At 62.6% G+C, this 57,164-nt stretch carries 50 protein-coding genes (1 of these 50 cut by a window edge); 20 read left to right on the top strand and 30 right to left on the bottom strand.

What is annotated here, in order from left to right; all coding sequences use genetic code 11:
• Together LQK84_RS13050 and LQK84_RS13045 are read right to left on the bottom strand one after the other, a co-directional pair.
• Positions 1 to 1,744 carry the 5' portion of a methyl-accepting chemotaxis protein gene (locus LQK84_RS13050; protein WP_230829164.1) on the bottom strand. It extends 98 nt beyond the left edge of the window, so only the first 1,744 of its 1,842 coding nucleotides appear in the window; the start codon lies at positions 1,742 to 1,744; its stop codon lies beyond the left edge, outside the window.
• A 265-nt stretch (positions 1,745 to 2,009) separates the two neighbouring features.
• Positions 2,010 to 2,909, bottom strand: a complete 900-nt coding sequence (locus LQK84_RS13045; RefSeq protein ID WP_230829163.1) for an extensin-like domain-containing protein — start codon at positions 2,907 to 2,909, stop codon at positions 2,010 to 2,012.
• 294 nt (positions 2,910 to 3,203) lie between these two features.
• On the opposite strand from LQK84_RS13045, the gene LQK84_RS13040 reads away from it, so the two are divergent.
• Entirely contained in the window at positions 3,204 to 5,393 is a 2,190-nt protein-coding gene (locus LQK84_RS13040) for an anthranilate synthase (protein WP_230829162.1), read from the top strand.
• Positions 5,394 to 5,453: 60 nt separating this feature from the next.
• Here the strand turns inward: LQK84_RS13040 and LQK84_RS13035 are convergent, their stop codons facing one another.
• Positions 5,454 to 5,735, bottom strand: a complete 282-nt coding sequence (locus tag LQK84_RS13035; protein WP_230829161.1) for a DUF2798 domain-containing protein — start codon at positions 5,733 to 5,735, stop codon at positions 5,454 to 5,456.
• 100 nt (positions 5,736 to 5,835) lie between these two features.
• Between LQK84_RS13035 and LQK84_RS13030 the strand changes: the two genes are divergently transcribed.
• From LQK84_RS13030 to LQK84_RS13020, 3 genes are all read left to right on the top strand, one after another.
• On the top strand, positions 5,836 to 6,693 hold the full coding sequence (locus LQK84_RS13030; RefSeq protein ID WP_230829160.1) for a LysR family transcriptional regulator: 858 nt from the start codon (positions 5,836 to 5,838) through the stop codon (positions 6,691 to 6,693).
• A 549-nt stretch (positions 6,694 to 7,242) separates the two neighbouring features.
• A complete protein-coding gene (locus LQK84_RS13025) occupies positions 7,243 to 8,979 on the top strand; it encodes an ABC transporter permease (protein WP_230829159.1) in 1,737 nt (578 codons plus the stop codon).
• 110 nt (positions 8,980 to 9,089) lie between these two features.
• Positions 9,090 to 10,433: an ABC transporter ATP-binding protein gene (locus LQK84_RS13020; RefSeq protein WP_230829158.1), complete on the top strand. Its 1,344-nt coding sequence runs from the start codon at positions 9,090 to 9,092 to the stop codon at positions 10,431 to 10,433.
• Positions 10,434 to 10,456: 23 nt separating this feature from the next.
• On the opposite strand, the gene LQK84_RS13015 is transcribed toward LQK84_RS13020, so the two are convergent.
• Together LQK84_RS13015 and LQK84_RS13010 are read right to left on the bottom strand one after the other, a co-directional pair.
• A complete protein-coding gene (locus tag LQK84_RS13015) occupies positions 10,457 to 10,936 on the bottom strand; it encodes a hypothetical protein (protein ID WP_230829157.1) in 480 nt (159 codons plus the stop codon).
• An 11-nt stretch (positions 10,937 to 10,947) separates the two neighbouring features.
• Complete coding sequence (locus LQK84_RS13010) at positions 10,948 to 11,235, bottom strand: hypothetical protein (protein WP_230829156.1); 288 nt, start codon at positions 11,233 to 11,235, stop codon at positions 10,948 to 10,950.
• 247 nt (positions 11,236 to 11,482) lie between these two features.
• Between LQK84_RS13010 and LQK84_RS13005 the strand changes: the two genes are divergently transcribed.
• Complete coding sequence (locus tag LQK84_RS13005) at positions 11,483 to 12,415, top strand: cation diffusion facilitator family transporter (RefSeq protein ID WP_230829155.1); 933 nt, start codon at positions 11,483 to 11,485, stop codon at positions 12,413 to 12,415.
• Between the two features lie 18 nt (positions 12,416 to 12,433).
• Positions 12,434 to 12,898: a preQ(1) synthase gene (gene queF, locus LQK84_RS13000; protein ID WP_230829154.1), complete on the top strand. Its 465-nt coding sequence runs from the start codon at positions 12,434 to 12,436 to the stop codon at positions 12,896 to 12,898.
• Between the two features lie 135 nt (positions 12,899 to 13,033).
• Here the strand turns inward: queF and LQK84_RS12995 are convergent, their stop codons facing one another.
• The gene (locus LQK84_RS12995; protein ID WP_230829153.1) at positions 13,034 to 13,855 is read right to left on the bottom strand and encodes a DUF2076 domain-containing protein; all 822 of its coding nucleotides are present in this window, start codon (positions 13,853 to 13,855) and stop codon (positions 13,034 to 13,036) included.
• A 305-nt stretch (positions 13,856 to 14,160) separates the two neighbouring features.
• Here LQK84_RS12995 and LQK84_RS12990 point away from each other — a divergent pair, with 305 nt between their 5' ends.
• Positions 14,161 to 14,748 carry an ATP-dependent Clp protease proteolytic subunit gene (locus tag LQK84_RS12990; protein WP_230829152.1) on the top strand — a complete coding sequence of 196 codons (588 nt, stop codon included), beginning with the start codon at positions 14,161 to 14,163 and terminating at the stop codon, positions 14,746 to 14,748.
• Positions 14,749 to 14,782: 34 nt separating this feature from the next.
• Here the strand turns inward: LQK84_RS12990 and LQK84_RS12985 are convergent, their stop codons facing one another.
• A complete protein-coding gene (locus LQK84_RS12985) occupies positions 14,783 to 15,598 on the bottom strand; it encodes a pseudouridine synthase (RefSeq protein ID WP_230829151.1) in 816 nt (271 codons plus the stop codon).
• 112 nt (positions 15,599 to 15,710) lie between these two features.
• On the opposite strand from LQK84_RS12985, the gene prmB reads away from it, so the two are divergent.
• The 3 genes from prmB to leuA all read left to right on the top strand — a co-directional run bounded on the left by prmB (position 15,711) and on the right by leuA (position 20,193).
• Positions 15,711 to 16,631, top strand: coding sequence for a 50S ribosomal protein L3 N(5)-glutamine methyltransferase (prmB, locus tag LQK84_RS12980; protein WP_230829150.1), 921 nt, complete (start codon positions 15,711 to 15,713; stop codon positions 16,629 to 16,631).
• A 357-nt stretch (positions 16,632 to 16,988) separates the two neighbouring features.
• On the top strand, positions 16,989 to 18,161 hold the full coding sequence (locus LQK84_RS12975) for a benzoate/H(+) symporter BenE family transporter (RefSeq protein ID WP_230829149.1): 1,173 nt from the start codon (positions 16,989 to 16,991) through the stop codon (positions 18,159 to 18,161).
• Between the two features lie 331 nt (positions 18,162 to 18,492).
• Entirely contained in the window at positions 18,493 to 20,193 is a 1,701-nt protein-coding gene (gene leuA / locus LQK84_RS12970) for a 2-isopropylmalate synthase (RefSeq protein ID WP_230829148.1), read from the top strand.
• A 14-nt stretch (positions 20,194 to 20,207) separates the two neighbouring features.
• Here the strand turns inward: leuA and LQK84_RS12965 are convergent, their stop codons facing one another.
• Positions 20,208 to 20,396 carry a hypothetical protein gene (locus tag LQK84_RS12965; RefSeq protein WP_230829147.1) on the bottom strand — a complete coding sequence of 63 codons (189 nt, stop codon included), beginning with the start codon at positions 20,394 to 20,396 and terminating at the stop codon, positions 20,208 to 20,210.
• Between the two features lie 98 nt (positions 20,397 to 20,494).
• Between LQK84_RS12965 and LQK84_RS12960 the strand changes: the two genes are divergently transcribed.
• The gene (locus LQK84_RS12960; protein ID WP_230829146.1) at positions 20,495 to 20,659 is read left to right on the top strand and encodes a DUF2256 domain-containing protein; all 165 of its coding nucleotides are present in this window, start codon (positions 20,495 to 20,497) and stop codon (positions 20,657 to 20,659) included.
• Positions 20,660 to 20,665: 6 nt separating this feature from the next.
• On the opposite strand, the gene LQK84_RS12955 is transcribed toward LQK84_RS12960, so the two are convergent.
• A complete protein-coding gene (locus tag LQK84_RS12955) occupies positions 20,666 to 22,648 on the bottom strand; it encodes a putative bifunctional diguanylate cyclase/phosphodiesterase (protein ID WP_230829145.1) in 1,983 nt (660 codons plus the stop codon).
• Between the two features lie 259 nt (positions 22,649 to 22,907).
• On the opposite strand from LQK84_RS12955, the gene LQK84_RS12950 reads away from it, so the two are divergent.
• The gene (locus LQK84_RS12950) at positions 22,908 to 23,951 is read left to right on the top strand and encodes a class I SAM-dependent methyltransferase (protein WP_230829144.1); all 1,044 of its coding nucleotides are present in this window, start codon (positions 22,908 to 22,910) and stop codon (positions 23,949 to 23,951) included.
• A gap of 110 nt (positions 23,952 to 24,061) precedes the next feature.
• On the opposite strand, the gene atzF is transcribed toward LQK84_RS12950, so the two are convergent.
• The 8 genes from atzF to LQK84_RS12910 all read right to left on the bottom strand — a co-directional run bounded on the left by atzF (position 24,062) and on the right by LQK84_RS12910 (position 32,581).
• Entirely contained in the window at positions 24,062 to 25,855 is a 1,794-nt protein-coding gene (gene atzF, locus LQK84_RS12945) for an allophanate hydrolase (RefSeq protein WP_442966955.1), read from the bottom strand.
• Between the two features lie 13 nt (positions 25,856 to 25,868).
• Positions 25,869 to 26,204 (bottom strand): cupin domain-containing protein, encoded by a 336-nt coding sequence (locus tag LQK84_RS12940; RefSeq protein WP_230829142.1) that lies wholly within the window; start codon positions 26,202 to 26,204, stop codon positions 25,869 to 25,871.
• Positions 26,201 to 26,863 carry a cysteine hydrolase family protein gene (locus LQK84_RS12935; RefSeq protein ID WP_230829141.1) on the bottom strand — a complete coding sequence of 221 codons (663 nt, stop codon included), beginning with the start codon at positions 26,861 to 26,863 and terminating at the stop codon, positions 26,201 to 26,203. The genes LQK84_RS12940 and LQK84_RS12935 overlap by 4 nt, the downstream gene beginning before the upstream one ends.
• On the bottom strand, positions 26,863 to 28,404 hold the full coding sequence (locus LQK84_RS12930) for an ABC transporter ATP-binding protein (protein WP_230829140.1): 1,542 nt from the start codon (positions 28,402 to 28,404) through the stop codon (positions 26,863 to 26,865). The genes LQK84_RS12935 and LQK84_RS12930 overlap by 1 nt, the downstream gene beginning before the upstream one ends.
• Positions 28,401 to 29,078, bottom strand: a complete 678-nt coding sequence (biuH, locus tag LQK84_RS12925) for a biuret amidohydrolase (RefSeq protein WP_230829139.1) — start codon at positions 29,076 to 29,078, stop codon at positions 28,401 to 28,403. The genes LQK84_RS12930 and biuH overlap by 4 nt, the downstream gene beginning before the upstream one ends.
• 18 nt (positions 29,079 to 29,096) lie before the next feature.
• Entirely contained in the window at positions 29,097 to 30,020 is a 924-nt protein-coding gene (locus LQK84_RS12920) for an ABC transporter permease (RefSeq protein WP_230829138.1), read from the bottom strand.
• Positions 30,017 to 31,129, bottom strand: coding sequence for an ABC transporter permease (locus LQK84_RS12915; RefSeq protein ID WP_230829137.1), 1,113 nt, complete (start codon positions 31,127 to 31,129; stop codon positions 30,017 to 30,019). Before LQK84_RS12915 ends, LQK84_RS12920 begins: the two co-directional genes overlap by 4 nt.
• A gap of 327 nt (positions 31,130 to 31,456) precedes the next feature.
• Entirely contained in the window at positions 31,457 to 32,581 is a 1,125-nt protein-coding gene (locus LQK84_RS12910; protein ID WP_230829136.1) for a BMP family ABC transporter substrate-binding protein, read from the bottom strand.
• A gap of 181 nt (positions 32,582 to 32,762) precedes the next feature.
• Between LQK84_RS12910 and LQK84_RS12905 the strand changes: the two genes are divergently transcribed.
• On the top strand, positions 32,763 to 33,671 hold the full coding sequence (locus LQK84_RS12905) for a LysR family transcriptional regulator (RefSeq protein ID WP_230829135.1): 909 nt from the start codon (positions 32,763 to 32,765) through the stop codon (positions 33,669 to 33,671).
• A 55-nt stretch (positions 33,672 to 33,726) separates the two neighbouring features.
• Here LQK84_RS12905 and LQK84_RS12900 read toward each other — a convergent pair whose 3' ends face one another.
• Complete coding sequence (locus tag LQK84_RS12900; protein ID WP_230829134.1) at positions 33,727 to 35,079, bottom strand: MFS transporter; 1,353 nt, start codon at positions 35,077 to 35,079, stop codon at positions 33,727 to 33,729.
• Positions 35,080 to 35,415: 336 nt separating this feature from the next.
• Between LQK84_RS12900 and cyoA the strand changes: the two genes are divergently transcribed.
• The 7 genes from cyoA to LQK84_RS12865 all read left to right on the top strand — a co-directional run bounded on the left by cyoA (position 35,416) and on the right by LQK84_RS12865 (position 42,348).
• Positions 35,416 to 36,378 (top strand): ubiquinol oxidase subunit II, encoded by a 963-nt coding sequence (gene cyoA / locus LQK84_RS12895; protein ID WP_230829235.1) that lies wholly within the window; start codon positions 35,416 to 35,418, stop codon positions 36,376 to 36,378.
• 108 nt (positions 36,379 to 36,486) lie between these two features.
• Positions 36,487 to 38,481 carry a cytochrome o ubiquinol oxidase subunit I gene (gene cyoB, locus LQK84_RS12890; RefSeq protein ID WP_230829133.1) on the top strand — a complete coding sequence of 665 codons (1,995 nt, stop codon included), beginning with the start codon at positions 36,487 to 36,489 and terminating at the stop codon, positions 38,479 to 38,481.
• A 4-nt stretch (positions 38,482 to 38,485) separates the two neighbouring features.
• Entirely contained in the window at positions 38,486 to 39,112 is a 627-nt protein-coding gene (cyoC, locus tag LQK84_RS12885; protein ID WP_230829132.1) for a cytochrome o ubiquinol oxidase subunit III, read from the top strand.
• 1 nt (position 39,113) lies between these two features.
• Positions 39,114 to 39,524 carry a cytochrome o ubiquinol oxidase subunit IV gene (gene cyoD / locus LQK84_RS12880; RefSeq protein WP_230829131.1) on the top strand — a complete coding sequence of 137 codons (411 nt, stop codon included), beginning with the start codon at positions 39,114 to 39,116 and terminating at the stop codon, positions 39,522 to 39,524.
• An 81-nt stretch (positions 39,525 to 39,605) separates the two neighbouring features.
• A complete protein-coding gene (locus LQK84_RS12875; protein ID WP_442966959.1) occupies positions 39,606 to 40,349 on the top strand; it encodes an SURF1 family protein in 744 nt (247 codons plus the stop codon).
• Between the two features lie 133 nt (positions 40,350 to 40,482).
• On the top strand, positions 40,483 to 41,268 hold the full coding sequence (locus LQK84_RS12870) for a ThuA domain-containing protein (RefSeq protein WP_230829129.1): 786 nt from the start codon (positions 40,483 to 40,485) through the stop codon (positions 41,266 to 41,268).
• 18 nt (positions 41,269 to 41,286) lie between these two features.
• On the top strand, positions 41,287 to 42,348 hold the full coding sequence (locus LQK84_RS12865; RefSeq protein ID WP_230829234.1) for a Gfo/Idh/MocA family protein: 1,062 nt from the start codon (positions 41,287 to 41,289) through the stop codon (positions 42,346 to 42,348).
• 314 nt (positions 42,349 to 42,662) lie between these two features.
• On the opposite strand, the gene LQK84_RS12860 is transcribed toward LQK84_RS12865, so the two are convergent.
• From LQK84_RS12860 to LQK84_RS12805, 12 genes are all read right to left on the bottom strand, one after another.
• On the bottom strand, positions 42,663 to 43,694 hold the full coding sequence (locus tag LQK84_RS12860) for an NAD(P)-dependent alcohol dehydrogenase (protein WP_230829128.1): 1,032 nt from the start codon (positions 43,692 to 43,694) through the stop codon (positions 42,663 to 42,665).
• Positions 43,695 to 44,834, bottom strand: a complete 1,140-nt coding sequence (locus LQK84_RS12855; protein WP_230829127.1) for an acyl-CoA dehydrogenase family protein — start codon at positions 44,832 to 44,834, stop codon at positions 43,695 to 43,697. It lies immediately after the preceding gene.
• 13 nt (positions 44,835 to 44,847) lie between these two features.
• On the bottom strand, positions 44,848 to 46,044 hold the full coding sequence (locus tag LQK84_RS12850) for an acyl-CoA dehydrogenase family protein (RefSeq protein ID WP_230829126.1): 1,197 nt from the start codon (positions 46,042 to 46,044) through the stop codon (positions 44,848 to 44,850).
• Between the two features lie 12 nt (positions 46,045 to 46,056).
• The gene (locus LQK84_RS12845; RefSeq protein WP_230829125.1) at positions 46,057 to 47,238 is read right to left on the bottom strand and encodes an acetyl-CoA C-acyltransferase; all 1,182 of its coding nucleotides are present in this window, start codon (positions 47,236 to 47,238) and stop codon (positions 46,057 to 46,059) included.
• Positions 47,239 to 47,477: 239 nt separating this feature from the next.
• Positions 47,478 to 49,592 carry a 3-hydroxyacyl-CoA dehydrogenase NAD-binding domain-containing protein gene (locus LQK84_RS12840; RefSeq protein ID WP_230829124.1) on the bottom strand — a complete coding sequence of 705 codons (2,115 nt, stop codon included), beginning with the start codon at positions 49,590 to 49,592 and terminating at the stop codon, positions 47,478 to 47,480.
• A gap of 70 nt (positions 49,593 to 49,662) precedes the next feature.
• Entirely contained in the window at positions 49,663 to 50,832 is a 1,170-nt protein-coding gene (locus tag LQK84_RS12835) for an ABC transporter substrate-binding protein (protein ID WP_230829123.1), read from the bottom strand.
• Between the two features lie 20 nt (positions 50,833 to 50,852).
• The gene (locus LQK84_RS12830; protein WP_230829122.1) at positions 50,853 to 52,757 is read right to left on the bottom strand and encodes an AMP-dependent synthetase/ligase; all 1,905 of its coding nucleotides are present in this window, start codon (positions 52,755 to 52,757) and stop codon (positions 50,853 to 50,855) included.
• A gap of 14 nt (positions 52,758 to 52,771) precedes the next feature.
• Positions 52,772 to 53,545, bottom strand: a complete 774-nt coding sequence (locus LQK84_RS12825) for an ABC transporter ATP-binding protein (protein WP_230829121.1) — start codon at positions 53,543 to 53,545, stop codon at positions 52,772 to 52,774.
• On the bottom strand, positions 53,545 to 54,321 hold the full coding sequence (locus tag LQK84_RS12820; RefSeq protein WP_230829120.1) for an ABC transporter ATP-binding protein: 777 nt from the start codon (positions 54,319 to 54,321) through the stop codon (positions 53,545 to 53,547). The genes LQK84_RS12825 and LQK84_RS12820 overlap by 1 nt, the downstream gene beginning before the upstream one ends.
• Positions 54,318 to 55,415 carry a branched-chain amino acid ABC transporter permease gene (locus LQK84_RS12815; protein WP_230829119.1) on the bottom strand — a complete coding sequence of 366 codons (1,098 nt, stop codon included), beginning with the start codon at positions 55,413 to 55,415 and terminating at the stop codon, positions 54,318 to 54,320. Before LQK84_RS12815 ends, LQK84_RS12820 begins: the two co-directional genes overlap by 4 nt.
• 4 nt (positions 55,416 to 55,419) lie before the next feature.
• A complete protein-coding gene (locus LQK84_RS12810; protein WP_230829118.1) occupies positions 55,420 to 56,280 on the bottom strand; it encodes a branched-chain amino acid ABC transporter permease in 861 nt (286 codons plus the stop codon).
• 103 nt (positions 56,281 to 56,383) lie between these two features.
• Positions 56,384 to 57,055, bottom strand: coding sequence for a TetR/AcrR family transcriptional regulator (locus LQK84_RS12805; protein ID WP_230829117.1), 672 nt, complete (start codon positions 57,053 to 57,055; stop codon positions 56,384 to 56,386).
• Between the last annotated feature and the right edge of the window lie 109 nt (positions 57,056 to 57,164).

Raw genomic sequence — 57,164 nt, 5'->3', positions numbered from 1 at the left:
CCAGCCCATCCACTTCGCCGGCGAGACCGTGCGTGGCCGCGGTCGTTTCTTCCACCATGGCGGCGTTCTGCTGCGTGATCTGGTCCATCTGGCTGATGGCCGTGTTGATCTCGACGAGGCCGACCGACTGCTCCTGCGATGCGCGGGCGATCACGTCGATGTCCTCGGCGATGTCGGTGATATGGCTCTCGATGGTCAGCAGCGCATCGCCCGTCTGCCGCACAAGGCCGACGCCGCCGGCCACCTCCCGATTGGAGCGGTCGATCAGTTCGGCGATCTCGCGGGCGGCGCGGGCCGAGCGCTGGGCCAGTTCACGGACCTCCTGGGCGACCACGGCGAAGCCCTTGCCGGCTTCCCCGGCGCGGGCGGCTTCGACGCCGGCGTTGAGTGCCAGCAGGTTGGTCTGGAAGGCGATTTCGTCGATCACGCTGGTGATCTGCGAGATCTGTCCGGAGGCCTCCTCGATCCTCGCCATGGCGACAATCGCGTTCTGCACGATGGCGGCCGACGAGGTGACGTTGCTTCTCGCCTCGCTGGTGCGGGAACGCGTCGCGGCGGTGCGCTCCGAGGCATTGCGAACATTGGTGGTGATTTCCTCCAGCGCGGCGGCCGTTTCTTCGAGCGCTGCGGCCTGCTGTTCGGTCCGCCGCGCCAGCTGGTCTGCGGACGTCCCGAGCGTCTGGGCGCTGCCTTCGATCTCGCGCGACTTGTCGAGAATGTTTTCAAGCACGCGCTGGAAGGCGGCCAGAGACGCGTTGAAATCGTGGCGCAGCGTTTCGAATTCCGCCTTGAAGGGCGTGTCGAGCGTCGCTTCGATGTTGAACCTGGCGAGCCTCTTCAGCCCGCTGCCAAGCTGGGAAATCACGTTGGTCAGGTCTGCGGCATGCTGCGCCTGTTCGGCCTCAAGCGCGGCGCGCTCGCGATCGGTCAACTGACGCTGGCGGGCGCCATCTTCCTCAAGAGCCAGCTTCTCAAGTGCGGCGTGCCTGAGGACGCTGACGGCGCCGGCCATGGTGCCGATCTCGTCCTGTCTGTCGACAAAGGGAACCGCCTGCTCGTTGTCGCCCGCGGCGAGCCGCCCGAGATAGGTTGACATCGCCAGCACCGGCGAAATGCTGCGCCGCTGGAAGACGAACAAACCCGCCCAGAGTGCGACCAGGGCAAGAGTTGCGACCGAGGCGGCAAGCAACGTATAGATTATGGCGTCGCGATGGGCCGACGTCTCCTGACCTTCAAGATAGGACCGCGATGCCGCGACAAGCCGACCAACAGCTTGCTTCTGCGCTTCGAAAGCGTCCCGCAGATGGTCGAACGCGGGCGCCATGGCCGCGTCGTTCCGGCCTTTCAGGGCCGGGATCGCCTGTTCGTTCATAGCTGTCCAGAAACTCTCACTGGTGGTGCGGATATCTTCGGTGACCAGTTTACGGATGTCCGGCGGTATGTCGGCGCCGGCCCAGTAGGCATAGCGCGTGTCGAAATCCTTCTTGAGCCTTGCGATCAGTTCGAGATTTCGCTCCGTCATGTCCGGGTGCACCATGGATTCCGTCGCATGCAGATAGGCCTCCACAACGAACATCGGCGGCGGCAGGATGTCGGCGACCAGATCCTTTGCGGCCACGATCTCGCGATAGGCCGGGCCTTCGATCCGGAGCTTCTCCAGCGTGTAGCCCATGGTCGCAATGACGGCGACGAAGGCGGCGGTCAAGACGGCCGCAAAGACGACGAGACTCCTTGATATACTCATGTTCATCTCGTCGATCCCCCAGATTTGCGGCCGTCTCGCGCGCCCCGCACAGCGGCCTCCCCAAAGACGGCCGCGTGTTTGCACACCCCCGTGTGCAATTTCGTGTTGCGCAAGATGTGACCGAAATTCTAAGCAATCTGTTAACCACTCGGGCCGCGAGGGCGGCTTTATTGGCGAAATCCCTAAAGTTAGGGATGTCTAAAGTGGTCGGGGTCGGGGAGGGCCGCTTCGGCGTCCCGACGGATGTCGCGACGCCCGCAGGCCATCACCAGCAGTAGCGATATTCGTTCTTGCGCTTTATCAAATCGAGATGAAGGTGGGTTTCATGCGCCGCGTCGCTGCCCGGGCCGAGAACCGTGGTGAAGAACAGGCAGGCGGAAGCGGTAATGGCGCGTTCGAACGCGCCGACCAGTGTGGCATCCTTTTCCCGCGGCTCGATCACGACTGTCTTGCCATCGGAAAAGCGGAAGCCTGCGATGTCGATGGCGTTGCCATGGGCATGTTCCGAGATCTTGCCGCTTTCGGCATTGTTGCGGTTGCGGCAGGCGTAGCTGGTCGCCTGGTTGAAGGCGGTGATCTGCGCCGCGTTCGGGCCGTAGGCGATGTCGGCTGCGGGCAGAACCGACGCCTTTGCCCAGCGCGACAGCGCCAGCGCCGTCTGGCACCGCATCGTCGCCTCGGGCTCCAGCTTGATCCCGGGCAGCACGGTGCGCACGGTCAGCGGCTTGTCGATGCCGCAGCCGTTGCCGTCATCGATCGGCCTGGCTTCGGAGAAGTCCACACCGGCCTGCTTCAGGTCGGCGAGGCAGGCCGCATAGGCCTCCGGGTCTTCCTTCTCAGGCGGCTCGGCCTTCGTCTCGGTGGGGGCAGGGGCGTCCTTGCCGTCCGGTCCGGGCTTCGTCTCCTCCTTCGGCGTCTGCTCCTTCGCAGGCTCGGTGGGTTTCGTGTCTGCCGGTGACGCAGGTTTTGTCTCATCGGGCGGAGGAGCCGCCTTCCCGGCCGGCTTTTCCTGCGGGATCGGGGGCGTTGCAGGCGCCGTGTCGGGCCTGGCTTCGGGGATCGGGACCGTGTCTTCAGGCACGAGATCCTTTGCGGCGGGTTCTGCCGCGACGGCGAGAGAGGCTGACAGCAAAAGGGCCAGCAGAATGAAACGTCCTTGCACCATCGAGCCTCCGTGCGGATGGAGATGAAGCCTGGAAGCCTAAACGCGGCAGCCGCAGATCTGGTTCCGGGAGGCGGATGACGGTCGAAAAACGGGCCTTGCCAGCCGGCGCGTGCCGCTGTAACAATCGCGCCATGATCAACGCTCTGACGATTGCTAACTGGTGGTGGGCTCGCTGAAAGGCGGCCGTAGCCAGTTGTTGTGTCAAGCAAACGCTGAAGCCGCCCCGGAAAACTCCAGGCGGCTTTTTTCGTATGTGCCGTTTGGATTTGGGGCCGAACGGGAGAAGAGGACGACATGAATACGCGTGTTCTGGATGATGGTTCCGAGCAGTATGTGACGAAGGGCGGGGTCACGATCGCCCGCAAGCGTCGCGAAGTGCCCTATGACAATGCCATCTCCAGCTATATCGACAGGCTCGATGAGCGGCGGGGCGCGGTTCTGTCCTCCAACTACGAATATCCGGGCCGCTATACGCGCTGGGACACGGCGATTGCCGACCCGCCGATCGGCATTTCCTGCAACGGCCGCACGATGTGGATCGAGGCCTATAACGGTCGCGGCGAAGTGATCCTTGAGATGATTGCCGAGCGTTTGGCGACGGTTGCGGACATCAGGATCGATGCGAAGGCCGAGCGTCGTCTCGACTTCACCATCCAGCCGCCGAGCCGCGTCTTCACCGAGGAGGAGCGCTCCAAGATCCCGACGGTGTTTACGGCGCTGCGCGCCATCACCGATCTCTTCCATTCAGCGGAGGATTCCAGCCTCGGCCTCTATGGTGCCTTCGGCTACGATCTCGCCTTCCAGTTCGATGCCATCAACCTGAAGCTCGAGCGTCCCGCCGACCAGCGCGACATGGTGCTCTACCTGCCCGACGAGATCCTCGTCGTCGACAATTATTCCGCCAAGGCCTGGGTTGATCGCTACGACTTCGAGAAGGACGGCGCGACGACCAAGGGCAAGCCGTGGGACATTCCGGCCGAGCCTTTCCAGCCGACCGATACGATCCCGGCGCGCGGCGATCATCATCCGGGCGAATATGCCAAGCTGGTGACGAAGGCCAAGGAAAGCTTCCGCCGTGGCGACCTGTTCGAGGTCGTGCCGGGGCAGAAGTTCATGGAGCGCTGCGACTCGAAGCCCTCGCAGATTTCGCGGCGGCTGAAGGAAATCAATCCGTCGCCCTATTCCTTCTTCATCAATCTCGGAAACCAGGAATATCTGGTCGGCGCATCGCCGGAAATGTTCGTGCGCGTCACGGGCCGGCGCATCGAGACCTGCCCGATTTCCGGCACGATCCGGCGCGGCGAGGATGCGATTGCAGACTCAGAGCAGATCCTGAAGCTGCTGAATTCCAAGAAGGACGAGTCTGAGCTTACCATGTGCTCGGACGTTGACCGCAACGACAAGAGCCGTGTGTGCGAGCCGGGCTCGGTCAAGGTCATCGGCCGTCGCCAGATCGAGATGTATTCGCGCCTCATCCACACGGTGGACCATATCGAGGGGCGTCTGCGCGAGGATATGGACGCGTTTGACGGCTTCCTGTCGCATGCCTGGGCCGTGACTGTGACCGGCGCGCCGAAGCTCTGGGCGATGCGTTTCATCGAGGCCCATGAGAAGAGCCCGCGCGCCTGGTATGGCGGCGCGATCGGCATGGTCGGCTTCAATGGCGACATGAATACCGGCCTGACGCTGCGCACCGTGCGCATCAAGGACGGCATTGCGGAAGTCAGGGCAGGGGCAACACTGCTCAACGACTCCATCCCGGAAGAGGAAGAAGCCGAAACCGAACTGAAGGCATCCGCCATGATTGCAGCCATTCGCGATGCAAAGGCCGGCAATACCGGCAAGGCTGGCCGCGACGTCGCCAAGGTGGGCGTCGGCGTGAAGATCCTGCTGGTCGACCATGAGGACTCATTCGTTCACACGCTGGCGAACTATTTCCGCCAGACGGGGGCGACCGTGACCACCGTTCGTTCGCCGGTGGCGGATGAAGTGTTCGATACGGTCAATCCGGACCTCTTGGTGCTTTCGCCCGGTCCCGGCAGCCCGAAGGATTTCGACTGCGAGACGACGATCAAGAAGGCGCGGACGCGCAAGCTGCCGATCTTCGGCGTCTGCCTCGGCCTTCAGGCGCTGGCCGAAGCCTATGGCGGCGAGCTGCGGCAGCTGGCGATCCCGATGCATGGCAAGCCGTCGCGCGTGCGCGTGCTGGAAGCCGGCACGGTGTTCTCAGGTCTTGCCAAGGAAGTCACCGTTGGCCGCTACCATTCGATCTTCGCCGATCCCGCCACGCTCGACCGTGATTTCATCATCACGGCCGAAAGCGAGGATGGCACGATCATGGGGATCGAACACGCCAAGGAACCCGTCGCCGCCGTGCAGTTCCACCCGGAAAGCATCATGACGCTCGGCCAGGATGCCGGCATGCGGATGATCGAGAATGTGGTGGCGCATCTGGCGAAGCGCGCCAAGGTGAAGGCGGCGTAAGCCCTCGCCATCAAGGCTTTGCATGCAATGGCGGCGCCCGATGGTGCCGCCATTTTGCGTTCAGGCTTCCCTTTTCGCCGGCGGGGCCTCGACGATCAGCGAGACGATGCGGCGCACGATCGGTACTGCGACGATGGCTGCCGGAAAGGCGATTGGATAGGTGAGCATCCACGCGCCGAGCGCGCGGGCGCCGAGATCCGGGGCAAAGCCGACGGCACTGAATGTCGCGGCGGCGGACACGAGCCCCGACATCATGAGGGAGAGGATCATCGGGGAAACGATGTGGGCGGCGTGATGTGGCAGCTTTCTGACGCGGCCACGCTTGGAAACTGCGGTTTGCATGTTTGTCTCCGGGGTAGGTTTGAATGACAGCCCCTCTATACCTCCGCGCGATCATGTGCGAAATTCGGATAATTCTCTCATTTTATGTGAATAAATGAACATGTTGAACTGGGATGACCTGAAGTTCCTTGTCCTTCTGGAAGAGAAGGGGTCGCTGGCGGCGGCGGCCAAGCGGCTGGGCGTCGATCACGTTACCGTGGCGCGGCGCATCGCCTCGCTGGAGGAGGCGCTCGGCGTCAAGCTTGTCGACCGGCGGCAGAAGCGCACTGTGATGACGCAGGCGGGGCTTCGCATCGCTGCACATGCCCGGCGGATGCAGGAGGAGGTCTATGCGCTGGAGCGCACGGCATCGAGCGTCAGGCCGGACATTGCCGGCCCTGTCTCCATCAGCGCGCCGGGTCTGATTGCCGCCGAGATGATCGCGCCGCGCCTCGGACCGTTTCTAAAAGTCCATCCGGATCTCGAACTCACGCTCCGCGGCGATGTGCAGGCCGTGTCGATCACACGACGCGAGGCGGATGTTTCGGTGCGGCTTTCCATGCCCAACGATCCGACGCTGATCCGTCGGCAGGTCGGCACCTTGCGCTACAGGTTTCTGGCGAGCCCGGACTATCTGGCGCAAACACCGTTTGAGGCCTACCGCTATGTTTTCTTCGACAAAAGCGAGGGTCTTCTGCCGCATGAGACCTGGTTGAAGTCGCTTGTCGGGCCTGCCTTTGCCATTGCCCTGCGCAGCAATGACCTGAACATACAGGCCGCCTCGGTGGCGGCTGGTGCTGGGGTGCTGGCCATGCCGGAAATTCTCGCCCGCAGGTTTGGCCTTGTCGATGCGCATCCCGACAAGGTTTTCTACGAGCGCCAGATCTGGCTTTGCTGGCATGAGGACCAGCGGGGGCAGCCGGCGATCGAGGCCGTTGCGGCGTTTCTGGCGGATTGCTTCGGGCAAGAGCCGGCATAGGGATTTGTCCGGATTGTTCCGCATGCCTCCGTCGGGAGACCTGCGTTTGCGGATCATAGCGCCCATTGCTTCGGATTTTTGTTAAAATATAAGCAATTTCAGTTGCTTGCGAAGGTTACGAAAAATTAATTCGCCAGCCCGTTCCGTGGGTTGACTATGACGGTGTGCAGCGCAATATAGCCGTGCTTCCGGCCTGCCAAGGCGGGCATCGCCGGAGCGCCTCATCGTTTTGAATAGCAAGACATATCCATGACCAGGCAGCCTGCACGGAAGCAGGAGCCCTCAGGCAAGGGTGAGCGCCATGACGCTTGTTTTTCGCATCCTTCAGCCCGCCAGATATCACGACGAGTCCATCGACCGAATAAGTCGCTGACCCGCGTTGAGCGGGTTCTTTCGCCGGGGCCGTTTTGAGCGCGTTTCGATCTGAGGCTTCAGATCGGCGCTCCCAACCCTTCTGCTTGATGTATGATCCAACCGATCCTCGGATTTCGGTCGGATCATGCTCTCGGGCCCCGTGACGTCGCATCATCATTATTCGGATCATTGACCATGACCTTGCATCATCCGGCTCTCGAGGCCGGTCGCAAGGCGTCGCGAATTCCCAATGTCTGGGATGCCGCCGCCTTCGGCCTGCTGTTTGCAACCTTCGTTCTCTTCATTCGCGGCGGGCATGAAACGCTGGCGCCCATCGAGGCGCTGTCGTCGGCGCCGATTTCGCTCGACCCTGCGAACCTGCCCGAATATGCGCTGCGCACCGTGCTGCGCATGCTGGCGGCCATTGTCGCCTCGCTGGTCTTCACCTTCGCCTATGGCACGCTGGCTGCAAAAAGCCGGCGGGCAGGGCTCGTGCTGATCCCCGTTCTCGACATCCTGCAATCCGTGCCGGTGCTGGGGTTTCTCTCCTTCACCGTCACCGGCTTCATGGCGCTGTTTCCGGGCAAGGTAATAGGCGTCGAACTGGCCTCGATCTTCGCGATCTTCACCAGCCAGGCCTGGAACATGACCTTCAGCTTCTATCAGTCGCTGAAGACGGTTCCGGCTGACCTTGAGGAGGCCTCGCGGTCGTTCCGGCTCACCGGCTGGCAGCGCTTCTGGCGGCTGGAGGTTCCCTTCTCCATGCCGGGTCTCGTCTGGAACACGATGATGTCCATGTCGGGTGGCTGGTTCTTCGTGGTGGCCTCCGAGGCGATTTCGGTCGGCAACACGACGATCACGCTGCCGGGCATCGGCTCCTATACGGCGCTGGCCATTCAGGACAAGAATTTCGCCGCGATCGGCTGGGCCGTCGGCGTCATGCTGGCGATCATCCTGATCTACGACCAGCTGCTGTTCCGCCCGCTGGTGGCCTGGAGCGACAAGTTCCGTGTCGAGCTTTCGGCCGGCGGCGAGGCTCCGCGCTCCTGGCTGCTCGACATGGTGCGCCGTGCCCGCATGTTCGGCAGGATCTTCCTGCCGCTGACCCGTTTCGTCTCGGCACTTCCCCGGCAGCGCATGGCCCTGCCGGTGGCGGCACCGCGCGCGGCCCTGACGGTTTGGCGCAGCGTCTGGGTGGACCGGCTCTGGGTGGTCGCGGTTGCGGCAGCAGCCGTCTATGCGCTGTGGCTCATCTGGTCCTTCGTGGCCACCGAACTGACGGGGCCTGAAATCCTCAACGTCGTCTGGCTCGGGTTCCTCACCATGCTGCGCGTCGTCGTGCTGATGGCGATTGCGACCGTGATCTGGGTGCCGATCGGGGTCTGGATCGGGTTGCGCCCGAAGGTAGCGGAACGGGTTCAGCCGCTGGCGCAGTTCCTCGCTGCGTTTCCGGCGAACATCATCTTCCCCTTCGCAGTCGTCTTGATCGTCCATTTCAAGGCCGATCCGAATATCTGGCTGTCGCCGCTCATGGTCTTCGGAACGCAGTGGTACATCCTGTTCAACGTGATTGCTGGCGCCAGCGCGTTTCCCAACGACATGCGCGAGGCGAGCTCCATCTTCCACATCCGTGGCTGGAGCTGGTGGAAGAAGGTGATCCTGCCGGGCATCTTCCCCTATTACGTGACAGGGTCGATCACGGCGAGCGGCGGCTCCTGGAACGCCTCCATCGTGGCGGAGGTCGCCAACTGGGGCGACACGAAGCTGACGGCGGTCGGGCTCGGTTCCTATATCGCCAATGCGACGACGGCCGCAGACTATCCGCGCATCGTGCTCGGCATCGCCGTGATGTCGGCCTATGTCATCCTCTTCAACCGCCTGCTCTGGCGTCCGCTCTATGCGTTTGCCGGCAGCCGGCTGCGTATGAACTAGAAACGCCCCGGCGCAGACGCCGGGTCTCCTCGATCTTTTGTTTTGTCAGCAGTCCCGAATTGAAAACCGCAAGGCCGGTCTCACGGGAACTGCTCCGAAAGGAGGGCGCTATGTCCAACGTTGAATTCAACCGCGCAACCAATCTCGCAGAACACCCGGTCCTCGTCGATGTGCAGGGCATGCGGCAGGTCTATCACAAGGGCGACAATCCCGATCTCGTCGTGCTCGACGATGTCTCGGTCACGATCCGCGAGGGCGAGATCGTCGGGCTGCTCGGCCGCTCCGGCTCGGGCAAGTCGACCTTGCTGCGCATCATTTCCGGCCTCATCCCGGCGTCTGCCGGCAAGGTGCAATGGTGCGGCAAGCCGGTTGTCGGTCCATGCGAAGGCCTGTCCATGGTGTTCCAGAGCTTTGCGCTCTTCCCCTGGCTGACGGTTCTCGAAAACGTGGAGATCGGGCTGGAGGCGCAGGGCGTTGCGTCTGCCGAGCGCCGCCAGCGCGCCCTGCAGGCCATCGACCTTATCGGTCTCGACGGGTTCGAGAATGCCTATCCGAAGGAGCTTTCCGGCGGGATGCGCCAGCGCGTCGGCTTTGCCCGGGCGCTGGTCGTTCATCCGCGCCTGATGCTGATGGATGAGCCTTTCTCGGCGCTCGACGTGCTGACGGCCGAAACGCTGCGCACCGACATTATCGACCTCTGGATCGAAGGCCGCCTGCCGGCCAAGTCCATCCTCATGGTCACGCACAACATCGAAGAGGCGGTGCTGATGTGCGACCGCATCATGATCTTCTCGTCCAATCCGGGTCGGGTGGCCGCCGAGATCAAGGTCGAACTGATGCATCCGCGCAATCGACTGGACCCGCAATTCAGGGCGCTGGTCGATGACATCTATGCGCGCATGACGCAGCGCGGGCCGGTGGAAAAGGTCGAGAAGCGGGCGCATGAGGGCTTTGCCGGCACGGGCGTCGGCATGGCGCTGCCGCGCATTTCGACCAACCTTCTCTCCGGCCTCATGGAAGCGCTGGCGGCCGAGCCCTATCATGGCGTGGCCGACCTGCCGGACATTGCCGGCGAATTGCAGATGGAGGTGGACGAACTCTTCCCGATCGCCGAGACGCTGCAACTGCTGCGTTTTGCCGAGCTGGAGGAGGGTGATGTGCGCCTGACCGAGGTGGGCCAGCATTTCGTTCACAGCGATGTCGATACGCGCAAGCGTCTCTTCGCCGAACATCTCGTCAGCTATGTCCCGCTGGCCGCGCTGATCAAGCGCGTGCTGGACGAGCGGCCGACGCATGCAGCGCCCTATGCCCGCTTCTGCGAGGAGCTGGAGGATTATCTGTCGGAGGACATGGCGGAAGAAACCATGTCGGCCGTCATTTCCTGGGGCCGTTATGCCGAGCTGTTCAGCTATGACGGTCATGCCCGGACCTTCAGCCTTGAAAATCCGAGCTGATCACGGCTCTTGCGCGGCGGGGATCACTTCTCCGCCGTGCTGGCTGACTTGCGCTTCAGGGCGCGCAGCAGCAGCGTGGCCAATGGGCCGATCAGTCCGAGCAGCGATGTGTCGAAACGGCCGCGCAGCAGGTTGCCGGCGAGCGTGATGTCGCCCGTCGCCGACTTCGCTTCGGTGATCAGGGCGTCGAGTGCGGTGGCGTGGAGTTCCTGGGCCAGCTGCAATTCCTTGCCCGGCTTGCGGCTGCCGGCGATCAGCACCAGCAGGATCGTCAGCACGAAGCTTGCGCCGGCAATGGTCAGTGCCGCCAGAACCGGTCCCCACAGCACTTTCAGGAATTCATAGCCGGCAACGCCGAGCATGATCAGGCCGAAGGCACCGACGACGAGGGCGACGGTCAGGAACGCGATCTGCGACATGCGCGCCCGGAAGGTCAGGTCGGCAATGACGGAATCGACGCGGATCAGAACTTTCAGCGACTGGATGAGACTATCGATACGCATGATGGGAAATCCTATCTGAAGGCAATCGCGCCCGCCACGAGGCCGAGAACGAAGGCGGCAGCGAGTGCGACAAGGGGGTGATCTTCGAGCACTTCCTCCGCCTCGCCGGCTTTGGAGGTGAGATATTTCTGCAATTCGGCGATGGCATCCGAGGCGTCTTCGGCGGGCGTGTCTGCTGGCGCAGGCCCGGCTGCAGCATCTACTTCGGGGCTTGCGGGTTTCGCCGCCTCCGCCTGCAGGCTTTTCACCTCTTTCAGCAGCGTTTCCAGTTCCTTGCGGATCGTGTCCAGCTCGGCCATCGGCGCATCCTCAGCTTCGTTCCTTTTTGCTCTCATAGCAGTTTACCCGGCTCAATTGCAGGCTCGTTGACATGTATCAAATGTGCGTCACGGCGTTGGAATATAGCTTGTGCTGTGGAAGTATAGCATAGGCTAAGTCGCGGAGAATAAAAGGAAATTTCTGTGTCCAGGCGGATTTTTCCTTGCGCTTTGGGGCGTGGCCGGATATGCCGCAGCCAATTCAACACATCATTGAAAGGGCGAAGCCATGGATGCCGAGACATCTAAGCTGATCCGTCGCATTGCTTTCTGGGGCATACCGCTTTCCCTTTTCGTCATGGGGCTGAAGGCGCTTGCCTGGTATGTGACGGGGTCTGTCGCGCTTCTCTCTGACGCGCTGGAATCGACCGTCAACGTGATTGCCGCAGCGATCGCCTATGGCGTCATCAGCTATGCGCAGAAGCCGGCGGATGACGATCACCAGTTCGGCCATCACAAGGCGGAATATCTCTCGGCGGTGGTCGAGGGTATGCTGATCGTTGTCGCGGCGATCCTGATCGTCTGGGAGGCGGCCGGCCACCTTTCCAAGCCCGAGCCGATGGATGCGCCTCTGCTCGGCATGGCGATCAACGGCGTGGCTGCCGTCATCAACGCCGCCTGGGCCTGGCTGCTGATCAAGGTCGGCACGCAGCATCATTCGCCGGCGCTGAAGGCCGATGGACGCCATGTGCTGTCGGATGTGGTCACATCAGGTGGTGTCATTATCGGTCTGGTCGCAGCGACGCTGACCGGCTACGCCATTCTCGATCCGCTGATGGCCATCGGCGTGGCGATCAACATTCTCTTCGAAGGCTGGAAGGTCATCTCGCAGTCGGTCAACGGCTTGCTCGACCGTGCCGTCACCGAGGAAGAGGATGCGGCGATCAAGAAGGCGATTGCCGAAAATGCGGCCGGGTCGCTCGGCGTGCATGATTTGCGCAACCGCCGTGCCGGCCCCGCCGTCTTCATCGATTTCCATCTGGTGGTGCCGGAAAGCATGGCGGTCGGGCAGGCGCATGATATCTGTGACCGGATCGAAAACGCGCTGCACAAGGTGATTTCCGGCGCAAGCATTGCTATTCATGTCGAGCCCGAGGGCGAGACGCCGCATGGCGTGCGCGTGAATATCGCCGCGCACAAGTCGCTGAAGAAGCGGGCCTGAGAGAAAAGGACGAGAGAGATGAGCAAGACCGATGTTTCGGGCCTGACACAGCTGGGCGCACATGTCGAAGCGCCGACTACGCCGGAAACGGCCGTGCTGGAGCGCGTGCCGAACGGGAATGAGGGGACGAAATATGTCGTGCGCTTCACCGCGCCCGAATTCACCTCGCTCTGCCCGATGACCGGCCAGCCGGATTTCGCCCATATCGTGATTGATTACGTGCCGGGCAAATGGCTGGTGGAATCGAAATCGCTGAAGCTCTTCCTCTTCGCCTTCCGCAATCACGGTGCGTTCCACGAGGACTGCTCGGTCTATATCGCACGGCGCATCATCGACTTGCTTGAGCCGGAATGGCTGCGGATCGGGGCCTACTGGTATCCGCGCGGCGGCATCCCGATCGATGTCTTCTGGCAGACCGGCGAGCCACCGAAGGGCGTCTGGCTGCCGGACCAGGGCGTGCCGACCTATCGTGGCCGGGGTTGAGGGCGAGGGCGGTCTGACCGCCCCCGCACGCGCATTTCCGCGTTTCATGGAAGCGCGAAAATGCTCCATGTCTTTGTTTTTATGCAATTCCGGACGTGAAACCGGTTTCCGCTTTCGCTGGAATTGCTCGCGCTATCAGGCATAATTGCTGTCGTCGTAACCGCCGTCGTCGAAGCTTGCGTCGTCATAGTCGGCGTTGTCGAAGCCATCGGTGTTCTGCGTGGCGTTGCTCATGTCGGCAAGGGCCGACTGTTCGGCACCGTTATTGCCGTTCTGCCAATCATTTGACTGGCCCGGCTGGTTGCCATTGTCGAAGAAGTTGTTGACCACCGTTTCCTCGACCACCGGCGCACCGGCGACGCCGCCAGCGCCAAACAGGCCGCCCGCGCCGAAATGCGGGGCAAACAGCGAGCGCACGGCGTCCGCCATCAGCATGCCACCGGCCACGCCGGCCGCCGTCGTCATGGCGCCGGCAAGAAACCCGCCGCCGCGCGAGGGCTGCTGGGGGGCGGCATAGGAGGGCTGGGCGGGTTGCGACCATGGGCCCGGCTGCGGCGCGGCGCCACGGGTATAGCCGCCGTCATAGGCAGGGGCCTGCGGGCCGGAGCGGCCCCAGGGGCCGGCAGGCGGCTGCTGGGACTGCGTGCCCTGACCTTGCGCGTTGCCACCAAAGAGGGAGGAAAGGCCGGAGAGGAAGCCGCCCTGTTGGCCCTGCTGGGCGGTCGCGCCCTGCTGCAGGTCCTTCACCTGCGCTTCGAGCTGGCCGATGCGGGCAGCCGAGGCTTCCAGACCCTTTTCCTGAAGGATGACGGCCTGGGCCAGATAATAGGCGGCATAGGGATGACGGGCCAGTTCGTCGCGGATCAGCGCCTCGGCTTCCGGGTCGCGGGGCGTTGAGGCGGCCTGACCGACGCGGGCAAAAAGTTCATTGAGTAACTGACGTTCCTCGGGCGACATGATCGGTTCCTTTATCTGTTGGCGAAGCATCGCGTCATGACTGACTTAGGATCGGGATATGAAAGTTTCGAGGCGGCGGTGAATTAAATGTGTGTAATCTTTGCGATGGCAGCAATCCTGCCGACTGCATTTTGTTTCCGGCGGTCCATTTCGATCGGTTGAGTTCGAAGATGCCGGTTCTGCCCCGATATGCCAACTCATTTACCATTCAGCCTGTGCGACTGCGCTTTCTCCCACTCGGGCATTGTCTTCAAACTGCGAAGCGATTACCTGTGGGTGAATCAGTTTAGGACAGGATGGTGCCCATGAACGAAGAAGAAGACGACGACAAGAAGACAGAAAAGCCGCTTGGCAAGGACGCGGAGGCGAATCTATTCAAGTCGCGATCCATCTTCATCTATGGCGGTATCACGCAGGAACTCGCTCAGCGCGTCTGCGCGCAGCTCGTTGCGCTGGCCGCTGCCGGTGACGAAGACATCAAGATCTTCGTGAATTCGCCGGGTGGCCATGTCGAATCGGGTGACTCGATCCACGACATGATCAAGTTCATCAAGCCGAAGGTCTGGATCATCGGCACGGGTTGGGTCGCTTCCGCCGGTGCGCTGATCTATGTGTCGGTGCCGAAGGAACAGCGCCTTTGCCTGCCGAACACGCGCTTCCTGCTGCACCAACCGTCGGGCGGCACGCGCGGCATGGCTTCGGATATCGAAATCCAGGCTCGTGAAATCATCAAGATGAACGAGCGCCTGAACAAGATCTTCGCGGCGGCCACCGGCCAGCCGGTCGAAAAGATCGCCAAGGACACGGATCGCGACTACTGGCTCTCGGCTGAAGAAGCCAAGACCTATGGTCTCGTTTCCAAGATCATCACCAGCCAGGCCGAAGTCGGCTGACTGGTTTGAATGACCTGATCAAGGGCCTCGCGCTTTAACCGGCGCGGGGCCTTTTCTGTTTCCGTGCGATCGCATCGCGCAGCATCTGCACCTCTTCGCCGGTGAGCGCGCGGACTTCGCCCTTGCCGAGATCGCCCAGCGGCAGATCGCCGATGGCGACGCGCACCAGCCGCAGAACCTCGATGTCGAGGGTTTCCAGCATGCGGCGGATCTGGCGGTTCTTGCCTTCATCGAGTTCGATATCCAGCCAGGCGTTCCTGTCGCCCTGACGCAGGACTTCGGCGCGGCGGGCCTGCAGCCGGTCGCCGTCATGCTCGACGCCGGTGATGAAGCTCGCGAGCTTTTCGGGTGCTGCGAGGCGGTCGATCTGTACGTGATAGGTCTTCGGCACATGCGTTTCGGGATCGAGAAGCGCTTGGGCGAATTCCGTGTCATTGGTGAAGAGCAGCAGGCCTTCGCTCGCCTTGTCCAACCGCCCCACGGGGGAGAGGTGGGCGTGGTCGAGATGTTTCAGGCAATCATAGACGGTCGGCCGGCCCTCGGGGTCGTGGCGCGTCGTCACCAGCCCGCGCGGCTTGTTCAGCATGTAATAGACGAAGGCTTCCGCCGCGACCGGCTTGCCATCCACAGCGATCTTCGTCGTTGCGAGGTCCACCCAGGTTTCCAGCTGCGTCGCCTTCCTGCCATCGACCGTGACGCGGCCGGCCAGCACCAGCGCTTCCGCCTGCGTGCGCGAGCAGAAGCCGAGCTTGGACAGCGCGCGGGCCACGGTGACGCGCTTGCCGCCATCGCCGTGGGATGCGGGCACACGGCGCGGGGCAGGCGGCTTTCTGTCGGAGGGCTTTCGCATCACGTTCTTCACAATAGCTGGTTAGTTTGCGCAATTGCGGACTGTTGACCCGCCTTTAGTGCTCACATAAAGCCTGAACCACCTTATCGCCAAGCCGGCTGGATCAAAGACCATGCAGAATCTCGATGACATCACCCGCGACCTCGTGACGCTCCGCGACTATTGGCGCTATGCGATCTCGCGTTTCAACGCGGCCGACCTCAGCTATGGCCACGGCACGACGACGGCGGCGGACGATGCGGCGTTTCTGCTGCTCGATTCGCTCGATCTGCCGATCGACGTGCTTGATCCGTTTCTCGATGCCCGGCTTCTGCCCGACGAGCGCCGGCTGCTGGCCGAGCGGATCGAGGAGCGCGTGACGAGCCGCAAGCCGTCCGCCTATCTCACGGGCCGGTCCTATATCCAGGGCGTGCGCTTCCATGTCGATGAGCGCGTGATCGTGCCGCGCTCGCATATCGGCGAAATCCTCTTCACCGAATATGGCAGCGAGGAGGGGTCTTCCTTCCTGCCGGAACCGTCGCTGGTTGAAAGTGCGGTCGATATCTGCACGGGCTCCGGCTGCCTTGCCGTGCTCGCCGCCAAGTTCTTCCCCTTTGCCTCCGTCGATGCGGTTGATCTTTCGGAAGACGCGCTGGAAGTCGCCAAGATCAATATCGACGAGCATGACGTCGAAGATCAGGTGGAGCTGCATCACGGCGATCTGTTCGAGCCGCTTGAAGGCCGCACCTACGACCTCATCATCACCAACCCGCCCTATGTCGACGCCGAGACCTTCGCGGCCTATCCGCCGGAATATCAGGCGGAGCCGGAAATGGCGCATACGGGCGGCGAGGACGGCCTTGATCTCGTGCGGGTCATTCTGGCGGAGGCGCCCAAGCACCTGAACCCCGGTGGCGGGCTGCTCTGCGAAATCGGCTCGGGCCGCGATATTCTCGAAGCCGAGTTTCCGCATCTTGAGTTTCTGTGGATCGAGACCGAGAATGCGCCGGATTCGGTGTTCTGGATCACGGCCGAGGCGCTTGGGGTGGAGTAGTCGCCACTTTTCGTAAATCGCGGCAAGAAAACCCCTCCCCACCCTCTCCACCCTCCCCACAAGGGGGAGGGAGACTTTGCTGCGCCGGTTTCCTGTCTCTGAGCGGTTGTGCCGGTAGGGACCGAAGCCGTGTTCGGCAGCTTCTGACGTCGAGATTGGCGGCGACGGCGCTTCTATCCGTCTCCCCCCTTGTGGGCGAGATGGCGGCAGCCAGAGGGGGAGGCGGCAAGCGCCTGTGCGCGCGAGTGCGCTCATTTTTCCACCGCCGATCACCGTTTTGCGGCCAACTCAACCTTGCCAAGCCCTGCCGGCTCTGGTCTTTGTCCCTTCTCTTACAGTTCAACGCCCGGTCGCACCATGCTTAAAGACTTCTCCTCGCAGGCTTTCACCATGGGGCTGCTTGCCGCTTTTGTCGGTTTTGCCAGTTCGTTTGCCGTTATCCTGCACGGGCTGACGGCGGTTGGGGCGACGGCGGGGCAGGCGGCTTCGGGGCTGGCGGCGTTGTCGGTGGCGATGGGTATTCTTGGCATCATCCTTTCGGTGTGGACGCGGATGCCGGTGTCTGTGGCCTGGTCGACGCCGGGGGCGGCGCTGCTGGCCGGGACCGGGGCGATTGCCGGCGGGTTTGGCGTGGCGGTCGGGGCGTTTCTGGCGGCCAATGTTCTGGTGGTGATTGCAGGTCTGGTGCGGCCGGTCGGCAATGCGGTGACGAAGATCCCGCAGGCTGTGGCGAGCGCCATGCTGGCCGGCGTGCTGATGGAACTCTGCTTTGCGCCGGTGAAGGCCGTGGCTGCGTTTCCGGCGGCCGGCCTTATCATCTTTGCCGCCTGGGCGATTGCGGGTGCGTGGAACCGGCTGATGGCCGTGCCGGCAGCGCTTGTCGCCTTTGCGGCAATCACGGTCTATCAGTTCCCCGTCGGTGCATTTTCGAGCCTGCCGGCGGCGAGCCTGCCGTTTGAATGGGTCACGCCGGGCTTCAGCTGGCAGTCGATGATCTCGATTGCCGTGCCGCTCTTTTTCGTCACCATGGCGTCGCAGAATATTCCGGGCATTACCGTGCTCAAGGTCAACGGGTTCGAGCCGCCGGCGGGGCCGCTTCTGGCGGGAACGGGCGTGCTCTCGATCCTTGCCGCACCCTTTGGCGGGCACGGCGTCTGCCTTGCGGCGATCACCGCCTCCATGTGCGCCGGACCGGATGCGCATCCCGAACCGCGCCGGCGTTACTGGGCGGCGATCATGGCGGGGATCTTCTACGTGATCTTCGGTCTGTTTACCGGCCTCATCACCTGGTTTGTGGCGCAGGCGCAGCCGATCCTCATTGAGGCGGTTGCGGGTCTGGCGCTGTTCGGCGCCTTCTCGGCCTCCGCCAGTGCAGCCTTCAAGGACCCCGACACCCGCGACGCCGCCGCCGTCACCTTCATGGTCACGGCATCAGGCCAGAGCTTTGCCGGCGTCTCGGGTGCCTTCTGGGGATTGTTGGCGGGGATTGCTGTTTATGCCCTCGGAAAAGGCATCAAGCGAAAAATTTGATCAACCTCTTGCCAATTTCGCGGGCAGCGGGTATACGCAGCCCCATGACGCACACATTGAAGAAATTCTCGAACGAAATCGCCCGCGGCCACAGCGCCATGCGGAGCCGTTCGGCTGCCGTCAAATCGCTTCTTCTTCTCGGCCTTACGCGCGGTTGCCGGGTCCTCTGAAGAAGCGCCCGGCGGCCGGTAAACCGCCTCGGGCTCTCAAAGTGCTTCTTCGCAATCACCCCATGAACTGAATTTCGGGCCGTTTCGCCCGCATTCGTGTATCGCCAAATGCGCATCTGTGCGCTAAGAGCGATCGCGACTGGAAGTTTCGAGAAGAAGCGATGATCAAGCAGACCTACCATCCCCAGGACGGCATGCCCAACGCGGCCGTGAAGTATCAGCCCTATCCGCAGATCAGCCTGCCCGACCGCACTTGGCCGTCCAAGACCATCGTGACGCCGCCGATCTGGTGCTCTGTCGACTTGCGCGACGGCAATCAGGCGCTCATCAACCCGATGGGCCATGATCGCAAGGCGCGGATGTTCCAGCTGTTGCTCGACATGGGCTTCAAGGAAATCGAGATCGGTTTCCCCTCCGCCTCGCAGACCGATTTCGACTTCGCCCGCTGGTGCGTGGAAGAGGGCGGCGTGCCGGAAGATGTGTCCTTGCAGGTTCTGGTCCAGTGCCGGCCTGAGCTGATCACGCGCACCTTCGAGGCGCTGCAGGGCGCCACCAAGCCGATCGTGCATTTCTACAATTCGACCTCCGAGCTGCAGCGCCGCGTGGTGTTTGGCAAGGATGTGCAGGGCGTCAAGCAGATTGCCGTCGATGCGGCCAAGATGATCCGCGACATGGCCGAAAAGGCCGGCGGCGGCTTCCGCTTCGAATATTCGCCGGAAAGCTTCACCGGCACGGAACTCGACGTGGCTCTGGAAATCTCCAATGCCGTCATCGAAGTCATGCAGCCGACGCCGGACAACAAGCTGATCCTCAACCTGCCGGCCACCGTCGAAATGGCGACGCCGAACATCTATGCCGACCAGATCGAGTGGATGTGCCGCAACATTCACGATCGCGGCAATGTCATCATCTCGCTGCATCCGCATAACGACCGTGGCACGGGTATCGCCGCCACCGAAATGGGCCTGATGGCCGGTGCCGACCGTGTCGAAGGCACGCTGTTCGGCAATGGCGAGCGCACGGGCAATGTCGATATCGTGACGCTGGCGCTCAACATGTTCACGCAAGGCGTCGATCCGAAGCTCGATTGCTCGGATATCGAGCGGATCAAGGCCGTTTACGAATATTCCAACGAGCTGAAGATCCCGGAACGTCATCCCTATGTCGGCGAACTGGTCTACACGGCCTTCTCCGGCTCGCATCAGGATGCGATCAACAAGGGCATGAAGGCGATCAAGGTTGCCAACAAGCCGCTCTGGGAAGTTCCTTACCTGCCGATCGATCCGCAGGACGTCGGCCGTTCCTACGAGGCGATCATTCGCATCAACTCGCAGTCGGGCAAGGGCGGCATCGCCTATATCATGCAGGAAGATTACGGCATCAACCTGCCGCGCAACCTGCAGGTCGAGTACCGCGACGAGATCCAGCGCATCACCGACGAAGAGGGCGTGGAAGTACAGCCGAAGCGCATCTACGAACGCTTCATCGAGCGCTATGTGACGCAGCCCGGCGCAAGGCTGAAATTCGTCGATCACCATTCCTATGTCGATCCGGCCCATCCGGGCCTGCGCATCGTGGCCGCTGAAATCACCGACAATGGCGAGAAGAAGCGGATCGAGGGCAGGGGCACCGGCCCGATCGACGGCTTCGTCAATGCGCTGTCGACCTATCTCGGCTTCGAGATGACGGTGAACGACTATTCGGAGCATTCGCTCCAGCATGGCTCGAACGCCTCGGCCATCTCCTATGTGGAAGTCTCCGCCAAGGGCAAGAAGCTCTATGGCGCCGGCATCAACACGAATATCGTGACCTCGTCGCTCGAGGCGATCGTCTCGGCGGCCAACCGGTTCGTTTCGGAGTAATCAGGGCGACGTTCCTACCGGAACCACGCTGTCACGACATCGAATAGCGTCGCGCCGCCGATCGGCGCGACGAGAAGCAGGACGATGTTCAGTCCTGCGATCCAGAAGAGCACCTTCTGCTCGTTGAGGGAGAGTTCAGGCCTTTGGCGTCTCTCCCTTTCGGGTTGTCCACCCGGGCCATGTCCGTTCGTATCCAGATACATCGGCGCTTCTCCTCTCGTCCCTCCCGCCTACGCAGAAAGGGTCGCGGTGGATTTTGCCGACCGATCCGGGCGGAGGCGGCGAGCGTATTCTCCCTTGCATGAAGCAAGTGAAGCGCATGAAGAAGGGTGAACTGCCGCAGAAGGTCTGTGCCTGCTGCGGGCGGCCATTTGCGTGGCGGCGGAAGTGGGCGCGCGACTGGGACGAGGTCCGCTACTGCTCGGAGCGTTGCCGGCGCGACAAGGGCGGTCGGGCTCCACGGTGAACTCGTTCAGGCGCGCTGACTGGCCGCACGGTGCACGAGAATCGCTTCCAGCGGTGCCGGCCGGCCGAGATAGTAGCCCTGCATCGTGTTGACGCCGAGACGCTTCAGCAGTTCCACCTGCTGCTTGGTTTCGACGCCTTCCACCAGAACGTGGACGCCGCGATTGCGAAGCAGGCGGACGATGTCCTGGAGCATGCAGGAGCCGCGCGTCGACTCGCAGTCGTGCAGGAAGGCCCTGTCGATCTTGACCACGTCGAAATCGAAGCGGCGCAGCCAGGCAAGACCGGCGAAGCCGGTGCCGAAGTCGTCGAGCCAGACCTGGACGCCGAAGGCGCGAAGCTGTTCGATATTCTTCTGCGCCTGGGTTTCCAGCGCGATGTCGATGCCTTCGGTCACTTCCAGCGCGAGCTTCTTCGGTGAAATGCCGAACTGGCAAATGAGCTCGGTGACCTGCAGCGGGAAGCCGGGTGTCTTGAGCTGCATGGCCGAGACGTTGACCGACACGACGTCGCTCATGCCGTGATTGGCGATGTCGCGGCAGGCCTGTTCGATCGCCCAGCGTCCTAGCTGGTGGATGGCCCCGGTCTGCTCGGCAACGGGAATGAAGACTGCCGGGCTGATCAAGCTGCCATCGAAATCGCGCATACGCATCAGCGTTTCATAGCCGATCACCCGGCTTGTCCGGGCGTCGATGAACGGCTGGTAGACCACGGAGACGAGGCCGCGTGCGATGGCGTGCTTGAGAAGTTCCGCGAGGTTTTCGCCCGAGGCGTCACGCGAGGCCTCGGTCGGATCGTAGATCGTGAACGTCGCGCGGCCGGAGAATTTCGAGGAGTAGAGCGCGCGGTCGGCCTGCTGCAGCAGCACGGTGAGTTCCATGCTGCCATCGTTGCGGGTCATCGCCGCGCCGGCACTGATCGTGACGATATGTCTGTCGTCGCCGCGGTCGGGGTGAGGGATGGCCAGCGCCTCGACGCTCTTGCAGAACACGTCCGCCAGTTCGCGCAGGCGCTCCTGTGTGTTGACCTTGGTCAGGATGACGAACTCTTCGCCGCCATGCCGGCCGGCAACGGCGCCCAGTTCTTCCGCCTTTTGCGAGAACAGGCGGGCGAGGGCGATCAGGCATTCATCGCCGGCGTGGTGGCCGAGGCTGTCGTTGAAGCGCTTGAAATAGTCGACGTCGATGAGGATCAGGCCGATCTGTTCGTTTTCGGCAAGCCCGTTGCGCGTCAGGTTGAGGAAGTCCTGGCTGATGGCGCGGCGGTTGCGAAGGCCCGTGAGCGGATCGGTCTCGGCGATCTTTTCGAGCTGCTGGCCTTTCTCGATAGCGACCTTTTCCTGAATCTGCGCCTGCAGCGAGTGCAGGAAGGAATTGTAGCGCTCAAGGCTGAGCTGCCATGAAAAGTAGAGCGACAGGGCCAGAACGGAAACGAAATAAAGCGACAGGACCCCGCGTGCCGTCTCGTTGATATCAAGCGAGAATAGCAGTCCATAGACAAAAGCTATCGTGACCGTGACGGAGGAAAGGGCCGAAAGCCAGAAGCGGAAATTGAAGAACAGGTTGGCGCCGAGAACAAAAATTGTTCCGAATACCATGAATTGCGAAAGTGTAACCTGCTGGCTCGACTGTAGTGCGGGGATGAGCCAGCCAACGGCTGCAACAATGATGCCTGTTGCCGCCGACACGTGGATGAGGCTCAGCGAGCGCGATGTTCTCGCAACGAGTTCCACGGTCGCCACGAAGAACAGGCCGACGCCGATGCGGACCATGATGAGCGTGCTGGCCACATCCGGCAGGAGCAGGTAGTCGAGAAAGCAGAACAGGCTGTTGACAAAGGCGGCCGCGACAATGCCGAAACGGACGAGGCGGATGTTCTGCGCTGCGTTTCTTTCCAGAAGCATGGTCAGCAGGAAGGGATCGGCTGGCTTCCACCATGGCCGGTGCAAGGCAGCAATCGCACGCCGCGCGACTTCGTCAGTCAGCTCCATCGTCACCATTTCCCCTATAGGTAGAAATGTCGCATCTCTTGCATCAAGCAGGATGAATTCTACCAGTCTGCGTCCCTTTTACTGCCATTTCTGCTAATCCCGGGTAAACGAAACCAGATCGTTTCTTGCAAACGGTTGCAATCGCCCTAACGGGAAAAACGCAAATTAACCAAAATTTAATTAAAAACTTTCGCATTTTAAAATTTGCGCTAGGCTTTGTCTCGTGAATGTCAGAGCGGTCGATTGAGGAGTTGCGTATATGCAGTCGACGAAGTCGCATATCGATGAAGAGAGCATGATCACGCCTGCGCTGGTTGCCAAGTTCGGCAGGGGCGCTTCTCAGGTTGTTGATGAAGTCAAGTTGCGTGAAAAGAGGGGTCAGCTGGCGCTGGTTCTCGAACTGGCACGGCAACGTTTCGAACGACACGACAACACGAGCGAGACTGTGGCACGACTTGCCGCCGATCTCCACGACCTGCGGGTCACTTCCGGTGACGGTGTCTGGAAGCAGCTGATCCCCCTGGCCCAGGCCCATCCCGTTTCCCAGTATCTCCAGCAGGATCCCTTCACAAGCTGGTCATTCAGGAAGCCGCGCGGCTATTCCGGCGATGCGGGACTTCTGGACATCATCTACCAGCATCCGGCGGCCAATGATGCGATCGCATCGGCCTCCGGTCTCGGCATGGAAATCTTCGACTATACGGTTCAGGCAAGCACTTCGGTTGCGGCCCGCGAGAGACGGGAAATCCTGGCGCGGGAGGTCGATGCTGCGGCGGAAAAGGCCGAGCACGTCGAGGTTCTGGCCGTCGCCTGCGGATATCTGCGCGAATCCGAACTCTCGGAAGCGTTCCGGGACGGCAAGCTGGGGCGCTGGGTCGCGCTCGATCAGGACGCCGATAGCGTCGAGGTGGTCGCGGCCGCCAACAGGGACACTGCGATTGTTCCGATGGTCGGCAATGTCAGCGGGCTGATGCGCCGCACCTATGATCTCGGAACCTTCGATCTCGTCTATGCCTCGGGCCTCTACGATTACCTGCCCTATGCCGTGGCCGTTCGCCTGACGCAGCGGCTGGTGGAGATGCTGAAGCCCGGCGGCGCCTATCTCTTTGCCAATTACAGCAACGAGATCCGCACCGACGGTTACATGGAAACCTTCATGGACTGGCCGCTGATCCTGCGCGCCGATGTCGACATGTGGCAGATCGTCAACGCCGCCGTCGATCGCAACCAGGTCGATGTCGAGGTCTTCTACGGCGAGAACCGCAATATCGTTTACACGCGCATTCGCAAGAAGGGCGCCTGACACCAAGACGTCGCCCGGCCTTTCCGGACGACGTCCCGCATACGCATCTCCAGTCACAATCTGGCCCGGCCTTGCGTCCCTGCATCGCCGGGTCTTTTTACGGCTGGTGTTCAACCCCGCCCGAGATAGGCGCGCCAGCCGCCGAGATGGCTGATATCCTCGGCGCCGGCAGTACCTGCGCTCTCGCAGAGGAAGCCCTTGACGGTCGCGCCACCTTCCAGCCGGATCGTGCCGATACCGAGCGGCGAGGGGATGCCATCCATGAACTCGCCGAAGCGGGAAAGCGGGATCGCCCAGACTTCCAGCGCAATCGAGGCGCCGTCGTCCGCGCGAACCAGGCCCGGGCGCTTCGGCGAGCCGCCGGACAGCGCGTAGAGACGGTATTGCGGTGCGGTGCGGCCGGAAAACAGGAAGCGTCCGCCGCGCCCGGCAATCTCGTGGTTGAGCGGCAGGCCGGTCATGTGTGCGCCGACGAGCGCGACGGCCATCTCGCCGGCGGCAAGGCCCGGAATGCCCTGGCTTTGCGCGACAAGCGGCCAGCCGGTCGCGCCGAGCCTGACGCCGGCGCCGTCGTGCAGCGTGCGGGCAATGCCGGCGAGAGCGCCATCGGAACCGCTTGCGCCCAGAAGCGTGACACTGCCGGGGCGGCCGTCGCTGCGGGTTGCCACGGGCACGGCAATGCCGGCCATGTCGAGCAGGTTGACGAAATTCGTGTAGGTGCCGAATTTCGAATTGGGGCCGATGGGGTCTGCTTCGAGATCCTTGACCGTGAAGAAGCAGGGGATCGTCGGCACGCAAAGGCAGTCCACCGCCTCAAGCATCGGCTCTGCCTTCCGCTTGAGGTCCGCCAGACGGTAGATGCCCTTGAAGGCGTCGGCGGCGGAGAGCTTTTCCGCGCCGCTGATGATCTGCCGGGTGACCGGATGCATGATTTCCGGCCGCTCCCTCATGATGCTTTCCGTCGCTGCATAGCGTTCGGCCACCCATGCGCCCTCGTAGAGCATGGCGGCGACCTGATAGAGCGGCGTGAAATCCAGTTCGATGATCTCATGGCCGAGCGTCTTCAGCGCGTCGCAGGCAGCGGCAAAGGAGGCCGCCTGTGCGTCGTCGCCAAAGAAGATGCGGGTCTTTTCGTCCGGCACGCCGATCTTGAGAGCCTTGGTAGGCGGTGCGAGCTTCATTGGCGCAAAGCGTTTCGAATAGGCGTCCGCCGCATCATAGCCGCTGGCTGCTGCGTAGGCCGCGAAGGCGTCGTCGACGGTGAGCGCGAAGACCGAGATCGTATCCAGCGTGCGGCAGGCGGGCACCATGCCGCTGGCGGACAGGCTGCCGAGCGAGGGTTTCAGCCCGACAATATTGTTGAGCGCGGCCGGCACGCGGCCGGAGCCGGCCGTATCGGTGCCGAGCGAAAAGGTGACGATCCCACGCGCTACCACGACCCCGGAACCGCCGCTCGATCCGCCGGGAACGATTTCCGGATCAAGTGAGTTCTTCGGGGCCGGGTAGGGGGTCCGCACGCCGACAAGGCCGGTGGCGAACTGGTCGAGATTGGTCTTGCCGATGACGATGGCGCCGGCTGCTTTCAGCTGCGCGACAACGAATGCGTCGACCTCCGCACCATAAGCGAAGTCGGGGCAAGCGCAGGTCGTCGGCATGCCGGCAACGTCGATATTGTCCTTGACGGCAAAGGGAATGCCCCAGAGCGGCTTGGCCGGATCATAGGCCCCGAGTGCGGCGGCGGCCTTGATCGTCTCCGCCTCGGCGGGCAGGTGAATGAAGATGCCGGGATCGTCGGCGAGCCGGAGGCGTCGATAGACTTCGGCGACGACGGCCTCGGGCTTCAGGCCCGCCGCGTAGGCGGCGCGCAGGGATGACAGGGTGAAGGGCAGGTGTTCGATATTCACGGGCATTCTCTCTTCACTCAAGGATCTTCACGGGCTTGGTCCACTGGATCAGGACCACGCAGCCTTCCTGCGACTGCACCGAGTGGACGGTTCCTTCCGGGTTTGTCACCAGCGAGCCGGTGCCGTAGAGCCCGTTTTCGTCGCTCTGCGAGCCTTCGAGCACGATGATCGTTTCCAGGCCCTCATGCAGATGCGGCGGCACTTCGGCGCCGGGCTGGTAGCGCAGCAGCGCCAGTTCCGGTTCGCCGCGCACCAGCCGGCAGATTTCCACGCCGTCGCGGAAATGTTCGAATTCGCAGTCGCGCCAGCCGCCCTGCAGGAATTCCGGCATGTTGATCGCAGTTGTCATGTCAGGGCCTCCACTATGCTTGAAACGGGGGCCGTCCAGCCGACGATCGCGCCCTGCGCGGTCATCATGTCGATGGCGGCCTTCTTGAATTCGGGGAAATAGCTTTCGGTCGCATCCTCGGCGAGCAGGCATTCATAGCCACGGTCGTTCGCCTCGCGCATCGTGGTCTGCACGCAGACCTCCGTCGTCACGCCGGCAAAGACGAGCTGGGTGATGCCGCGTTCCTTCAGCATCTCGCCGAGCGGGGTGGCGTAGAAGGCACCCTTGCCAGGCTTGTCGATGACGATTTCGCCTTCAACGGGATAGAGTTCCGGCACGATATCGGCGCCGGGCTCGCCCGAGATCAGGATGCGGCCCATCGGTCCCGGATCGCCGATCCGGAGCTTCGGATTGCCGCGATCCTTCTTGGCGGGCGGGCAATCGGCAAGGTCGGGCCGATGGCATTCGCGGGTATGGACCACGGTGAGGCCGGCCTTGCGGAAACCGGCGATGAGGGCGGCGGTCGCCGGGATGATGGCCTGAAGACGGGTCACGTCATTGCCGAGCGTTTCGCCAAAGCCGCCGGGCTCGACGAAATCGCGCTGCATGTCGATGACGATCAGCGCCACTGTCTTCGGGTCGAGGTTGAAGTCGAAGGGTCGTGCCTTGATCGTCGCCATCAGTGATGTCCTGCCATGTATTTGCCGATCTCGCCGATTTCGGCCGTCGCGGCCGGGGTTTCAAAGGCGATCTGCCCCTCCGACATGACCAGGATTCGGTCTGACAGCTCAAGGATCTCGTCGAGGTCTTCGCTGATCAGCAGCACGGCGGTTCCCGAATTGCGGGCGGCCATGATGCGGGCGCGGATTTCGGCAACGGCCGAGAAGTCGAGGCCGAAGCAGGGATTGGCGATGACAAGCAGATCGACCTCGCCGGTCAATTCGCGGGCAAGCACGGCGCGTTGCACATTGCCGCCGGAAAGCGAGGCGATGGGCGAGGCAAGCGACGCCGTCTTGACCTTGTATTCGCCGACAAGACGGGCGGCCTCCGCCATCATGCGGCGGCCGTCGAGCCAGAACTGGCGCTTGCCGCTCTTTGCATCGAAGTCGCGGAAGAAGATGTTTTCGGCCACCGTCATTTTCGGGGCACAGGCATTCTTCAGCGGCTCTTCCGGCAGGTAGCGGACATTGAACTTCTGCGCCTCGCTGCGCGTTGCCGTATAGGGCGTATCCTTCACGCGCATTTCGCCTGCATCAAGGGGCCGCTGGCCGGCCAGCATCTGCATGAGTTCCATCTGGCCATTGCCGGAAATGCCGGCGATGCCGACAATCTCGCCGGCCTTGACCTTGAGATCGCCGATCTCGATCGTCTTGAAACCGGAGCGGTCCGGGGCCTTGGCGCCCTTCATCTCGAGGACGACATTGCCGGAGGTTTCGACGCGCCGGGCGGAGCGGACGAGTTCCTTTTCGCCGATCATCATGGCGGCCATGTCGGCGGTCGAAAGATCGGAAACCTTGCCGCCGCCGGCATATTCACCGCGCCTGAGAACCGAGACCTCGTCGGCAAAGGCGGTGACTTCGCGGAACTTGTGGCTGATCATCAGGCAGGTGAGGTCGCCGGCGGTGGTCAGCCCGCGCACCATGCCGAGCAGTTCATCCGCCTCCGAGGGGGTGAGAACCGAGGTCGGCTCGTCGAGGATGAGGAACTTGCGGCCGAGGTAGAGCTGCTTCAGCAGTTCGAGCTTCTGCTTCTCGCCGGCGGCCAGCCGTCCGACCGGGACATCGAGCGGCACCTGGAAGGGCATGTTCGCCATGAAGGCGGACAGCGCCTCGCGCTCTCTTGCCCAGTTGATTTTCGCCGGCACGTCGGCGCGGCTGATCACCAGATTTTCGGCGGCGGTGAGCGAAGGAACGAGCGTGAAATGCTGGTAGACCATGCCCAGTCCAAGATCGTGGGCGGCGCGGGGATGGGCGACCTCGACCTCGCGGCCATCGACCGTCAACTGGCCAGCGGTCGGCTGGTAGAAGCCCATGATGCATTTGACGAGCGTTGATTTGCCGGCGCCGTTTTCGCCGAGCAGGACATGAAAGGAGCCGGCGGGCACCTTGATCGAGACATCGCGGAGCGCCGTGAAATTGCCGAAGCGCATGGTCATGCCGAGCGTTTCCAGCGAAAGGGCGCGTGCCGGCGGGTGGGGGGTCTTTTCGAGGACGTGGTTCATGGCAGGGCACTCACCAGTTTCTCGCTGTCGGAGACGGAGCCGAAGACGCCGCCCTGCATCTTGACCATCTTGATCGCGGCGGCATGGTTGCCGGGATCGGTCGCGCCGCAGCAGTCTTCGAGGATCAGGCATTCGAAGCCGCGATCGTTGGCCTCGCGCATCGTGGTCGAGACGCAGACATCGGTGGTGATGCCGGTGAGAATGATGTTCTCGATGCCCTTGGTGCGCAGGATCAGTTCGAGATCGGTGGCGCAGAAGGAGCCCTTGCCGGGCTTGTCGATGATGATTTCGCCGGTAATCGGATAAAGCTCGTCGATAATGTCCCAGCCGGGCTCGCCGCGCACGAGAATGCGTCCGCAGGGGCCGAGATCGCCGATGCCGGCGCCGATCTGCTGCGAGCGCCAGCGTTTGTTGGGCGGCAGGTCGGAGAGGTCCGGGCGGTGGCCTTCGCGGGTATGGATGATGTGGTAGCCCTTTTCGCGCATGGCGGTGAGCACCTTTTTGATTGGCTCGATCGGTGCGCGGGTCAGCGAGAGGTCATAGCCCATCTTGTCGACATAGCCGCCCGGCCCACAGAAATCGGTCTGCATGTCGATGATGATCAGCGCGGTGTTTTCGGGGCGCAGGTCGCCGTTATAGGGCCAGAGATAGGGGGCTGCCTTGACGGTGGTCATCGTTGCGGTCTCCAGTCGTTATTTGGTGATGCTGAGTTCGCCGGGGGCGGAGGTCATGGCCCTCGTGGTCGAACTGGTGGCAATGAGAAGGCCGAGCGTCAGCACGTAAGGCGCGGCGTAGAAGAGATAGTAACCCTGCGTGACGCCGACCGATTGGAGGGCTGGACCCAGCGCGCCCGCACCGCCAAAGAGAAGCGAGGCATAGGCGCAATTGATCGGGCTCCAGCGGGCGAAGATGACGAGAGCGACGGCCATCAGGCCCTGGCCCGACGAAATGCCTTCGTTCCAGCTGCCTGGATAATAGAGCGAGAGATAGGCCCCGCCGATGCCGGCGAGCGCCCCGCCGGCGGCGGTGGACCAGAGGCGGACGCGGTTGACATCGATGCCGAGGGCGCGGGCGGCGTCGGCGCTGTCGCCGGCGACGCGGATGGTGAGGCCGACTTTCGTGTTCCTCAGCATCCAGGAGGCGGCAAGGGCAAGGGCAATGCCGGCGATGAAGAGGACGTTGACGCGCAGTGCCGCCTGCACCTGCGGCACATCCGACCACCAGCCGAGCGAGATGGCCGGCAGATGCGGGGCGACCGGCTGGATGTAGGGCTTGCCGAAGAAGAAGGCGAGGCCGGAGCCGAAAATCATCAGGGCGATGCCGATGGCGATGTCGTTGACCTTGGGCAGCTTGCAGATATAGCCGTGAACGAGGCCGAAGATGAGGCCGAAAAAGGCGGCGGCGAGCAGGCCGACCCAGGCGGAATTGCTGTGATAGGCGACCGCGTAGCCGCTCATGGCGCCGAAGACGAGCGTGCCTTCCAGCCCCAGATTGACGCGGCCGGAGCGTTCCGTCAGCGCCTCGCCGATCGAGACGAAGATGAAGGGGGTGGAGACGCGGATCGCTCCGCCGAGAATGGCAAGCGGCACGCCCCAGAGGCCGATATCGGTGGTCATGTGCGGTCTCCCTTCATGAGCTTGACGATGCTGATCTTGTCCTGCAGCGCATCCGACAGAAGGATGGTGATGAAGACGATGCCTTCGAGCACCAGAATGGTGGCGTCCGGCAGGTCGAGCCGGCGCTGGATGAGGCCGCTGGACGCCTCGAAGCCGGCAAAGACGATGGCTGCGGGGATGATCGCCAGACCGTTATGCCGGGCGAGGAAGGCGATGAGGATGCCGGTATAGCCATAGCCGGCGGCGAGCGACGCGTTGGCCGAGCCATGGACGGCGGCGACCTCGAACATGCCGGCAAGGCCTGCGAAAGCGCCGCCCAATGCTGTAAAGCCGATCATCAGCAGACCGGCCGGAAGGCCTTGAATTTGCGCGGCTTTCACATTGCCGCCGACAATGCGGGCAGCAAAGCCCCAGGTGGTACGCTCGATCAGCAGCCAGCAGACGATGCAGCCAATGATGCCGATGGCCAAGCCCCAATGGACGCCGACGCCCGGGATTTCGCCGATGCGCCAGGCGTCGGGCAGCGGCGAAGTGGAGGGCTTGTTGAGGCTGGCGGGATCGCGGAGCGGACCTTCCACAAGATGGTTCATGAGTGCGATGGCGATATAGGCCATGAGGAGGGAAGAGATGGTCTCGTTGACGCCGCGATAGTGGCGTAGCGCCCCGATGCCGCCGATCCAAGCGCCGCCGACGATTGCGGCGGCGAGCGCCATCCCGACAATGCCGATGGGGCCGGGCAGGCCGGGGGCGAGCATGGCAACCGCGCCCGCCGCGACGCCGCCAAGCACGATCGCGCCTTCACCGCCGATGATGACGAGGCCGAGGCGGGCGGGAAGCGCCACGCAAAGCGCTGCGAGAAGGAGGGGAGCCGCGCGGGCGAGCGTGTTCGTCCAGGAGAAGCTGGTGCCGAAACCGGCCTTGTAGACAATCTGGAAGAATTCGATCGGCGACTTGCCGAGGAAGAGAAGGAAGATCGAGAAGATCAGCATGCCGACCAGCAGGGCGGCGAGCGGCAGAAAGATCGCATCCAGCCTGCGGCCGAGCATTTCGGCCGTTTCGGCCTTGATCGCCCCTGTCGCGGGGCTGGCAAGTCCTGCTTCCGTGGTCATGGCGTTTGGTTCCCTGCGGGGTTGGATGGTGCCGCGCGCCGCAAGGCGCGTGGCGGAATGATCAGTTCTTTAGTGCGTGTCGCGCTCTTTCAGATTCGCCCTTCATGACAGCGTTCGCGGCACCCCCCCCTCTGCCTTGCCAGGCATCTCCCCCGCATGGGGGGAGATTGGCAAGGCGCAACCGCTCGCTTCCATAACTGACCTCGTCTGAGACGCGAAAATGGAGGGCAATGTCGGTGCCACGGATCAATCTCCCCCCATGCGGGGGAGATGGCCGGCAGGCCAGAGGGGGTGCCGCAGGCGCAGGGGCTCATGGGGAGAGGCCCTTTACGACGTCGAGCCAACAACGCCTTCGACGAGATAGTTCATGCTCTCGAGCTTGACGTCGGTCTCCGCAAAGGCCTCGCCATCCTTGGCGACGACATTGCCCTTGTTGTCCTTGAGCGGTCCCTTGATGACGGAGAAGCCGCCCTTGAGGATGGTGGCCTGGGTGCTCTCGAACTGCTTGCGGGCCGCTTCGCTGACGGCGGGGCCGAGCGGGCTCATCTTGATGAAGCCTTCCGACAGGCCGCCGCGGACGAAGTTCGGGATCTTTTCGCCCTTGAGCGTGGCGTTGACCATGTCGGAATAGACCTTGCCCCAGTTCCATTCGGCGCCGGTCAGGTATTTTTCGGGTGCGAGCTTCGACTGGTTGGCGTGGTAGCCGCAGAGATACATGCCGCGTCCCGCGCCGGTTTCCATGACGACCTTCGGACCGTCGACATGGCAGGTGATGACATCGACGCCCTGGTCGGCCAGCGCATTGGTGGCTTCGGCTTCCTTGACGGCCAGCGACCATTCGCCGGTGAAGATGACCTGGCAGGTGATCGTCGGGTCAACCGAGCGGGCGCCGAGCAGGAAGGAGTTGATGTTGAGCAGGACCTGCGGGATCGGCTTGGCGGCGACGAAGCCGATCTTCTTCGACTTGGTGGCGTGGCCGGCGGCAATCCCGTTCAGATACTGGCCCATGCCGATATAGCCGAAATAGGAGCCGACATTCTTCGGGTTCTTCTCGGTCCAGAGGCCGCCGCAATGCTCGAAGCGGACGTCCTTGTACTTCGGTGCGAGGGCCAGGATATGGGGGTCGAAATAGCCGAAGGAGGTCGGGAAGAGCAACGTCGCGCCATCGAAATTGATCATAGATTCCATCGTCTTCTGGACATCGACGGTCTCGGGAACGCGTTCTTCCTCGACGACCTTGACGCCCGGGATCTTCTTGATCGCGGCGGCGCCCTCGGCATGCGACTGGTTGTAGCCGTAGTCGTCCTTCGGGCCCACATAGATGAAGCCGACAGTGAGGCCGGCGGCACGCGCGACGCCGCCCGGCAGGATGCTGGAGGCGGCGGCCAGACCGGCGATGCCGGCCGAATTCTTCAGAAACTGACGGCGGTTCGGTGTCCAGTTATTCGTCATTGCGATGCTCCCCGGTGTGGTTTGAAAATTTGAAAATTCGTGTCGCTTTGCGCGCTCTGTGCCTTGATGAGGACCGTCGCGCTGAATTGCAGGGACACGTTATTCGGATGGCAGTGCAAATGTCTTGTGCTATGTTTTGGCCAGGCTGCTGCAAAAATTGCAGCAGCAGCAGAAGACGACGATGCGGCACCTGACGACATTTCGCTATATCGATGCCGTGGTGAAAGCCGGCTCCATCCGCGGCGCGGCGGAGAGCCTGGCGATTACCTCGACGGCGCTGAACCGGCGCATTCTGGCGATTGAAGACGAACTCGGCGTGCCGATCTTCGAGCGCCTGCCACATGGGGTGCGGCTGTCGAGCGCCGGCGAGCTTCTGATCCATCATATCCGCAACCAGATGTCTGACATGGAGCGGGTGCGCTCGCAGATCGCCGATCTTTCAGGCGTGCGGCGCGGTCATGTGTCGATCGCCTGCAGCCAGGCGCTCCTGCCCTATTTCCTGCCGATGGAGATTTCGCTCTACCGCAAGGAGCACCCGAACGTGACCTTCGGCGTGCATGTGCGGGACCGCGAGGCGGCGGAGCGGGCGCTGGTCGATCACACGGCCGATATCGCGATCGTGTTCGAGCCGGTGCGGCTTGCCGACTTCATGACGCTGATGCGCGTGTTCCAGCCGGTTCATGCCGTGATGGGGAACGGCCACCCGCTGGCGGCCAAGGACGTGCTTCGGCTGAGCGACTGTCTTTCCTATCCGCTGGCGCTGCCGACTGCACCCTATGGCGTGCGGCATCTCATCGACATGGCGATGCTGACGGCCTCGGCGCGGGTGGAGCCGGTGGTCGAGTCGGACAGTTTCGAGTTCCTGCGCAACCATGCGGTGGCGGAAAACATCCTCTCCTTCCAGATCCCCATCGGCCTCTCGCAGCAGACGAGCACGGGCGAACTTGTGTCGCGACCGCTCGACCGGCGCGATGTCCCGGCGGGCGTGCTCTATATGGGGCAGCTGAAGGGGCGAACGCTGCCGGTGGCGGCGGCGCGGTTCGCGGCGCAGCTTTCCGCATCGCTTGCGGCCAAGTTCGAAGTCTCCTGAAACGCGAAACGGCGCCCGAAGGCGCCGTTCCCATATTCGAGGCTCTGGAGCCCGATCAGTCGTCCATCGTTTCCAGCTTGCGGCTGAAGGCGATGGCGCCCAGCGTACAGACCGCGCCCGACAGCAGGTACATGCCGACATAGGCGACACCGAACGAGGTGGCGAGGCCCAGCGCCACGAGCGGCGCGAAGCCGGCGCCGATCAGCCATGCCATGTTCGACGCCAGCGCCGAACCGGAGTAGCGGTAGACCTTGCCGAAGCGCGAGGCGACCGCACCCGCAGCCTGACCAAAGGACAGGCCGAGCAGCGCGAAACCGATGATCACGAAGGCATCGAGACCGCGCGAACCATAGGAGAGCAGGACCGGGGCGATGATGCTGAACACGGCGATCAGCACGGCTGCGACCGAGAGGAGGCCGCGACGGCCGATCCGGTCGGCGATCACGCCCGAGAGAACGATCGTGCCGGTGCCGACGAGGGCGCCGACCAGTTCGACCAGCAGGAAGCCGGCGATGTCGTGGTCAGTCGTCAGTGTCACCCAGCTCAGCGAGAAGATGGTGACGAGGTGGAACATGGCGAAGCTGGCGAGCGGCGTGAACGTGCCGATCAGCAGGTCGATGCCGTGGTTCTTGACCAGATCGGTGGTGCGGACCGGGGCAAGTTCGGCGCGGTCGAGCAGGGCGCCGAATTCACTCGACGCGACAAGGCGAAGGCGAGCGAAGAGGGCGACCACGTTGATGGCGAAGGCCACGAAGAACGGGAAGCGCCAGCCCCATTCCAGGAAGTCGGCCTGATTGAGCGACGCGTGGAAATAGGCGAAGAGGCCTGCCGCGAAGATGAAGCCGATCGGCGCGCCGAGCTGCGGCATCATCGCGTACCAGCCGCGGCGGTTCTGCGGGGCATTGAGCGCCAGAAGCGAGGCGAGACCGTCCCAGGTGCCGCCGAGCGCGAAGCCCTGGCCAAGACGGAAGATGATCAGCAGCGCGATCGAAAGATTGCCGACATCCTTGTATCCCGGCAGGAAGGCCATGGAGGCGGTCGAGCCGCCGAGGATGAGAAGGGCGATGATCAGCTTCGTGCCGCGACCGTAGGCGCGGTCAAGCGCGGTGAACACCACGGTGCCGACGGGGCGGGCGATGAAGGCGAGCGAGAAGACCGCAAACGACAGGAGGGTGCCTGTCAGGCGGTCGGTGAAGGGAAAGAAGAATTGCGGGAAAACGAGGACCGAAGCGATCCCGTATACAAAGAAGTCGAAGAATTCCGATGAACGTCCGATAATGACGCCGAGCGCGATATTGCCCGGATCGGTCGTCGTTTCGGCATTGATGCGCCGTGCGTCACGCTCGATGGATGCCGATGTCGGCGAGAGCGAACGGGGCTGGTCTGCTGATGCACTGTATGAACTCATGGGCTGCTCCTCCTGCAGAAAACGCGGCTCCAGGCATTTTGTTCAAACCAGATTCTCCCAAACCGGTTCGACTCCTGAAGCAGCGCCTCGAACAGCACTATGCGCCTGCAAAATTGCTGCGTCAAATGGCCTCATGAGCAATCGCAACACAAATCGTAATAGTATATACAATTCAATATTTTAAAGTCTTCGCGAACGCACAAGGCCTAAATCTGCCACAATTTTTCTTGCGCTGCGGCAACTCGGCCTATGGCCTTATTGATCCAGATCATTTACCTGCCCGTTTTGGGAGGGAGAGGATGAAGCTGGAATCGGAAAATGCGACCTGAATCAAAGATGTTATCAAGGGCGGGGCTCATTGCGGCACTCGTCTTGCCTCTTGCTTCCTGCAATATGGTAGTCATGTCGCCTTCGGGCGATATTGCGGCACAGCAGCGCGACCTGATCGTGATCTCGACCATTCTCATGCTCCTGATCGTCGTGCCGGTCATCTTCCTGACCCTGCTCTTCGCCTGGCGCTATCGCCAGTCCAACAAGACGGCCAAATATGATCCCGAATGGCATCATTCAACCCGTCTCGAGGTGGTTATATGGTCGGCACCGCTCGCCATCATCATTGCGCTGGGTGCGATTACCTGGATCAGCACACACACGCTCGACCCCTACCGCCCGCTGGATCGCATCTCGGAAGGCCAGCCGCTTTCCGCCGATCACAAGCCGATGACGGTCGAAGTGGTCGCGCTCGACTGGAAGTGGCTGTTCATCTATCCCGAACTCGGCATTGCCTCGGTCAACGAGCTGGCGGCGCCGATCGATACGCCGATCCGCTTCAAGATCACCTCCGCTTCGGTGATGAACTCCTTCTACATCCCGGCTCTCGCCGGCCAGATCTACGCCATGGCCGGCATGGAGACGAAGCTTCACGCCGTCATCAACAAGCCGGGCGAATATGAAGGCTTCTCGGCCAACTATTCGGGCGCCGGCTTCTCCCACATGCGCTTCAAGTTCCATGGTCTCGACCAGGCGGGCTTCGACAAGTGGGTTGCCGACGTCAAGGCCAGCGGCACCGCGCTCGACAAGCCGACCTACATGCAGCTTGAAAAGCCGAGCATCAAGGAACCGGTTCGCCATTACGCCACCACCGACTCCTCGCTCTACAGCGCGATCGTCGACATGTGCGTCGAGCCCGGCAAGATGTGCATGAGCGAGATGATGGCCATGGACAAGGGCCTGATCTGCCGCATTCCGGAACCGACCACGGCTGCTCGCGAAGAAAAGGCCATCCGCCCGGCCACCTGAGCCGTATCCATCCGATATGATCCCGGCCGCTTTCACCTTGCGCATCTGCGCTGTCGGCGGCCGGTGGAACACCGTTTCATTTAGCAAGAACAAAGTTGAGGTAATCCGATGACTGCGGATTCGACATCATTGCTGTTCGGGAAGCTCACTCTCGAAGCCATTCCCTATCATGAGCCCATCCTGGTCGCGACCTTTATCGGGGTTGCCATCGGCGGGCTCGCCGTGCTTGGGGCGCTGACCTATTTCCGTCTCTGGGGTTATCTCTGGACGGAATGGTTCACCTCGATCGACCACAAGAAGATCGGTATCATGTATATCGTCTTCGCCATCATCATGCTGCTGCGCGGCTTTGCCGACGCGCTCATGATGCGCTTCCAGCAGGCGATCGCCTTCAACGGGCATGAGGGATATTTCCCTCCGCATCACTACGACCAGATCTTCACGGCGCATGGCGTGATCATGATCTTCTTCGTGGCGATGCCGTTCGTCACGGGTCTGATGAACTTCGTCGTGCCGCTGCAGATCGGCGCACGCGACGTGTCCTTCCCGTTCCTCAACAACTTCTCCTTCTGGATGACGGTTGCCGGCGGCATCATCGTGATGATCTCGCTCTTCGTCGGCGAGTTCGCCAAGACGGGCTGGCTGGCCTATCCGCCGCTGTCGGACATCACCTACAGTCCTGACGTCGGGGTGGACTATTACATCTGGGGTCTGCAGATCGCGGGTATCGGGACATTGCTGTCAGGGGTCAACCTGATCGCGACGATCCTCAAGATGCGCGCACCCGGCATGTCGATGATGAAGATGCCCGTCTTCACCTGGACCGCCTTCTGCACCAACGTCCTCATCGTCGCTGCCTTCCCGGTTCTGACCGCCGTGCTCGCACTGCTGACGCTTGACCGTTACGTCGGCACGCATTTCTTCACGAACACGGATGGCGGCAGCGCCATGCTCTACGTGAACCTGATCTGGATCTGGGGCCACCCGGAAGTTTACATCCTGGTCCTGCCGGTCTTCGGCATCTTCTCGGAAGTCGTCTCGACCTTCTCGGCCAAGCGCCTTTTCGGCTACACCTCGATGGTCTATGCGACCGTCGTCATCACCATCCTGTCCTACATCGTGTGGCTGCACCACTTCTTCACGATGGGTTCGGGCGCGAGCGTGAACTCCTTCTTCGGCATCACCACGATGATCATCTCGATCCCGACGGGCGCGAAGATGTTCAACTGGCTGTTCACGATGTATCACGGCCGCATCAAGTACGAAGTCCCGATGCTGTGGACGATCGGCTTCATGGTCACCTTCGTCATCGGCGGCATGACCGGCGTTCTTCTCGCCGTTCCGCCGGCAGACTTCGTGCTGCACAACTCGCTGTTCCTGATCGCGCACTTCCATAACGTGATCATCGGCGGCGTCGTGTTCGGCGTCTTCGCCGGCATCAACTTCTGGTTCCCGAAGGCCTTCGGCTTCAGGCTCAATGCCTTCTGGGGCAAGATGTCCTTCTGGTTCTGGTTCATCGGCTTCTACTTCGCCTTCATGCCGCTCTACGTACTCGGCCTGATGGGCGTGACGCGCCGCATGAGCCAGTTTGAAGATCCGTCGCTGCAGATCTGGTTCGTGATTGCCGCCTTCGGCGCCTTCCTGATCCTCCTCGGCATCGGTTCGTTCATCATCCAGATCGCCTATTCCATCTGGAAGCGCGACGAACTGCGCGACGAAACCGGCGATCCGTGGAACGGCCGTACGCTGGAATGGTCGACGTCTTCGCCGCCGCCTGCCTACAACTTCGCCTTCACGCCGGTCGTGCATGAGGTCGACCAGTGGTGGTTCATGAAGCAGAACGGCTACAAGCGTCCGCTGTCGGGCTTCATCCCGATCCACATGCCGAAGAACACCGGCACGGGTGCGATCATCGGGGGCTTGAGCGTCGTCTTCGGCTTCGCCATGGTCTGGCACATCTGGTGGCTGGCCATCGCGTCCTTCGTCGCGATCGTGGCAGTGACCATTGTCCACACCTTCAACTACAACCGCGACTTCTACATCCCGGCCGAAGAGGTCAACGCTGTGGAAGCCCGCCGTACACAAATGCTGCCCGCGGAGTGAACCGATGAGCGCCAACACCACGCATAACGCGCAGCCGGCCGAAGGGCTCACCTTCTACATGAGGGAAGAGCACCATCCCGAGCAGAGCACGATGATCGGCTTCTGGATCTACCTGATGAGCGACTGCCTCATCTTCGCGATCCTGTTTGCCACCTATGCCGTGCTCGGCCACTCCTTCGCGGGTGGTCCGGACGCCAAGGAACTGTTCGATCTGAAGCTCGTGGCGATCAACACCGCCATGCTGCTCTTCTCCTCCATCACCTATGGCTTTGCCATGCTGGAGATGGAAAAGGGCAACAAGGGGCTGATGATCAGCTGGATGATGGTCACCTTCTTCTTCGGTGCCTGCTTCCTCGGCATCGAACTCTATGAGTTCCATCACCTGATCGGCGAGGGCGCAGGCCCGGGCCGCAGCGCCTTCCTGTCGGCGTTCTTCACGCTGGTCGGCACGCACGGTATCCACGTCACCTGCGGTCTCGTCTGGATGGCGGTTCTCATGGTGCAGATGAACAAGTTCGGCATCACGGCGGCCAACAAGCGCCGCATGACGACGCTCAGCATGTTCTGGCACTTCCTGGACGTCATCTGGATCGGCGTCTTCTCCTTCGTCTATCTCATGGGAGTCCTCTGATATGGCGTCTCACGCACATTCAAACGCCCACGGCGATCACGGTCATCACGACCACGATCATCACGGAAGCCATGCCAACCATGGCACGTTCGGCTCCTACATGACCGGCTTCGTGCTGTCGGTCATCCTCACGGCCATTCCGTTCTGGCTGGTCATGGGCAATGTCATTGCCGACAAGCAGGTGACTGCGATCCTCATCATGGGCCTCGGCCTCGTGCAGATCGTCGTCCACATGATCTTCTTCCTTCACATGGACACCAAGTCCGAAGGCGGCTGGAACATGATGGCGCTGCTCTTCACGGTCGTGCTGGTTCTGATCACGCTGTCGGGCTCGCTCTGGGTTATGCACAACCTGAACGCCTACATGATGCCGACGCAGATGACGCCGGAAGCGGCAAAGCAGCTTCCCTGAAGAAAATCCGGGCGGCCCGTTTGATCGGCGGGCCGCCTACTCTATTTTACCGGGGAGGGGAGGTTCGAATTCATGAACGACATGCCCAACTCCGAAGACAATGCACCGAAGGCCCCGCGCAAATCGCGCCTTGTCGGCATCGGGCTTATCACCCTCTTCTTCTTTGCGACCTTCATTGGCCTAGGCGCCTGGCAGATCGAGCGGCTTTCCTGGAAGCTGGATCTCATCGCCCGCGTCGATGCTCGCGTGCATGCGCCGGCCGTGTCCGTCCCCGACGAAGGCGGCTGGAAGGCCGTGAATGCGGCCAATGACGAGTACCGGCATGTGATCGCCTCTGGCCGTTTCCTCAACGACCGGAGCGCACTCGTCTATGCCTCGACCGAACGCGGGCCGGGTTTCTGGGTGCTGACGCCCCTCCAACTCGACAGCGGCGCGATCCTTTACGTCAATCGCGGCTGGGTTCCGACCGACCGCAAGGATGCGTCGAGCCGGCCGGAAGCTGATCTTACCGGTCCTGTGCAGGTGACGGGCCTCATGCGGATCACGGAACCGGGCGGCACGTTCCTGCGCTCCAACGATCCGGCCGATGGCCGCTGGTACTCGCGCGATGTGATCGCCATGGGTGAGAAAGCCGGGCTTTCCCGCGTGGCGCCCTTCTTCATCGATGCCGACGATACACCCAATCCCGGCGGGCTGCCGGTCGGTGGGCTCACCATCGTGCGCTTCCCCAACTCGCATCTCTCCTATGCGCTCACCTGGTTTGCCATGGCGGCGCTGTCGCTCGTCGGCGGGGCGATCCTCATCCGAGCCGAACGCCGGCGCTGATTTCTTATTCGCGATCTCACAATTTCGCCTGAAACGAGCTGTGATGTGAAACAATCCAAAGCGCTTTGGGTTTTTCCTTGTGCCGCGCCGTTTCTCTTGGCACAGTCCAGCCAACCAATTCAGGGAGGAAATCATGACCATCCGCGTCACCGTCTGGGGCGAGAACGTCCACGAGCAGAAGAACGAGACTGTCCGCAGCATCTATCCGGATGGCATGCATAATTGCATCGCCTTGGCGCTCAACAGGAACGAAGGCATTTCGGCCTCGTCGGTCGTGCTGCAGGATGCCGAGCATGGCATGACGGCCGAGCGGCTGGCCGAGACGGACGTTCTGGTCTGGTGGGGCCATGCAGCGCATGGCCAGGTCGATGACGCGATTGTCGAACGCGTCTGTGAGGCCGTCTGGTCGGGCATGGGCATGATCTTCCTGCATTCGGCGCATTTTTCCAAGCCCTTCAAGCGGCTGATGGGCGCGCCCTGCAATCTCACCTGGCGCGAGGCCGGCGAGCGCGAGCGGCTTTGGGTCACGTCGCGCAACCATCCGATCACGGCGGGCCTGCCGGACCATTTCGAGCTCGAAAACGAGGAAATGTATGGCGAGCCCTTCGGCGTGCCGGAGCCGCTGGAGACGGTGTTCGTCAGCTGGTTCCAGGGCGGCGAGGTGTTCCGTTCGGGCCTCACCTACAAGCGCGGCGCAGGCAATGTCTTCTATTTCCGCCCGGGTCACGAAACCTATCCGACCTATCATGATGCCAATGTCCAGACCGTGATCAAGAACGCGGTGAAGTGGGCCTACAACCCGCTGGCGCGCGTGGCCAAGCCGACCGATGCGCCGAATGTGCCGGTCGACAAGGCGCCGGAAAAGATCGAGGAGCGCGGCCCCAAGCTGCATCAGGCTGGCGAGCAGGGCCTGCGGTAAGGAGTGCCGGACATGACAATCAGACTTCTCATTCTCGGTACCGGCGGCATGGCCAACAACCATGTCGAGGCTTTCAAGGCGATTGACGGCGTGGAGATCGTCGGCGGCGTCGACACGCGGCCGCTGCAGCTCGCGGCCTTTTGCGACAAGCACCAGATCGAGCATCGTTTCCCGACGCTCGACGAGGCAATCGCCTGGGGCAAATTCGACGCGGCCGCCAATGTAACACCGGATGCGGCGCATCATGCCACGACGCTGGCGCTGCTGGCCGCCGGCAAGCATGTGCTCTGCGAAAAGCCGCTTTCGACCGACTATGCCAAGGCGCGCGAAATGGCGGATGCCGCCAAGGCCGCCGGCGTCGTCAACATGGTCAACCTGTCCTACCGCAACGGCGCCGCTCTCCAGCGCGCCGCCGAGATGGTGTCCAAGGGCATGATCGGCCCGGTCCGGCATTTCGAGGCGCAGTATCTGCAAAGCTGGTTGACGCAGGCGGCCTGGGGCGACTGGCGCACCGAGCCGCAATGGCTCTGGCGGCTTTCCTCCAAGCATGGCTCCAAGGGCGTGCTCGGCGATGTCGGCATTCACATTCTCGACTACGCGACCTTCATTGCCGGCAGTTTCCCGGTTTCGATCTCGGGGCGGCTCAAGACATTCGACAAGGCGGAAGGTAACCGGATCGGCGAATATGATCTCGACGTCAACGACAGTTTCGTTTCGCATGTCGAGTTGGCCAATGGCGCCATGGGCACCGTCACCGCGACGCGCTTCGCCTCCGGCCACCACAACGACCTGAAGCTCTCCATCTATGGCGATCTGGGCGGGCTGGAGGTGCGCTTCATCCAGAACGAGAGCAAGCTGCTCGCCTGCCTCGGTGCCGAGGACATGGCGACGCAGACCTGGCGCGAGATCGAAACGCCGGCGGTGAAGAATGTCTATCGCGTGTTCATCGAGGCAATCCAGGGCAAGGGGCCGATGATCCCGGATTTCGCGCGGGGTGCGGCTTTGCAGTTTCTGCTTGATGCGGCGGAAGAGTCGGACCGGCAGAAGGGCGCGAGTGTTGAGGTGAAGCTGGGGGCTTAGGTTCTTCGGCCCTATCGGGCCGCCCCCTCATCTGTCCTTCGGACATCTCTCTTACTGGGGAGAGAGGGGCCACGCACCTATCATGCGTCATCCTTGGGCCTGTCCCAAGGATCTGCTACGCACACCAAGATCGCTACGTGAATGGCTGTGAACGTGACCTTGCCAACCTTGGCATTCTTGCCGCACCGCCGAAGCCGCTTTGTCGTCAGTAGATCCTCGCCACAGGGGTGAGGATGACGGTGGAGTGTGGGGCGAGGGCAGAGGTCCGGGGCCGACCGGACAAACGTGCCCTGTCCCAGCGATGGCCCTCGACTTCACAACACAATCTGCAGCTTCACATCCGTCGGGCGCGCTTCCACCGCGCGGTCAAACGCGGCGACCGAATCCCCGAACGCAAAGGTCTCCGTGATCAGCGGCTTGAGGTCGATCTTGCCGGACGCGATGAGCGCAATCGCGCGGTCATAGACATTGGCGTAGCGGAAGATCGTCTTCAGCGTCGCTTCCTTGGCCTGCAGGCCGACGATGTCGACCGGCACCGGATCCACCGGCATGCCGACCATGACACAGGTGCCACCGGGGGCGACGACATTCGCCACGTCGAGGACAGCAGGCGCAGCACCGGAGGCTTCGAAGACGATATCCGCGCCCCAGCCTTCGGTGGTTTCACGCACGTAATCGACGAGCTTCGTGTTGCGGACATTGACCGTCTCAACGCCCGGATAGGCGCCGATGATGTCGAGCTTCGGCTGCGCGACATCGGAGACGATGACGCGCGAGCAGCCGCCGGCGAGCGCGGAGAGGGCGGTGATCATGCCGATCGGGCCTGCACCCATCACGACCGCCGTATCGCCCGGCTTGATGCCGGCCTTGAGTGCGGCCTGAATGCCGACGGCGAGCGGCTCGACCATCGCGCCTTCGGCAAAGCTGACATTGTCCGGCAGCTTGAAGGTGAAGGCGGCGGGGTGGACGACTTCGGGCGTCAGGCAGCCATTGACCGGCGGCGTTGCCCAGAAGCGGACGGCGGGATCGACATTGTACATGCCGAGCCGCACGGCCTTGGAATTCAGGTCCGGAATGCCCGGCTCCATGCAGACGCGGTCGCCGACCTTCAGATGGCTGACCTCCGCGCCGACGGCCGTAATCGTGCCCGCCGCCTCGTGGCCGAGGATCATCGGCTCCTTCACCACGAAGGGGCCGATCTTGCCATGGGTGTAGTAATGCACGTCCGAGCCGCAGATACCGACCGTGTGGATCGCGATCCGGACGTCATACGGGCCGAGTTCGAGGCTCACGGGATAGTCCCTGAGGCTCAACCGGCCCTTTTCTTCCAGCACCAATGCCTGCACTTAAGCTGCTTCCTTCGACAGAGCCACATACCGCGCAACGTGGTAATCCACATCGCCGAACATGTGGTCTATCATCACCAGCCGCTTGGCGAAATGGCCGACGGCGTATTCCCAGGTCATGGCGATGCCGCCATGCATCTGGATGGCTTCTTCGGCGACCAGACGGCCGATCTTGCCGGCGAGCGTCTTGGCGGCGGAGACGGCCATTTCGCGTTCGACACGCGACCCGTCAAAGCGCCCGGCGGCGTTGATGACGGAGGAGCGGGCCTGCTCGATTTCGAGAAGCACAGTCGCCATGCGGTGCTGCAGCGCCTGGAACTTGCCGATGACGACGCCGAACTGCTTGCGGGTCTTCAAGTATTCGATCGTCATGTCGCGGGCGACTTCCATCGCGCCGATGGCTTCGGAGGCGAGTGCCAGATTGGCGCGTGCGATGACCTTTTCGATCGCCGTCCACGCCTTGCCTTCCGCACCCAGAAGCGTATCCGCACCGACGGTCACGTTCTCCAGCCGGATTTCGGCGGCGTGGAGGCCGTCGATGGAGGAATAGGAGAGGCGGGACACGCCCGGCGCATCGCCGGAGACGAGGAAGAGCGAGAGGCCGTCTTCATCCCAGGCGGCACCGGAGGAGCGGGCCGAGACGACGAGCAGATCCGCCGCGCCGCCGTTGAGCACCACGGCCTTGGCGCCGTTAAGCACATAGCCGTCACCGGACTTCTTGGCCGTCGTTTCGACATGGCTGGCATCGTAGCGGCTTTTCGGTTCGCCATGGGCAAAGGCGAGCTGCTTTGAGCCTGCGATGACCTCTTCGATTACGGCCTTCTGCTCGGCAGCGCCAAGCTCGGCAATCAGCCCGCCGCCGAGGATGGCGGTGGCGAGGAAGGGTTCATTGACGAGGCCGCGGCCGAGTTCCTCGAAGAGGACCGTGACGTCAAACGGAGCACCGCCGAAGCCGCCGTCCTCTTCCGAAAACAGCGCGCCGATGGCGCCGAGTTCGGCGAATTGCGCCCATTTCTCCGCACTGAAACCGAGATCGGTTTCGGCGGCCCTGTTGCGGGCGTCCAGCGTGTAGGTGTCGGCGATGAAGCGCGCGACGCTGTCCTTGAAGAGCTGGCGTTCTTCCGTGTGGGTGAAATCCATGTGCCTTGCTCCCCTACAGTCCCATGACCATTTTCGAGATGATGCCGCGCTGGATTTCGTTCGAGCCGCCGAAGATGGTGATCTTGCGGTTGTTGAAATAATCCGGCGCGACGCCGAGGGCATATTCGGGGCCGACGGGCTCGCCGTTATAGCCTTCTTCCAGCGCTTCCGAGACGAAGGGCATGGCATAGGGGCCGATGGCGCGCCGGGCGAGATCGTTGATCGACTGGCGAATTTCCGTGCCCTTGATCTTCAGCATGGAGGAGATCGAGCCGGCAGAGACGGCCGCATCCGGCGAGGAGAGGACGCGGAGGTTCGTGGTGGACAGCGCGTCGAGTTCCATTTCCACCTGTGCCACGCGGGCGGCGAAATAGGGGTCGTCCGCCAGCGGCACGCCGCGCACCGTCTCGGCTTTCGCGATGCGCTTCACTTCGGCAAGGGCCGCCTTGGATGCGCCGACGCCGGCAATGTTGGTGCGCTCGTGGGTGAGGAGATATTTGGCATAGGTCCAGCCCTTGTTCTCCTCGCCGATCAGGTTTTCGGCGGGCACGCGGACATTGTCGAAGAAAACTTCGTTGACCTCATGCGTGCCTTCCAGAAGGATGATCGGGCGGATGGTAATCCCCGGGCTCTTCATGTCGACCAGGATGAAGGAAATGCCTTCCTGCGGCTTGCCTTCCGTGCCGGTGCGCACCAGGCAGAAGATCATGTCGGCATATTGGCCGAGCGTCGTCCAGGTCTTCTGGCCGTTGATGACGTAATGGTCGCCGTCGCGCACCGCGCGCGTCTTCAGCGAGGCTAGGTCGGAGCCGGCGCCCGGTTCCGAATAGCCCTGGCACCACCAGTCGGTGCCGTCGAGAATGCGCGGCAGGTAATGCGCCTTCTGCGCCTCCGAGCCGAATTTCATCAGCACGGGGGCGAGCATCTTGAGGCCGAAGGGGATGATGCGCGGCGCGCCGGCGGCAGAGGCCTCGTCATCGAAGATCTGCTGCTGCACCGGCGTCCAGTCAGCCCCACCATATTGCTTCGGCCAATCCTGCGCCAGCCAGCCACGCTTGTTGAGCGTGGCGTGCCAGCCGACCATGTCTTCCTTGGTCAGCGTCTTGTTATGCCGCACCTTGTCGGCGAGCTGTGGCGAAAGCTCTGCCTTGAGGAAGGCGCGGACCTCGGCCTGAAAGGCGAGGTCTTGCGGGGAAAAGCTCAGGTCCATGGTCGTCTCCGATCAGAAGATTTCGATGAGACCGGCAGCACCCTGGCCGCCGGCGATGCACATGGTCACGACGGCGTATTTCACGCCCCGGCGCTTGCCTTCGTAGAGCACATGGCCGACCTGTCGCGCACCCGTCATGCCATACGGATGGCCGATGGAGATGGATCCGCCGTTGACGTTGTAGATCGCCGGGTCGATGCCGAGGCGGTCGCGGCAATAGAGCGCCTGGCTCGCGAAGGCTTCGTTGAGTTCCCAGAGGCCGATGTCGGAGACCTTGAGGCCGGCGCGTTCGAGCAACTTCGGCACGGCGAAGACGGGGCCGATGCCCATTTCGTCGGGTTCGCAGCCGGCCACGACGAAACCTCGGAAGGCGCCCATGGGCTCCAGCCCGCGCTTTTCGGCTTCCTTGGCTTCCATCAGCACGGAGGCCGATGCGCCGTCGGAGAGCTGCGAGGCGTTGCCGGCGGTGACGAACTGGCCGGGGCCGCGCACGGCTTCGAGTGCGCGAAGGCCTTCGAGCGTCGTCGAGGGGCGGTTGCAGCCGTCCTTGTCGAAGGTCACTTCGTGATAGCTGATCGCCTTCGTTTCCTTGTCCTGCACGGCCATCTTGGTGGTCATGGCGATGATTTCATCCGCATAACGGCCGGCCTTCTGGGCTTCCGCCGTGCGCATCTGGCTCTGATAGGAATATTCGTCCTGTGCCTCGCGGGAAACGCCATAGCGGGCGGCAACGATATCGGCTGTCTCGATCATCGGCATGTACATGGCCGGCTTGTGTTCGAGCATCCAGTCGTTCTGGTACATGAACATGTTGAGATGGCTCTGGACGATGGAGATGGATTCGAGACCGCCCGCCAGCATGGCCGGGGCGCCATACTGGGTGATCTGGGCGGCGGCCTGCGCGACGGCGAAGAGGCCGGAGCCGCAATGGCGCGACACGGTGCCGCCGGTCATCGACAGCGGCAGGCCGGCGCGGACGCCGATATGGCGGGCAATGTTGCCGCCCGTGGCGCTTTCCGGCATGCCGCAGCCGAAGATCGCGTCTTCCAGCAGGTTCGGGTCGATCCCGGCGCGCTCGACGGCGGCCTTGGCGGCCGCTGCGCCGAAGTCTGCGCCATGGGTGGCATTGAGTTCGCCGCGAAAGGCTTTCGTGATGCCCGTGCGGGCGGTGGAGAGAATGACGGCTTCGCGCATGGTGTGGTTTCCTTTGAATTCCAAATCGTTCGTTCGGGCGCACGGTCCCTGTTGTTCAATAGGCGGCTCCATCCTAATGTGGAGGTGCCGCCAGCGGTATCTCTTGCTCCGACCTCATCCTGAGGTGCTGCCCGGAGGGCAGCCTCGAAGGATCAGCGTGTGGGCCAAGACCCTTCGAGGCCTTCGCTTCGCTCCGGCACCTCAGGGCGAGGGCGACCGGAGCGTCTTCGTTCATTGGATCACTCAGCCCCATTGAGGCTGGCGAAATTTTTACCCCCGGCGACCAGGTCCTCGATCAGCTTGGCCGGAGACCAGAAATCCGGGTCGTCCTTGGCGAATTCGCGGATGTCGGCCAGCACCTTGTCGAGGCCGCGCATGTCGGCATATTTCATCGGGCCGCCGCGATAGCGGGGCGAGCCGTAGCCTGCCAGCATGACGACATCGACGTCGAGCGGGCGAAGCGCAATGCCTTCCTCGACCACCTTCGCGCCCTCGTTGACCATGGCTGCCATGTAGCGGCGCATGATCTCTTCGGCAGAGAGCTCGGGCTTCTGGGGAATGCCCTTCTTCTGGCGGATATCGTCGATGGCCGCGAGGAATTCCGGGTCCTCGATGCCCTTGCGGGCGCCGGCGGGATAGATGTAGCAGCCGCGGCCGGTCTTCTGGCCGAAGCGGCCCTGTTCGGCGAGCCAATCCAGGTATTCAAAGGCATAGCGACCCTTGTAGCCTTCGGCGATGCGGCGCTTGCGGGCCATGAAGCCGATGTCGAGGCCGGCGAGGTCGCCCATCTGGTGCGGACCCATCGGATAGCCGAAATCGACCACGGCCTTGTCGATGGCATAGGGGCTCGTGCCTTCCTCGACCATATGCACGGCGATGCGCAGATAGCGCTCCAGAATGCGGTTGCCGATGAAGCCGTCGCAGACGCCGGCGCGGACGCCGGTCTTGCCGAGCTTCTTCGCCAGCGCAAAGCCGGTGGCGAGCGCATCCGCCGAGGTCTTGTCGGCGACGACGATTTCCAGCAGCTTCATGATATGGGCCGGCGAGAAGAAGTGCAGGCCGAGCACATTCTGCGGCCGGCTGGTCATCGCGGCGATCTGGTTGATGTCGAGATAGGATGTGTTGGAGGCGAGGATCGCGTCGGGCTTGGCGATCTTGTCGAGTGTCGTAAAGACGCCCTTCTTGACCTCCATGTCCTCGAAGGCGGCTTCGATGATGAGGTCGCAATCGGCAAGCGCGTTGAAGTCGGTCGTGACCGAATAGAGTTCGTTGGCGAGGCGATCACGATAGGCCTGATCATATTTGCCGCGGGCGACGCCGTCGTTCAGGACCTTCTCGACATTGGCGCGGCCGCGGGCGGCCTGTTCCTCGTCGCGCTCGACCATCGTCACCGGCAGGCCGGCGAAGAGCATGGAGAGCGTGATGCCGGAACCCATCGTGCCGCCGCCGATGACGCCGGCCTTCTTGATGTCTTTCGGCTTTCCTGCTTCGAGGCCCGGCACCTTGGAAACGGCGCGTTCGGCGAAGAAGGCATGGACGAGGGCTTCGCGCTGCGGGTCGGCCAGCAGCTTCATGAAGATGGCGCGCTCGCCCTTCATCCCTTCCGCGAAGGGAACATTGGCGGCAAGCTCGAGTGCGTCGATGCAGGCGACGGGCGAGATCTGGCCGCGCGCCTTGCCGGCAACGGCTCCGCGCAGGCCGTCGAAAAAGGCCTTGTCGCCCTTGCGGGAGGCGACCTTCTCGTCGTTCTGGCTGAGGCGGCGGACGGGCAGGGCCTCGTCGATCATCTTTCGCGCAAAGGCAAGGCCGGCTGCCTTCGGGTCGGAGCCTTCATCGAGCAGGTCGATGATGCCGAGCTTCAGCGCTTCGCCGGCGGAGACCTGACGGCCCGAGGTGGCGATGTCGGCAGCGGCTTCAAAGCCGATCAGGCGCGGCAGGCGCTGCGTGCCGCCGGCGCCGGGGATGAGGCCGATATGGACTTCCGGCAGGCCGATCTTCGCGCCCTTCAGGCCGACGCGGTAATGGCTGCCGAGGGTGAGTTCGAGACCGCCGCCGAGTGCGGTGCCATGGATGACGGCGACGACGGGCTTGGTGGCGTCCTCGACCTTCTGAATGACGTCGGGCAGAAAGGGCTCAAGCGGCGCCTTGCCGAATTCCTTGATGTCGGCGCCCGCGACGAATGTGCGTCCGGCGCAGTAAAGCACGGCGGCTTTTGCGCTTGCTTCGGCCTCAAAGGCTGCGATTGCCTCGACGATGCCGGTGCGAACGGCAAAAGAGGCCGCATTGACCGGGGGGTTGTCGATTTCAATCAGGAAAATATCGCCTTCAAGGCTCGTTTTGACCGCTTGGCTCATGCCGTACTCCTTCTTATCTGCAAAATGAGGCCCCGCGACGGGTCTCTTTCCATCGCGGGGCCGGGGTTCATCACGGATTGACGCGGGCAAGCTCCTTCCACTCGCCTTTTTCAATCTTCGAAATCACGACGGGGTCGCCGCCGATATGGTCGTTCGGGCCGAACTTGATGTGCACGCCCGCGATGTTGTCGTCGTAGTCGAGGCTTTCCATGCCCTTCTGGAAGCTTTCCGGCGTCAGGTCCTTGCCGGCGGCTTCAAGGCCGCGCACCAGGGATTCTGCCGCCGAGCGGCCGAGAAGCGCGCCCGTGGAGGGGAATTCGCCGGCAGCCTTCTGGTAGCTGTCGACCCAGGCCTTGACCTCCGGAACGTTCATGCGGGCCACGATGTCGGGCCAGCCGGCACCGGCATAGAAGCCGTCCGTGACGCCGCCGGGAACCTTGGCGATCGCCGTATGGAACGAGGCGGAGGCGCCGACGAACTTGACGTCGTTCCAGCCCATCTTCTTGGCGGTGGCAACGGCGGTGATGACCTGGCGCACGCCGAGCGCGATGGCGATCGTGTCGCAGCCGGCACCCTTGAGCTTGGTCAGCGAGCCGACAAAGTCCTGCTCATCCGGCTTGTGGGTGGTCTCGGCCACGAAGGTGAGACCGAACTGCTTGACCGCTGCATCCGTGCCCTCCTTCAGCTCCTGGCCGAAGTCGGATGGGATGTACATGGCGCAGACCTTCTTCGTCCCTTCCTTCTCGGCGAGATATTTCAGCGCCAGCCGGGTCTGGTCGAAATAGGACGAGAAGCCGGCATATTTGTAGGGCGAGGGCGGCTCGACCATCTGGCGGGCAGATGTCAGCGGCGCCACGTTGGCGACCTTGCTCTTTTCGAGAAGCGGGAAGGACGCGATGTTGATCGGCGTGCCGAGCTGCAGCAGCATCGCGAAGATCTTGTCGGAATTCACGAGCTTGTTGATGTTCTGCATCGCCTTGGGCACCTGATAGCCGTGGTCCTCCACCACGAACTTGATCTTGCGACCATGGATGCCGCCCTTGGCATTGATCTCGTCGAAATAGAGACCGGCGGCCTTGACGGCGGGTGCGCCGAAGGCGGCGAAGATGCCGGACATGTCCTGGTTGGAGCCGATCACGACTTCCGTGTCGGTCACGCCTTGTGCGCCGGCAGCACCGGCCGCCAGCATGCTTGCGCCGGCCAGAAGACCGGCAATGGCTGCTTTCATTCCCTTTTTCATGTTCTTCCTCCTCCAAAAGTTCATGCTGCCTTCTCCTCGGCATACATGTCGTCGATCAGCGCTTTATGTTTCTTTTCCACGAAGCTGCGCTTGAGCTTCATGGTCGGGGTCAGCTCATCGTCCTCCGGCGTGAGCAGTATGTCGATCAACCGGAACTTCTTGACCTGCTCGACGCGGGCGAAGTCCTTGTTGACCCTTTCGATGATCTCGCCGATCAGCGCCTGGACCTCCGGGCGGGCGCAGAGCGAAGCGAAATCCGAAAACGGTATGCGATGGTCCTGCGCATATTTCTGCACATTCTCCTGGTCGATCATGACGAGGCAGGTGAGGAATTTGCGCCGGTCGCCGATCACCACGGCATCCGAGATGTAGGGCGAGAATTTTAGCCGGTTCTCGAATTCGGCGGGCGTGATGTTCTTGCCGCCTGCGGTGATGATGATGTCCTTGATGCGGCCGGAAATGCGCAAGTATCCGCGCTCGTCCATCTGGCCGGTGTCGCCGGTCCGGAGCCAGCCGTCCTCGGTCATCGTCTCGGCGGTCTTTTCCGGGTTCTTCCAGTAGCCGCGGAAGACATTGCCGGCGCGGTACTGGATCTCGCCGTCGGGTGCGATGCGAATTTCGGAGCCGGGAATGGCAGGACCCACCGTGCCGACGCGGTTCGCCTCCATCGTGTTGACCGACATGAGACCGGCACTTTCCGACATGCCGTAGCCTTCCAGCACCGGAACGCCGATCGCCTGGAACCATTTGAGGATTTCCGGTGAGATCGGGGCAGCACCCGTCGTGCCGCGACGCAGCTTGTCGAGGCCGAGCATGCGGCGGAGGTTCTTCAGCAGGAAGAAATCCCAGAAGGTATAGGCGAGGCGGGTGGTCAGCGGAACGGGCTTGCCGGCGAGCTCGCAATCGACCTTCCGCATGCCGGTCTTCACTGCCTGATGGAATGCCCAGCGGCCAAGCGGCGTGGCATCCGTCGCCATGATGACGACCTGGGAATAGATCTTCTCCCAGACGCGCGGCACGGCGGTGAAGGCCGTGGGGCTCACCTCGCGGACATTCTCGAAGACGGTTTCCGTGCTCTCGGCGAAATTGACCGTCGAGCGGGCGGCGATCGGGCCGGAGACGGAGATCATGCGCTCGAGGATATGGCAGAGCGGCAGGAAGCAGACCTGCTCGTCCTCCGGGAAGACAGGCAGGAGCAGCACGTTGGCGGCGATCGTGTACATCATGTTCGAATGGTCGATCATGACGCCCTTGGGCATGCCGGTCGTACCGGACGTATAGATGAGGATCGCGATGTCGTCGGGTCTGGACGCGGCGATCTCCTGCTCGAAGCGGCCGGGCTGGCGGGCAAGTTCCTGACGGCCCATCTCGTAGAGGTCTTCGATGAAGATCACGTTCGGGTCGCGGAAGTCGTGCAGGCCCTCCGGGTCGAAGACGATGACCTTGACGAGGCCCGGCATCCGGTCGCGGACTTCCAGATACTTGTCCAGCTGTTCGTCGTTTTCGAGGAACAGGAACTTCGCGCCGGAATCGTTGACGATATAGGCGAGCTGGCTCGCCGCATCGGTCGTGTAGACGCCGGTGACGATGCCGCCGGCGCACTGGATGCCGAGGTCGGCATAGAGCCATTCCTTGTTGTCCTCGGAGAGGATCGCTGCGACGTCGCCGCGCCCGAAGCCGAGCGAGATCAGGCCGAGGCCGAGGAGGCGGGCCTGCTCGTACCAGTCGGTCCAGCTGTAGGAGCGCCAGATGCCGAAATCCTTTTCGCGATGTGCGGTGCGGGCACCCAGCTCCCGGCAGCGCTTCTCGAACAGCTTCGGCAGCGTGTCGCTGCCGTCGATATAGAAGGGGCCTCGGCTCAGGTCGGCATTGAGTTCGATGCCATGGACCTTCTGCATGGGCGGAATGTTGACCATCTGGTTCATCGTGTCCTCCTCCCTCAACGCCACGTCTTGCGGTTTTTCCAGCGCCGCTGTCCGCGCTGGCTCTCGCCCTGCTGGCCGAGATAGAATTCCTGGATGTCCTTGGATGCGCGCAGCTTCTCCGCCGGGCCACCCATGACGATCCGGCCGAGTTCCATCACGTAACCATAATGGGCGGCCTCAAGCGCGATCTTGGCGTTCTGTTCGACCACCAGCATCGTCACCTTCTGCTCGGCATTGAGCCGCTTGATGATGGCGAAGATTTCCTTGGTGAGGAGCGGGCTGAGCCCCAGGCTCGGCTCGTCGAGCAGCATGACGCGGGGCCGCGCCATCAGGCCACGACCGATGGCCAGCATCTGCTGCTGGCCGCCGGAGAGCGTTCCGGCATCCTGGTTCGCGCGTTCCTTCAGGATGGGGAAGTAGCGGTAGACCATGTCGATATCGGCGGCGATGCCGGCGCGGTCGCTGCGGGTGAAGGCCCCCATCTTCAGATTGTCCTCGACGGACATAAGCGGGAAGATTTCGCGGCCTTCCGGCACCTGCACGACGCCCTTGCGAACGGAGTGGTCGGGGTCGCGGCCCTGGATTTCCTCGCCGGCGAGCTTCACGGTTCCCTTTTCCGGGTCCATGACGCCGGAGATGGTCTTCATCAGCGTCGTCTTGCCGGCCCCGTTGGCGCCAAGCACGGTGACGATCTGGCCTTCATGCACCTCCAGGCTGACGCCCCGGATCGCCATGATCGGGCCATAGTAGCTTTCGAGGTTTTCGATCTTCAGAAGCGGTTCGCCCATCACGCGGCCTCCTCTGTGTCCGAGCCGAGATAGGCTTCGACAACCCGCGGATCGGTCTGCACCTCGCGCGGCGTGCCGAGCGCCAGTTTCTTGCCGTCGGCCAGCGCCAGAACGCGGTCGCAGACGGAGGAGACGAGATGCATGTCGTGCTCGACCATCAGCACGGTGATGCCCATGACCTTCTTGATGTCCTCGATCCAGAAGGCGACGTCCTGCGTTTCCTCGACCGAGAGGCCGGAGGCCGGTTCGTCGAGCAGCAGGAGCTTCGGCTGGATGGCGAGCGCCCGGCCCATCTCGACCACCTTGCGGACGCCATAGGGCAGGCCGGCGATCAGCTTTTCGCGATAGGGCTGGAGGTCGAGGAAGTCGATCGCCTTCTCGACCGCCTCGCGGTGGCGATGCTCCTCGCGCCTTACAAAAGGGGTAAAGAGGAGTTCGGTCAGGAAATTCGAGCGCCGATGCGTATACCGGCCGACCAGCATGTTCTGCAGCACGCTTGCCTGTTCGAAGAGCTCGATATTCTGGAAGGTACGGGCGATACCGAGCCCTGCGATCTCGTGCGGGGCCTTGCCGAGGATGCTCCTGCCTTCAAAGAGGATGTCGCCGGAATAGGGTGTGTAGAAGCGCGAGATCATGTTGAAGATCGTCGACTTGCCCGCGCCGTTCGGGCCGACCAGAGCGAAGACTTCGCCTTCCTCGACCGCGAAGGAGACATCGTTGACGGCGGTGAGGCCACCGAATTTCAGGGTGACGTTTTTCAGCTCCAGAAGGCTCATCTGATGCGCTCCGTCTTGAGGTAGCTCTTCTGGCGGCGGAACATGTCGCGCCGGGCGAAGGGAAACAGCTCGAAATAGGTGCGGATCTTCACCCAGCGTCCGTAGATGCCGAGCGGCTCGAACAGGATGAAGAGGATGAGGATCGTGCCGAAGATCCCGGTCTCCAGGCCGGGGATCGCGATGGAGTCGAAATGGAAGAGGTGGCCCAGCCCGTCGCGGGCAAAGGCAATCGCCTGTGGCAGGAAGCCGATGACGACCGCGCCGAGGAAGGCGCCATGGATGGTGCCGAGCCCGCCGATGACGATCATCAGAAGGAGATTGATCGAGATGACGAGGTTGAAGGTCTCCTGGTTGAAGACGCCGGCGAAGTGGCCCATCAGCGCGCCGCCGATGCCGGTCATGAAGGTGGAGATCGCAAAGGCCATGGCCTTGGTGCGGGCCACGTTGATGCCCATGGCCTGCGCCGAGATTTCGGAATCGCGCACGGCGGCAAAGGCGCGGCCGAGCGGCGAGCGCTGGATGTTGCGGTAGGCGAGCACGATCAGGATGGCGATGGCGAGGATCAGCCAGTAGAGGCCGGAGGCATTGCCGTAGCGGTTGAAGTTGATGCCGAAGATCTCGATGTCAGCCGCCATCAGCCCGTTGACGCCGCCGGTCAGCGGTTCGGCGAGAACGATGACGTCTTCCATCATGACCGAGACGGCGAGTGTGGCAATTGCCAGATAGATTCCGTGCAGGCGCGTGACGGGCATTGCGAAAAGCCCGCCGGCAATGCCGGTGATGATGCCGCCGAGCGGCAGCGCGAGAATGAAGGGCACGCCGGCGCTTTCCAGAAGCACGCAGGAATAGGCGCCGATGGCCATGAAGGCGGCGTGGCCGAGGCTTGCCTGTCCGCTCTGGCCGACAAGCAGCATGAGGCCCATGCCGCAGATCGCCCAGATCAGCACATTGGTCGCTTCGCCGGTCAGGAAGTCCCCGAGGATGAAGGGAGCGGCAATCGCGACGATGAGCAGGAGCGCATACCAGAAGCCCTGTGCGCCGTGCTTGAAGAGCCGGATATCGGCCTCGTAGGTGGTCTTGAAAACGATCCGCATCGGCTCACACCTTCTTCGCGCGGACCTGCGACAGCAGGCCGTGGGGGCGAACGATGAGGACGATGAGCAGGATCAGGTAGGGCATGATCTGCGACACGCCGGCGGCGACATAGCGCGACGACAAGGGTTCGACGAGGCCGATGATCAGCCCGCCGAGAAGCGCGCCGGGCAGCGAGCCGAAACCGCCGATGATGGCCGCGGCGGATGCCTTGATGCCGAGCAGGCCCGTGGACGGATCGATCGTGCCCTTGGCGGCGAAGAGGATGCCGGCAATGGCGGCGACCCCGCCGGCCAGCGCCCAGACCAGCGCATGGACGCGCTTGACCGGAATGCCCATGTAATAGGCGGCGAGCTGGTTCTGCGAGGCGGCCTGCATGGCGAGACCTATCTTCGTCCTGGCGAAGAAGAGATAGAGGCCGAGCGTCAGGAGCAGCGTGACAATGATGATCGTCATGTCGTCGAAGCCGAGCACGAGGCTGCCGATCCGCACCTCCTTGCCGGCCAGCGGGCTCTGCAGCGACTGCGGCTCATGACCCCAGATGACGCCTGCGAGAAAACGCAGCACGATGCCGAGCGAGATGGTGAGGATGACGATGGCGATCTGGCTCTCGCCGAACATGCGGCGGATGAGAAGCGCTTCCACCAGATAGCCGACCACCGCCATGACGGCGACAGCGAGGATGCAGGCGAGCCAGAAGGGCAGGCCGAGTTCGTTGGAATTGGCGAAGGTGAGGGTCAGAAACGCCCCCAGCATCATGAAATCGCCCTGGGCGAAGTTCACGGCTTCCGTCGCCTTGTAGATCAGCACGAAGCCGAGGGCGATCAGGCCGTAGACGCAGCCATTTGCCAGGCCGCTGATCAGCAATTGCAATAAATCCACTTAAAGGTCCCTCCCTGAACCCTGGCCCTTGGGCCATCGTGTTTCTTGCGTTTTCGGGCAGTCCTCCACTGCCGCGTTTTCAGTCTCCTTATGCGTTCGGGCGTTCCGCCGCCGCCGGGTCTCCCAACCCGGCAAGGGCATAGTCGGTGCATTGCTGCGCGATCCGGCGACGGTCTTGCGCCGTTTCGCCGGGGCGCGGCTTGTACCAGAAGATCGGCGAGTTCAGCGCCATGAACATCAGCTGCCGCGCGATGCTTGGATCACGATAGCGTATATGGCCATCGCGGACAGCTTCTTCCATAACCGTCTTGAAAAGAGCCGAATAGCGCTCGCGGGACTCGATAAGCGCATTGAGACGCTCGCGCTGTTCCGGCGTTGTCGATCCGCGCAGGTGGATTTCCACCCCCTGCCAGACGGAGTGCTGGTAGGCCTGCGTCTCGATCATCGACATGCAATGGGCAAACGCCATGTCGCGCAGGCGCTCGATCGCCGGCGCTTCCTTCTTCAGGCTGGCATCGATGGCGGCGTAGTTGAACTCCATGCCGACCTCGGCAACGGCGAAGAAGAGGTCCGCCTTGGAAGCGAAGAAGTGGTAGATGCGGCCCTTCGTGGAGCCGAGCCTACGGGCAACATCGTCGATGCTGGTGGAGGCAAAGCCGCGCGTCATGAAGCATTGCGCCGCCATACGCAGGATCTCGATCTGGCCTTCTTCGACCAGGCTGTGCTCAAGGCTGTTTTGCGCGGACGCATTCGCGGTCATGCGGTCCCGTCCTCCCCGTCTGCCGCCGCTTCCAGATCCGGGCGGCCCTTGCGGAAAGTAGACATACTACCGAGTATGTTGTCAAGCGGTCCTATTTTGGGACACAGCC

The organism is Rhizobium sp. C4 (genome assembly GCF_021026315.1).
Lineage (GTDB): Bacteria > Pseudomonadota > Alphaproteobacteria > Rhizobiales > Rhizobiaceae > Ensifer_A.
This window is presented reverse-complemented; position numbering and strand designations above follow the sequence as displayed.

Bases quoted from the DNA above. Each gene is read 5' to 3' on its own strand.
- LQK84_RS13045 (WP_230829163.1), bottom strand. From the start codon at position 2,909: ATGGTGCAAGGACGTTTCATTCTGCTGGCCCTTTTGCTGTCAGCCTCT.
- LQK84_RS13040 (WP_230829162.1), top strand. From the start codon at position 3,204: ATGAATACGCGTGTTCTGGATGATGGTTCCGAGCAGTATGTGACGAAG.
- LQK84_RS13035 (WP_230829161.1), bottom strand. From the start codon at position 5,735: ATGCAAACCGCAGTTTCCAAGCGTGGCCGCGTCAGAAAGCTGCCACAT.
- LQK84_RS13030 (WP_230829160.1), top strand. From the start codon at position 5,836: ATGTTGAACTGGGATGACCTGAAGTTCCTTGTCCTTCTGGAAGAGAAG.
- LQK84_RS13025 (WP_230829159.1), top strand. From the start codon at position 7,243: ATGACCTTGCATCATCCGGCTCTCGAGGCCGGTCGCAAGGCGTCGCGA.
- LQK84_RS13020 (WP_230829158.1), top strand. From the start codon at position 9,090: ATGTCCAACGTTGAATTCAACCGCGCAACCAATCTCGCAGAACACCCG.
- LQK84_RS13015 (WP_230829157.1), bottom strand. From the start codon at position 10,936: ATGCGTATCGATAGTCTCATCCAGTCGCTGAAAGTTCTGATCCGCGTC.
- LQK84_RS13010 (WP_230829156.1), bottom strand. From the start codon at position 11,235: ATGGCCGAGCTGGACACGATCCGCAAGGAACTGGAAACGCTGCTGAAA.
- LQK84_RS13005 (WP_230829155.1), top strand. From the start codon at position 11,483: ATGGATGCCGAGACATCTAAGCTGATCCGTCGCATTGCTTTCTGGGGC.
- queF (WP_230829154.1), top strand. From the start codon at position 12,434: ATGAGCAAGACCGATGTTTCGGGCCTGACACAGCTGGGCGCACATGTC.
- LQK84_RS12995 (WP_230829153.1), bottom strand. From the start codon at position 13,855: ATGTCGCCCGAGGAACGTCAGTTACTCAATGAACTTTTTGCCCGCGTC.
- LQK84_RS12990 (WP_230829152.1), top strand. From the start codon at position 14,161: ATGAACGAAGAAGAAGACGACGACAAGAAGACAGAAAAGCCGCTTGGC.
- LQK84_RS12985 (WP_230829151.1), bottom strand. From the start codon at position 15,598: ATGCGAAAGCCCTCCGACAGAAAGCCGCCTGCCCCGCGCCGTGTGCCC.
- prmB (WP_230829150.1), top strand. From the start codon at position 15,711: ATGCAGAATCTCGATGACATCACCCGCGACCTCGTGACGCTCCGCGAC.
- LQK84_RS12975 (WP_230829149.1), top strand. From the start codon at position 16,989: ATGCTTAAAGACTTCTCCTCGCAGGCTTTCACCATGGGGCTGCTTGCC.
- leuA (WP_230829148.1), top strand. From the start codon at position 18,493: ATGATCAAGCAGACCTACCATCCCCAGGACGGCATGCCCAACGCGGCC.
- LQK84_RS12965 (WP_230829147.1), bottom strand. From the start codon at position 20,396: ATGTATCTGGATACGAACGGACATGGCCCGGGTGGACAACCCGAAAGG.
- LQK84_RS12960 (WP_230829146.1), top strand. From the start codon at position 20,495: ATGAAGCAAGTGAAGCGCATGAAGAAGGGTGAACTGCCGCAGAAGGTC.
- LQK84_RS12955 (WP_230829145.1), bottom strand. From the start codon at position 22,648: ATGGAGCTGACTGACGAAGTCGCGCGGCGTGCGATTGCTGCCTTGCAC.
- LQK84_RS12950 (WP_230829144.1), top strand. From the start codon at position 22,908: ATGCAGTCGACGAAGTCGCATATCGATGAAGAGAGCATGATCACGCCT.
- LQK84_RS12940 (WP_230829142.1), bottom strand. From the start codon at position 26,204: ATGACAACTGCGATCAACATGCCGGAATTCCTGCAGGGCGGCTGGCGC.
- LQK84_RS12935 (WP_230829141.1), bottom strand. From the start codon at position 26,863: ATGGCGACGATCAAGGCACGACCCTTCGACTTCAACCTCGACCCGAAG.
- LQK84_RS12930 (WP_230829140.1), bottom strand. From the start codon at position 28,404: ATGAACCACGTCCTCGAAAAGACCCCCCACCCGCCGGCACGCGCCCTT.
- biuH (WP_230829139.1), bottom strand. From the start codon at position 29,078: ATGACCACCGTCAAGGCAGCCCCCTATCTCTGGCCCTATAACGGCGAC.
- LQK84_RS12920 (WP_230829138.1), bottom strand. From the start codon at position 30,020: ATGACCACCGATATCGGCCTCTGGGGCGTGCCGCTTGCCATTCTCGGC.
- LQK84_RS12915 (WP_230829137.1), bottom strand. From the start codon at position 31,129: ATGACCACGGAAGCAGGACTTGCCAGCCCCGCGACAGGGGCGATCAAG.
- LQK84_RS12910 (WP_230829136.1), bottom strand. From the start codon at position 32,581: ATGACGAATAACTGGACACCGAACCGCCGTCAGTTTCTGAAGAATTCG.
- LQK84_RS12905 (WP_230829135.1), top strand. From the start codon at position 32,763: ATGCGGCACCTGACGACATTTCGCTATATCGATGCCGTGGTGAAAGCC.
- LQK84_RS12900 (WP_230829134.1), bottom strand. From the start codon at position 35,079: ATGAGTTCATACAGTGCATCAGCAGACCAGCCCCGTTCGCTCTCGCCG.
- cyoA (WP_230829235.1), top strand. From the start codon at position 35,416: ATGTTATCAAGGGCGGGGCTCATTGCGGCACTCGTCTTGCCTCTTGCT.
- cyoB (WP_230829133.1), top strand. From the start codon at position 36,487: ATGACTGCGGATTCGACATCATTGCTGTTCGGGAAGCTCACTCTCGAA.
- cyoC (WP_230829132.1), top strand. From the start codon at position 38,486: ATGAGCGCCAACACCACGCATAACGCGCAGCCGGCCGAAGGGCTCACC.
- cyoD (WP_230829131.1), top strand. From the start codon at position 39,114: ATGGCGTCTCACGCACATTCAAACGCCCACGGCGATCACGGTCATCAC.
- LQK84_RS12875 (WP_442966959.1), top strand. From the start codon at position 39,606: ATGCCCAACTCCGAAGACAATGCACCGAAGGCCCCGCGCAAATCGCGC.
- LQK84_RS12870 (WP_230829129.1), top strand. From the start codon at position 40,483: ATGACCATCCGCGTCACCGTCTGGGGCGAGAACGTCCACGAGCAGAAG.
- LQK84_RS12855 (WP_230829127.1), bottom strand. From the start codon at position 44,834: ATGGATTTCACCCACACGGAAGAACGCCAGCTCTTCAAGGACAGCGTC.
- LQK84_RS12850 (WP_230829126.1), bottom strand. From the start codon at position 46,044: ATGGACCTGAGCTTTTCCCCGCAAGACCTCGCCTTTCAGGCCGAGGTC.
- LQK84_RS12845 (WP_230829125.1), bottom strand. From the start codon at position 47,238: ATGCGCGAAGCCGTCATTCTCTCCACCGCCCGCACGGGCATCACGAAA.
- LQK84_RS12840 (WP_230829124.1), bottom strand. From the start codon at position 49,592: ATGAGCCAAGCGGTCAAAACGAGCCTTGAAGGCGATATTTTCCTGATT.
- LQK84_RS12835 (WP_230829123.1), bottom strand. From the start codon at position 50,832: ATGAAAAAGGGAATGAAAGCAGCCATTGCCGGTCTTCTGGCCGGCGCA.
- LQK84_RS12830 (WP_230829122.1), bottom strand. From the start codon at position 52,757: ATGAACCAGATGGTCAACATTCCGCCCATGCAGAAGGTCCATGGCATC.
- LQK84_RS12825 (WP_230829121.1), bottom strand. From the start codon at position 53,545: ATGGGCGAACCGCTTCTGAAGATCGAAAACCTCGAAAGCTACTATGGC.
- LQK84_RS12820 (WP_230829120.1), bottom strand. From the start codon at position 54,321: ATGAGCCTTCTGGAGCTGAAAAACGTCACCCTGAAATTCGGTGGCCTC.
- LQK84_RS12815 (WP_230829119.1), bottom strand. From the start codon at position 55,415: ATGCGGATCGTTTTCAAGACCACCTACGAGGCCGATATCCGGCTCTTC.
- LQK84_RS12805 (WP_230829117.1), bottom strand. From the start codon at position 57,055: ATGACCGCGAATGCGTCCGCGCAAAACAGCCTTGAGCACAGCCTGGTC.